The 55,990-nt window shown below is 68.0% G+C and carries 56 protein-coding genes and 3 pseudogenes (2 of these 59 only partly in view); 34 read left to right on the forward strand and 25 right to left on the reverse strand.

Features of this window, described 5'->3' with window-relative positions; all coding sequences use genetic code 11:
- The 10 genes and pseudogenes from IU459_RS26600 to IU459_RS26645 form a co-directional block, all read right to left on the reverse strand.
- Nucleotides 1-1,015 carry the 5' portion of an IS4 family transposase gene (locus IU459_RS26600; protein ID WP_195132313.1) on the reverse strand. The gene continues 128 nt to the left of window position 1, outside the view, so only the first 1,015 of its 1,143 coding nucleotides appear in the window; it begins with the start codon at nt 1,013-1,015; its stop codon lies beyond the left edge, outside the window.
- Between the two features lie 223 nt (nt 1,016-1,238).
- Nucleotides 1,239-1,782, reverse strand: a pseudogene (locus IU459_RS26605) (DinB family protein).
- Nucleotides 1,783-2,327: 545 nt separating this feature from the next.
- Entirely contained in the window at nt 2,328-2,993 is a 666-nt protein-coding gene (locus IU459_RS26610; RefSeq protein WP_195132314.1) for a sigma-70 family RNA polymerase sigma factor, read from the reverse strand.
- 477 nt (nt 2,994-3,470) lie between these two features.
- A complete protein-coding gene (locus tag IU459_RS26615; protein WP_195132315.1) occupies nt 3,471-4,283 on the reverse strand; it encodes an ABC transporter permease in 813 nt (270 codons plus the stop codon).
- Nucleotides 4,280-5,206: an ABC transporter ATP-binding protein gene (locus IU459_RS26620; protein ID WP_195132316.1), complete on the reverse strand. Its 927-nt coding sequence runs from the start codon at nt 5,204-5,206 to the stop codon at nt 4,280-4,282. The genes IU459_RS26615 and IU459_RS26620 overlap by 4 nt, the downstream gene beginning before the upstream one ends.
- 110 nt (nt 5,207-5,316) lie before the next feature.
- Nucleotides 5,317-5,508 (reverse strand): hypothetical protein, encoded by a 192-nt coding sequence (locus IU459_RS26625; RefSeq protein ID WP_228838564.1) that lies wholly within the window; start codon nt 5,506-5,508, stop codon nt 5,317-5,319.
- A 62-nt stretch (nt 5,509-5,570) separates the two neighbouring features.
- The gene (locus IU459_RS26630; protein ID WP_195132317.1) at nt 5,571-6,170 is read right to left on the reverse strand and encodes a TetR family transcriptional regulator; all 600 of its coding nucleotides are present in this window, start codon (nt 6,168-6,170) and stop codon (nt 5,571-5,573) included.
- A 64-nt stretch (nt 6,171-6,234) separates the two neighbouring features.
- Nucleotides 6,235-7,374 carry an acyl-CoA dehydrogenase family protein gene (locus IU459_RS26635; protein WP_195132318.1) on the reverse strand — a complete coding sequence of 380 codons (1,140 nt, stop codon included), beginning with the start codon at nt 7,372-7,374 and terminating at the stop codon, nt 6,235-6,237.
- Nucleotides 7,371-8,564, reverse strand: a complete 1,194-nt coding sequence (locus IU459_RS26640) for an acyl-CoA dehydrogenase family protein (protein WP_195132319.1) — start codon at nt 8,562-8,564, stop codon at nt 7,371-7,373. Before IU459_RS26640 ends, IU459_RS26635 begins: the two co-directional genes overlap by 4 nt.
- 126 nt (nt 8,565-8,690) lie before the next feature.
- Nucleotides 8,691-9,908, reverse strand: coding sequence for an acetyl-CoA C-acetyltransferase (locus IU459_RS26645; protein ID WP_195132320.1), 1,218 nt, complete (start codon nt 9,906-9,908; stop codon nt 8,691-8,693).
- 581 nt (nt 9,909-10,489) lie between these two features.
- Between IU459_RS26645 and IU459_RS26650 the strand changes: the two genes are divergently transcribed.
- The 3 genes from IU459_RS26650 to IU459_RS26660 all read left to right on the forward strand — a co-directional run bounded on the left by IU459_RS26650 (nt 10,490) and on the right by IU459_RS26660 (nt 13,037).
- Nucleotides 10,490-11,251 (forward strand): bestrophin-like domain, encoded by a 762-nt coding sequence (locus IU459_RS26650; protein WP_195132321.1) that lies wholly within the window; start codon nt 10,490-10,492, stop codon nt 11,249-11,251.
- Between the two features lie 99 nt (nt 11,252-11,350).
- Entirely contained in the window at nt 11,351-12,259 is a 909-nt protein-coding gene (locus IU459_RS26655; RefSeq protein ID WP_195132322.1) for a hypothetical protein, read from the forward strand.
- Between the two features lie 283 nt (nt 12,260-12,542).
- Nucleotides 12,543-13,037, forward strand: a complete 495-nt coding sequence (locus IU459_RS26660) for a GyrI-like domain-containing protein (RefSeq protein ID WP_195132323.1) — start codon at nt 12,543-12,545, stop codon at nt 13,035-13,037.
- 30 nt (nt 13,038-13,067) lie between these two features.
- Here IU459_RS26660 and IU459_RS26665 read toward each other — a convergent pair whose 3' ends face one another.
- Complete coding sequence (locus tag IU459_RS26665; protein ID WP_195132324.1) at nt 13,068-16,283, reverse strand: BTAD domain-containing putative transcriptional regulator; 3,216 nt, start codon at nt 16,281-16,283, stop codon at nt 13,068-13,070.
- 27 nt (nt 16,284-16,310) lie between these two features.
- Between IU459_RS26665 and IU459_RS26670 the strand changes: the two genes are divergently transcribed.
- From IU459_RS26670 to IU459_RS26695, 6 genes are all read left to right on the forward strand, one after another.
- The gene (locus IU459_RS26670; protein ID WP_195132325.1) at nt 16,311-17,063 is read left to right on the forward strand and encodes a hypothetical protein; all 753 of its coding nucleotides are present in this window, start codon (nt 16,311-16,313) and stop codon (nt 17,061-17,063) included.
- 504 nt (nt 17,064-17,567) lie between these two features.
- The gene (locus IU459_RS26675; RefSeq protein WP_195132326.1) at nt 17,568-18,092 is read left to right on the forward strand and encodes a DMT family transporter; all 525 of its coding nucleotides are present in this window, start codon (nt 17,568-17,570) and stop codon (nt 18,090-18,092) included.
- A complete protein-coding gene (locus IU459_RS26680; protein WP_195132327.1) occupies nt 18,089-18,601 on the forward strand; it encodes a DMT family transporter in 513 nt (170 codons plus the stop codon). Before IU459_RS26675 ends, IU459_RS26680 begins: the two co-directional genes overlap by 4 nt.
- A 223-nt stretch (nt 18,602-18,824) precedes the next feature.
- Complete coding sequence (locus IU459_RS26685; RefSeq protein WP_195132328.1) at nt 18,825-21,257, forward strand: sensor histidine kinase; 2,433 nt, start codon at nt 18,825-18,827, stop codon at nt 21,255-21,257.
- Nucleotides 21,258-21,291: 34 nt separating this feature from the next.
- Nucleotides 21,292-21,708 carry a roadblock/LC7 domain-containing protein gene (locus tag IU459_RS26690; RefSeq protein WP_195132329.1) on the forward strand — a complete coding sequence of 139 codons (417 nt, stop codon included), beginning with the start codon at nt 21,292-21,294 and terminating at the stop codon, nt 21,706-21,708.
- Nucleotides 21,705-22,079 (forward strand): DUF742 domain-containing protein, encoded by a 375-nt coding sequence (locus tag IU459_RS26695; protein ID WP_195132330.1) that lies wholly within the window; start codon nt 21,705-21,707, stop codon nt 22,077-22,079. The genes IU459_RS26690 and IU459_RS26695 overlap by 4 nt, the downstream gene beginning before the upstream one ends.
- A gap of 18 nt (nt 22,080-22,097) precedes the next feature.
- On the opposite strand, the gene IU459_RS26700 is transcribed toward IU459_RS26695, so the two are convergent.
- From IU459_RS26700 to IU459_RS26715, 4 genes are all read right to left on the reverse strand, one after another.
- Complete coding sequence (locus IU459_RS26700) at nt 22,098-24,053, reverse strand: GMC family oxidoreductase (RefSeq protein WP_195132331.1); 1,956 nt, start codon at nt 24,051-24,053, stop codon at nt 22,098-22,100.
- Nucleotides 24,054-24,404: 351 nt separating this feature from the next.
- Nucleotides 24,405-25,259, reverse strand: coding sequence for a DUF6882 domain-containing protein (locus IU459_RS26705; protein ID WP_195132332.1), 855 nt, complete (start codon nt 25,257-25,259; stop codon nt 24,405-24,407).
- 101 nt (nt 25,260-25,360) lie between these two features.
- A complete protein-coding gene (locus IU459_RS26710; RefSeq protein WP_228838565.1) occupies nt 25,361-26,143 on the reverse strand; it encodes a PP2C family protein-serine/threonine phosphatase in 783 nt (260 codons plus the stop codon).
- 333 nt (nt 26,144-26,476) lie between these two features.
- A complete protein-coding gene (locus IU459_RS26715) occupies nt 26,477-26,629 on the reverse strand; it encodes a hypothetical protein (RefSeq protein WP_195132333.1) in 153 nt (50 codons plus the stop codon).
- A gap of 328 nt (nt 26,630-26,957) precedes the next feature.
- Between IU459_RS26715 and IU459_RS26720 the strand changes: the two genes are divergently transcribed.
- On the forward strand, nt 26,958-27,521 hold the full coding sequence (locus tag IU459_RS26720; protein ID WP_195132334.1) for a hemerythrin domain-containing protein: 564 nt from the start codon (nt 26,958-26,960) through the stop codon (nt 27,519-27,521).
- Nucleotides 27,522-27,673: 152 nt separating this feature from the next.
- On the opposite strand, the gene IU459_RS26725 is transcribed toward IU459_RS26720, so the two are convergent.
- The gene (locus IU459_RS26725; RefSeq protein WP_195132335.1) at nt 27,674-27,820 is read right to left on the reverse strand and encodes a hypothetical protein; all 147 of its coding nucleotides are present in this window, start codon (nt 27,818-27,820) and stop codon (nt 27,674-27,676) included.
- A 181-nt stretch (nt 27,821-28,001) separates the two neighbouring features.
- Here IU459_RS26725 and IU459_RS26730 point away from each other — a divergent pair, with 181 nt between their 5' ends.
- A complete protein-coding gene (locus tag IU459_RS26730; RefSeq protein ID WP_195132336.1) occupies nt 28,002-28,421 on the forward strand; it encodes a hypothetical protein in 420 nt (139 codons plus the stop codon).
- 91 nt (nt 28,422-28,512) lie between these two features.
- Here the strand turns inward: IU459_RS26730 and IU459_RS26735 are convergent, their stop codons facing one another.
- Entirely contained in the window at nt 28,513-28,791 is a 279-nt protein-coding gene (locus IU459_RS26735) for a hypothetical protein (protein WP_195132371.1), read from the reverse strand.
- Nucleotides 28,792-29,068: 277 nt separating this feature from the next.
- Here IU459_RS26735 and IU459_RS26740 point away from each other — a divergent pair, with 277 nt between their 5' ends.
- Nucleotides 29,069-29,224 carry a hypothetical protein gene (locus IU459_RS26740; protein WP_195132337.1) on the forward strand — a complete coding sequence of 52 codons (156 nt, stop codon included), beginning with the start codon at nt 29,069-29,071 and terminating at the stop codon, nt 29,222-29,224.
- A 135-nt stretch (nt 29,225-29,359) separates the two neighbouring features.
- Nucleotides 29,360-29,713, forward strand: coding sequence for a hypothetical protein (locus IU459_RS26745; RefSeq protein WP_195132338.1), 354 nt, complete (start codon nt 29,360-29,362; stop codon nt 29,711-29,713).
- Here the strand turns inward: IU459_RS26745 and IU459_RS26750 are convergent, their stop codons facing one another.
- Nucleotides 29,714-30,730 carry an NADP-dependent oxidoreductase gene (locus IU459_RS26750; RefSeq protein ID WP_195132339.1) on the reverse strand — a complete coding sequence of 339 codons (1,017 nt, stop codon included), beginning with the start codon at nt 30,728-30,730 and terminating at the stop codon, nt 29,714-29,716.
- 62 nt (nt 30,731-30,792) lie between these two features.
- Nucleotides 30,793-31,566, reverse strand: a complete 774-nt coding sequence (locus IU459_RS26755) for an SDR family NAD(P)-dependent oxidoreductase (protein WP_195132340.1) — start codon at nt 31,564-31,566, stop codon at nt 30,793-30,795.
- A gap of 66 nt (nt 31,567-31,632) precedes the next feature.
- Between IU459_RS26755 and IU459_RS26760 the strand changes: the two genes are divergently transcribed.
- Together IU459_RS26760 and IU459_RS26765 are read left to right on the forward strand one after the other, a co-directional pair.
- Nucleotides 31,633-32,226, forward strand: coding sequence for a TetR/AcrR family transcriptional regulator (locus IU459_RS26760; protein ID WP_195132341.1), 594 nt, complete (start codon nt 31,633-31,635; stop codon nt 32,224-32,226).
- A gap of 103 nt (nt 32,227-32,329) precedes the next feature.
- Nucleotides 32,330-33,154 (forward strand): LLM class flavin-dependent oxidoreductase, encoded by an 825-nt coding sequence (locus tag IU459_RS26765; RefSeq protein WP_195132342.1) that lies wholly within the window; start codon nt 32,330-32,332, stop codon nt 33,152-33,154.
- Here the strand turns inward: IU459_RS26765 and IU459_RS26770 are convergent.
- A complete protein-coding gene (locus IU459_RS26770) occupies nt 33,144-33,761 on the reverse strand; it encodes a LysE/ArgO family amino acid transporter (protein WP_324199042.1) in 618 nt (205 codons plus the stop codon). The two genes, IU459_RS26765 and IU459_RS26770, sit on opposite strands and share 11 nt — an antisense overlap.
- 80 nt (nt 33,762-33,841) lie before the next feature.
- On the opposite strand from IU459_RS26770, the gene IU459_RS26775 reads away from it, so the two are divergent.
- The gene (locus tag IU459_RS26775; RefSeq protein ID WP_195132344.1) at nt 33,842-34,723 is read left to right on the forward strand and encodes a LysR family transcriptional regulator ArgP; all 882 of its coding nucleotides are present in this window, start codon (nt 33,842-33,844) and stop codon (nt 34,721-34,723) included.
- 297 nt (nt 34,724-35,020) lie between these two features.
- Nucleotides 35,021-35,770: an LGFP repeat-containing protein gene (locus IU459_RS26780; RefSeq protein ID WP_228838566.1), complete on the forward strand. Its 750-nt coding sequence runs from the start codon at nt 35,021-35,023 to the stop codon at nt 35,768-35,770.
- 615 nt (nt 35,771-36,385) lie between these two features.
- On the opposite strand, the gene IU459_RS26785 is transcribed toward IU459_RS26780, so the two are convergent.
- A complete protein-coding gene (locus tag IU459_RS26785) occupies nt 36,386-37,291 on the reverse strand; it encodes a helix-turn-helix domain-containing protein (RefSeq protein ID WP_195132345.1) in 906 nt (301 codons plus the stop codon).
- A gap of 256 nt (nt 37,292-37,547) precedes the next feature.
- Here IU459_RS26785 and IU459_RS40155 point away from each other — a divergent pair.
- The 5 genes and pseudogenes from IU459_RS40155 to IU459_RS26810 form a co-directional block, all read left to right on the forward strand.
- Nucleotides 37,548-37,649, forward strand: a pseudogene (locus IU459_RS40155) (hypothetical protein); the annotation flags it as partial.
- A 73-nt stretch (nt 37,650-37,722) separates the two neighbouring features.
- Nucleotides 37,723-37,935, forward strand: a complete 213-nt coding sequence (locus IU459_RS26795) for an SAM-dependent methyltransferase (RefSeq protein WP_267469890.1) — start codon at nt 37,723-37,725, stop codon at nt 37,933-37,935.
- A gap of 26 nt (nt 37,936-37,961) precedes the next feature.
- Nucleotides 37,962-38,426: a pyridoxamine 5'-phosphate oxidase family protein gene (locus IU459_RS26800; RefSeq protein WP_195132376.1), complete on the forward strand. Its 465-nt coding sequence runs from the start codon at nt 37,962-37,964 to the stop codon at nt 38,424-38,426.
- A 113-nt stretch (nt 38,427-38,539) separates the two neighbouring features.
- Nucleotides 38,540-39,472 carry an SAM-dependent methyltransferase gene (locus IU459_RS26805; protein ID WP_195132346.1) on the forward strand — a complete coding sequence of 311 codons (933 nt, stop codon included), beginning with the start codon at nt 38,540-38,542 and terminating at the stop codon, nt 39,470-39,472.
- 7 nt (nt 39,473-39,479) lie between these two features.
- Nucleotides 39,480-40,184 (forward strand): DUF6081 family protein, encoded by a 705-nt coding sequence (locus IU459_RS26810; protein ID WP_228838567.1) that lies wholly within the window; start codon nt 39,480-39,482, stop codon nt 40,182-40,184.
- Nucleotides 40,185-40,256: 72 nt separating this feature from the next.
- On the opposite strand, the gene IU459_RS26815 is transcribed toward IU459_RS26810, so the two are convergent.
- The gene (locus tag IU459_RS26815) at nt 40,257-40,451 is read right to left on the reverse strand and encodes a hypothetical protein (RefSeq protein WP_195132348.1); all 195 of its coding nucleotides are present in this window, start codon (nt 40,449-40,451) and stop codon (nt 40,257-40,259) included.
- Nucleotides 40,452-40,863: 412 nt separating this feature from the next.
- Here IU459_RS26815 and IU459_RS26820 point away from each other — a divergent pair, with 412 nt between their 5' ends.
- Together IU459_RS26820 and IU459_RS26825 are read left to right on the forward strand one after the other, a co-directional pair.
- Nucleotides 40,864-41,160: a hypothetical protein gene (locus tag IU459_RS26820; RefSeq protein WP_067466576.1), complete on the forward strand. Its 297-nt coding sequence runs from the start codon at nt 40,864-40,866 to the stop codon at nt 41,158-41,160.
- 343 nt (nt 41,161-41,503) lie between these two features.
- Nucleotides 41,504-42,991, forward strand: coding sequence for an AIM24 family protein (locus tag IU459_RS26825; protein WP_195132349.1), 1,488 nt, complete (start codon nt 41,504-41,506; stop codon nt 42,989-42,991).
- Between the two features lie 81 nt (nt 42,992-43,072).
- Here the strand turns inward: IU459_RS26825 and IU459_RS26830 are convergent, their stop codons facing one another.
- On the reverse strand, nt 43,073-44,506 hold the full coding sequence (locus IU459_RS26830) for a metallophosphoesterase (RefSeq protein WP_324199040.1): 1,434 nt from the start codon (nt 44,504-44,506) through the stop codon (nt 43,073-43,075).
- A gap of 91 nt (nt 44,507-44,597) precedes the next feature.
- Nucleotides 44,598-45,110 carry a mycothiol transferase gene (locus IU459_RS26835; protein ID WP_195132350.1) on the reverse strand — a complete coding sequence of 171 codons (513 nt, stop codon included), beginning with the start codon at nt 45,108-45,110 and terminating at the stop codon, nt 44,598-44,600.
- Between the two features lie 207 nt (nt 45,111-45,317).
- Here IU459_RS26835 and IU459_RS26840 point away from each other — a divergent pair, with 207 nt between their 5' ends.
- The 7 genes from IU459_RS26840 to IU459_RS26870 all read left to right on the forward strand — a co-directional run bounded on the left by IU459_RS26840 (nt 45,318) and on the right by IU459_RS26870 (nt 52,619).
- Nucleotides 45,318-45,632: a hypothetical protein gene (locus IU459_RS26840; RefSeq protein WP_228838568.1), complete on the forward strand. Its 315-nt coding sequence runs from the start codon at nt 45,318-45,320 to the stop codon at nt 45,630-45,632.
- Between the two features lie 631 nt (nt 45,633-46,263).
- Complete coding sequence (locus tag IU459_RS26845) at nt 46,264-46,818, forward strand: hypothetical protein (protein WP_195132351.1); 555 nt, start codon at nt 46,264-46,266, stop codon at nt 46,816-46,818.
- A 341-nt stretch (nt 46,819-47,159) separates the two neighbouring features.
- Nucleotides 47,160-48,362: a transcriptional regulator gene (locus IU459_RS26850; RefSeq protein ID WP_195132352.1), complete on the forward strand. Its 1,203-nt coding sequence runs from the start codon at nt 47,160-47,162 to the stop codon at nt 48,360-48,362.
- A 292-nt stretch (nt 48,363-48,654) separates the two neighbouring features.
- Nucleotides 48,655-50,172, forward strand: a complete 1,518-nt coding sequence (gene exaC / locus IU459_RS26855; protein ID WP_195132353.1) for an acetaldehyde dehydrogenase ExaC — start codon at nt 48,655-48,657, stop codon at nt 50,170-50,172.
- On the forward strand, nt 50,172-50,573 hold the full coding sequence (locus tag IU459_RS26860) for a DUF779 domain-containing protein (protein WP_195132354.1): 402 nt from the start codon (nt 50,172-50,174) through the stop codon (nt 50,571-50,573). Before exaC ends, IU459_RS26860 begins: the two co-directional genes overlap by 1 nt.
- Before the next feature lie 182 nt (nt 50,574-50,755).
- A complete protein-coding gene (locus tag IU459_RS26865) occupies nt 50,756-52,165 on the forward strand; it encodes an MDR family MFS transporter (protein WP_195132355.1) in 1,410 nt (469 codons plus the stop codon).
- 49 nt (nt 52,166-52,214) lie between these two features.
- The gene (locus tag IU459_RS26870) at nt 52,215-52,619 is read left to right on the forward strand and encodes a DUF4345 family protein (RefSeq protein WP_195132356.1); all 405 of its coding nucleotides are present in this window, start codon (nt 52,215-52,217) and stop codon (nt 52,617-52,619) included.
- A 6-nt stretch (nt 52,620-52,625) separates the two neighbouring features.
- On the opposite strand, the pseudogene IU459_RS26875 reads toward IU459_RS26870, so the two are convergent.
- Nucleotides 52,626-53,237: pseudogene (locus IU459_RS26875) on the reverse strand (amino acid permease); the annotation flags it as partial.
- Nucleotides 53,238-53,268: 31 nt separating this feature from the next.
- Here IU459_RS26875 and IU459_RS26880 point away from each other — a divergent pair.
- From IU459_RS26880 to IU459_RS26890, 3 genes are all read left to right on the forward strand, one after another.
- On the forward strand, nt 53,269-54,456 hold the full coding sequence (locus IU459_RS26880; protein WP_195132357.1) for a serine hydrolase domain-containing protein: 1,188 nt from the start codon (nt 53,269-53,271) through the stop codon (nt 54,454-54,456).
- 67 nt (nt 54,457-54,523) lie between these two features.
- On the forward strand, nt 54,524-55,516 hold the full coding sequence (locus IU459_RS26885; protein ID WP_195132358.1) for an LLM class flavin-dependent oxidoreductase: 993 nt from the start codon (nt 54,524-54,526) through the stop codon (nt 55,514-55,516).
- Nucleotides 55,517-55,628: 112 nt separating this feature from the next.
- Nucleotides 55,629-55,990 carry the 5' end (the start) of a siderophore-interacting protein gene (locus IU459_RS26890; protein ID WP_195132359.1) on the forward strand. The gene runs 400 nt beyond the window's last position, so 362 of the gene's 762 nt are visible here — the first part of the coding sequence; its start codon is at nt 55,629-55,631; its stop codon lies off the right edge, out of view.

Below are 55,990 nucleotides of genomic sequence, written 5' to 3' on the forward strand. Positions count from 1 at the left end.
GGTGAGTCTCGAGCCCGTCGAAGGGGAATTCGATATCCCCTCGCTGTGAATACAACAGGGCCAGCTCGTCCGCAGGCGCCGCCTCGGGATCGGTGATGGTGGTCAGCAGCCGGTCGATTCGCTCCGCGTCGTGGTCCGCGTCGGCACCGGACGCGATGCGGACGAACTCGACGACGCGCACAGCGATCGCCTCGGTGTCGTCGTGGCGCGCGCTCGTCCCGGGATCTACCCGAGAAGCGAAAGATCCATCCTCATAACGTTTTTCGACGCGAAGCACGGAATCGGACGGCATTCGCCACAACAGGTCGGCACCGGAGGATCGGCACAGGTCCCACAGGCGGTAGCTGAAGAAGGCGCGGTCCGCGAGCAGCAACATTCCCGGGCGCAGCGATCGCACCACCGATTCGGTCAGTGCCTGCTCGCGATGCTCGCAGGTCCCGAGCGCGGCGTCGACGATCGCGTGTGAACCGCACTCGACCAGCCCGAGGACCCGCACCTGAGGTAACACTCCGCCCCGGCCAGCCCGAGAAGACGGCGGCCGGCCGAAGTGCTCCACATTCGCGCCGCTGGCAGCTACATCCATGGTCGATCCGTGGATGCCCATCAGCCGCCAGGACCGGTAGGAACTTCCCGGAACCCGGGGATCGGACAGTGGCACGGCCACCTTTTCGTACAACGCGCGCAGCGGCACAGAGCCCAGGCGCCTACGGGCCTGGAACAGCGCTGCCTTGGTCGGGATCGTCCGCTCGAGAGGCCATCCGTACGCCCACTGCAGCCCGGACACGAGCTTCCGCATCACCTCCTCGTACGAGCAGGACGCGAACAACGCCAGCGCGAGCACGTAGTAGACCACCAACCGTGCAGGCAGCAACCGATTCCGGCGTTCGACCCGTCCATGCTCGACCAGCACGTCATCGACAACCTCGGGCGCAAAAACCCTGGTCAACGCGGCCAATGCGATGTGATCGGACAACCGCTGGTCATCCTGCGGCTTCACCCATCCCGCACGCGGCACAGCATGGAGAATAGCGACGCCGCCGATCTAAGTAAACGGTATCGGAGTTCAGCCGCGGGGACAGGCCGGTACTGCGACCGTGGTGCAGAGCATCCGGTAGGTCGTGGTCCAGGCGACCGGCAGGCACATGGGTGGCTGTGCGTCCGTTCCAGCCGGCGTGCCGCCCTGCGGAACGCGGGATGGATGTCATCGGCGATAGACGGTTCGGTAGATGCCGTGAGTTCTATCCACCCGGCGGGGCGGCGTCGAGGGTGAGTTGCCGGGCGTGGAAATCGAAGTGCCGCACTGGGTACCGGTAGAGGTCTTCGAGAGTCATCCTGTCTGTGAACAGCGGGTCCCATCGGGTCGGGAAGGGCATCGACAAGCCGAAGTCGGCTTCCGGTTCGGTGGCGAGCGTGCGTTGCAGTGCGGCGATCACCCGGTCGCACTTGTCCGTCATCCGGCGTCGGTTGTACACCAGCGCCGCCCCGCAGGACCCCACATAGTTGATCACGTGGAACGGCATAGTCCCCACATCCAGTACTCGGACAAAAGCCCGCCCGACCCGGTGGCAGATGCCCGAATAGCCGCATCAACGGCAGCAGTCTGCGCACGACCATGAACCCGAACACCATATGGAACAGCAGCTGCTCGTTGGTCCACCGCGTGCCGTCCGATCTGCGCCCGAGCGCCCCCTGGTCAGCGGATGCGACCAAGTAATGCAGTGTGCGCCGCGCACGCTGCAGTTCAGCGGAAATATCGCCGCGGTCGATGATGGATGTGGTCATCGGCGTGTCTCCGTCCGACCGATTCACCCCCATTCTCCCCACAGTGGCACCCAGCTGGTTGTTGCCCAGCCGGCAGGGCCGCGAGCGCTCGGCGGCCGCGCCGGCTCCAGAGGCGTCGGCGCTCGCAGTACCCGGCCGAATCTTCGACCGATGTCGCGATTGTCCTGCCCACGTGCTCTCACGGCGGCCCGGGTGCGTCCTTTCCTGTTCTCCTCCGTCTGTCCTGGTGCCCATTTCCACGGATCAAGGAGTCACCATGACCAACCCGAATGAGTTCGAGTCCCCGGCGGCACATCGGACCGGTGCACCGCCGCAGTCTGCGGCGCCCATGTGTTGCAGCACTGAACGGCAGACCGCGTGCTGCGATCCCAGCGAAAAGGCGACGTGTTGCGGTCCGGCGGCGACAGCAGTCGGCGGGTGCGGCTGCCAGTAGCCCTCGCCCGGCGCGGTGCGGTGCGAGCCTCGAGCGGCTCGCACCGCATCTTTGTCTGGTCGTGGTGACGTGCGGATGACCGGCGGCCGTTCCCGGAGCGGGGGGTGCCGGTCTACTGGTCCGGCGGTGAAGTGGCACCACAGCCGCAGCCTCCGTCGCTGCTGGCTGCGCCGCCGCAGGCTCCCTCGCGGGGTTGGTAGTCGTGCACGTGGCCGGTGCGGTCTTGGCTGATCCGGCAGCAGGCGTGTAATTGAGCCTGGAGGGCGGCGCGGCCGCGTTGGACGCGGGATTTCATGCCGGACACCGAGATACCCACCTCGCCGGCGGCAGCGGCGTGCGTGCGGGCGTCGAGGTCGACCATCTTCACCGCGGCAGCCTGCTCGGCAGGCAACGCGGAGAGCATCGGCACCAGGCAGGAGGCGAGTTCTTTCTCCGCCGCCTCGTCGGTGTCGGGTTCACCGTCGCCTGCGGAGGGGTTGTCCGGGACGGCGTCGACGGGTAGTTCGCGGCGGTGGGGCGCTGACCGGTAGTAGTCGGTGATCGCGTTGCGGGTGATGGCATACATCCAGCCCAGCAGCCGGTCCTGCTGGCGCAGATTGTCCAGGCTTTTGGCCATCCGCAGGAACACGATCGACAGGATGTCCTCGGCGTCTTCCGGGCGCGAGACCCGGCGGGCGATGAAGGCCCGCAGGTCGTTGGAGAAGCGGCGCCACAGCTGCTCGAGATCACCATCTTCCCGCTGTGGTGTGGTCGCGGTAGTGGCCGCTGTCTCGCTCATGATCCTGCCTCCTCTCCGTCTCCAGCATCCTCGCCCGCCGCCACGATCGCGAGCCTCGGTTTGTCATCACCGTTACGGACGGCGCTGACCGCGATCGGACGCATCCGTGCGTCCCAATCAGGAGTGTCACGTCTGTATGGGTGTCGAAGTCGATGTCGGGTTCTCCGATTCGATGCATCAATAGGCGCGGTGAGGAGGTGAGAGAGCGATGCTGACCACACATCTGTTGTCGGATCTGACCGAGGAAGAGGTCGATCTGATCGTGGCGGAGGAACTGCATCTGCTCGACGCCGCCGCATGAGCGCCGTCGACGCCCACAGCGGGCGTATCCGCTGAAGCAGCACACCGACTGCGCCTCTCCCCTCGCGGGGTAGAGGCCATCGGTGTGCTCGGTTCTGGGCAAACAGCGCGTACACACAAAACTTGCTCCGTCCTTTCCCTGCCGCAGGGAAAGGACGGAGCGAGTGCGTCGTCGGTTCAGCGGGCGCGTCTCGACCGAACCAGCCGGGTGAGGACAGGGATGCTGGTGACCGCACTCCACAGTCCGATCGCGGCGACCAGGGCAGTGGCGGTGTCCGCGGCGGTGGCGGTGCCGAGCACGTGTCCCCGCAGGGCGTCGGTGGCGTGCGCGACCGGATTCACCGTGGCCATGGCCTGCATCCAGCCGGGCATGGTCTCGATCGGTGCGAACGCACTCGAGACGAACATCAGCGGCATCATCACCATCATTCCGGCGAACTGGACCACGTCCGGGCGGCGTAGCCGGTCCCCGATCAGCCCGAACAGGGCGCTCATCGCCCCGGCCAGCACCACCAGGACCACGACCGCGGCGACAGCATCGACAGCGGTGCCGTGGAAGTCGAAACCCAGTAGCACAGCTGCGATTCCGAGCAGCGCGGCTCGGGCGAGGGTGAACACGGCCTCGTTGATGGTGCGAGCCACCCCGGGCAACGTCGGCCGCATCGGCAGGGCCGCGAAGCGGTCGTGCAGGCCGTTGGTGTGATCGATCGCGGCCGAGACTCCGGCGTTGGTGCCCGCCATCACCGTGGAGACCGCGAGCATGGCCGGGGTCAGGAAGTCGATGTAGCTGACCCCGGCCGGGAAGCCGGGTCCGGCGGCGACGCTGCGGAACACTTGGCTGAACAGCACGAGCATCGCCATCGGCATGGTCAGTGAGAACATCAGAAGCTGCGGGACGCGGGCGCTGGTGCGCAGATTCCGGACGGTCAGGGCGGCGAGCTGGTTCCCGATCGGGGAACGCCCGATCGCGGGCGTAGTGGTGGTGGTCATCGGTGGGCTCCAGTGGTGTGGGCGAGGTGAGTGAAGACGTCGTCGAGGCTCGGGGAAGTCACGTCCAGGTCCGTGACGTCGATGCCGCCGCGGTGCAGGCCGGCGACCAGTGCGGTCGCGGTGGAGGCGTCGCCGACGGTGACCGACACCCGCACCCGGGTGCCGTCGACCTGGTCGGTGTCCGGGCTGAACGGCAGATCCGCGATCTGGTGGGCGGGGACGGTGGCGTGCAAGACCTTGCCTCCGACGATCCGTTTCAGCTCGGCGGGGGTACCGCGGGCGGCGACCCGGCCGCGGCTCAACACCACGATGTGGTCGGCGAGCCGGTCGGCTTCCTCGAGGTACTGGGTCGTCAGCACGACGGTGGTGCCCGCGGCGGTGAGTTCGTCGACGACGTCCCACAATCCGGCGCGGGCCAGGGGGTCCAGACCGGTGGTCGGCTCGTCGAGGAACAGCACCGACGGGTCACCGACGAGGCTGGCCGCCAGATCGACACGGCGGCGGGAGCCGCCGGACAGTTCCCCGACCCGGCGGGTGGCGTACTCGTGCAGCCCGAGCCGGTCGATCAGCGCGTCGGCTCGTGTGCGAGCGGTACGGCGTAGCCCAGTCAGGCGGCCGATCAGCTCCAAATTCTCACGGGCGGTGAGGAATTCGTCGAGTCCGGCGTATTGACCGGTCACCCCGATCCGGCGGCGAACCTCGCTGGCGTCGGCGATCACGTCGAGGCCCCCGATCTCCACACGGCCGATCGTGGGCCGCGCCAGGGTGGTGAGGGCGCGGATCAGGGTCGTCTTGCCCGCACCGTTGTGGCCGAGCACCCCGAGTGTCGTGCCCGCAGCAGCTTCCAGATCGACACCGTCGAGGGCCCAAGTTCTGCCGTAGGCGACGTGCAGATCCTCGACCACGACGGCCGGGGCGGTCATCGCACACCCCCGACGCGGTCAACGAGGTGGTTGAACAGGTGGATGGTCATCAGAGGGTTCCTCTCGGAAGAAGGTGTGCTCACACCCGGCGTGGATGGGAGTCCACTTCCTCAGACGAACCCGCCGCGAGTTGGACGCACCCGCCGCCGGTCGCGGTCGACGATGCCAGTGTCGCGGCCCGCCCCGCGCAGCGACACCGACGACAGCGACCGCTGCCACTCCAAGCCCAGGTAGCCGAGACCAAGGGCTGTCGTGGACAGACCTACGTCGAGCACCACAGTGCACAGGCCGCGGCGGCGCATGGTGGACTGGAACGTATTCGCACTCCCGGAACGGGTTGTGACCGCGTCAGTGTTCGCCGGATCTACTTCCGACCGCCGACTATTCGGAGGGCCAGCTCGGCGTAATAGTCACCGATGTCTTCGGGCGACCACGAACCGTCGGCGCGGTACCAGCGCGTGATATCGATCCCCAGCGAAAGCAAGGCGGTCGCGGTCATATGGGTATTCGAGTTCTCGAATGCCCCGGCCGCGACGCCTTTTTCGATCAAGACCCGGACCTCGCCTTCGATCGCGTGTCGCGTCTTCTTGATCTCCTGTTGGTGTTCTCGGCTCAGGGCCGCGAGTTCGTAGTTGATGATCCGCGCCACGGTGTGGGCGCGCGCGTGATGGATGGCGAACTCCCGCATCAACGCCATCAGTTGGTCGGCGGGATCTTGTGCCGAGGCAATGGCAGTGCGGACACGCGCCAGTGTGTCCAGGTGACCGATACGCGAGATCTCGTAGAGCAACTCTTCCTTGGAGCGATGGTGCACGTAGATGGCTCCGGTGCTCACTCCGGCGATCGCTGTGATGTCGCGAGTTGTCGAGCCGTGGAAGCCGCGTTCAGCGAAGGCGGCCACGGCTGCGTCGAGCAGCCGTGCTCGGGTTTCCTCCGCGCGCGAGCGGTCCGCGGTATCGGTCACCTGGACCGGATGGCTCGGCGAGCGAGCGCTGGTCCGCCGGTGCCGGCACTACTGAGCAACACGTTCAGGGTTGCCACGTGGTCTCCTCCCGGGCGGTGTGATCACTGCCCAACGGCAACCCGACGAGGTCTGCCAGAACCGCCCGATGGCGGCCGGGACTTCCCAGTCCGATCTGGTCGGCCTTGGCGCGTTTGAGGTACAGGTGTGCCGGGTGCTCCCACGTCATGCCGATCCCGCCGTGCAGTTGGATGGCCTCCTCAGCGGCATGCACCGCGATATCGCTGCAGTACGAAGCGGCGACGGCGGTGGCGATCGCACTGTCGGAGTCGGCCGCGGCGAGCGTCCCCGCCGCATACCGTGCGGCAGCCGAGGCCGACTCGACCTCGACGTAGAGGTCGGCGAGGCGGTGTTTGAGCGCCTGGAATCCGCCGACCACCCGACCGAACTGGCGGCGCAGCTTCAGATACTCGACGGTCGACTCCAGGCACCGGACCGCGAGCCCCGCTTGCTCGGACGCCAGCAGCGCGGCGCCCATCGTCAAGCCCGATTGCAGTGCACTCCAACCGAATTCGGCTGGGACGACGATCCGACCGGGCACGGAGTCGACACGGATGTCGGCCAAGGGGCGGGTCATGTCCAGGGAGACCACCGGCTCGATCGAAACCGCTGCGGCCGCGAGCGCGTGGACTTCCGTACCGTTCGCGGTCTGCACGGCGGCCAGCAGGACATCGGCGTCGAGTGCGCCGACGACGCTGGTGACGCGGCCGGAGATCCGGCCGGCAGCATCAGCGGTCAGCGTCGGAACCTCATGCACCGATGCGGTGGAGAACGGCGTCAGAAGCGCTGCGCTGCATTCACCGCCGCCGAGCTGACCGACCAGCGCGGAGTCCCCGGCGAGCAAGACGGTCGCGGCGATCACGCTACTGGTCAGAAACGGAACCGGCGCGACGAAGCTCCCGAGCTCCTCGAGGACGACGGCGGCATCACGAGCCGTACCACCGGCTCCACCGCGGTTCTCGGGGATGAGGAGCCCAGCGAGCCCGAGGTCGTCGGCGATCGATTTCCACAGCGTGCGGGTCAGTGTCCGATCGCCCTCGTAGGCCCGCACCACCGCGGCCGGATCACAGCGCGCGGTGAGCAGGTCACGCACCGCGCTCCGCAAGGAGGCCTCGACATCGGTGTCGAGCAGCAGGATGTCGCTCATCGGCTCAGGTCCTTCCAGGCGATGTCCTTGTCCACCCGAGCTTCGCCCGGCAGGCCGAGGACGCGTTCTGCGATGATGTTGCGCAGGATCTCCGAGGTGCCGCCCTCGATCGAATTGCCTTTGGCCCGCAGAAAGCGGTAGCCGGCGCCACGCCCGGCGAAATCGACCCGGTCGGGGCGCACCATGGTCCAGTCGTCGTATCGCAGGCCGTCTTCACCGTGCAGTTCGACTTCCAATCCGGACACCTGCTGGTTGACTCGCGCGAACGACAGTTTGACCGCGGATGTTTCGGGCCCTGGCTGACCGCCCGCAATCTGCTGGCGCAGTCGGGTTGCCGCCAGGCGCGAGACCTCGGCTTCTACCCACAAACGCAACAACCGATGGTGCAGTTCGGGGGTGCGCTTTTCCGGGAATTCTCGCCAGAGACGAGCGGCGACACCGACAACTCCGCTCTCGCGGGGTACTGCGCGCCCCCCGATCGAGACGCGCTCGTTGTTCAGTGTGGTAGTCGCGACTCGCCAGCCCTCCCCTTCCTTGCCCAGGCGGTGCGCGTCCGGGATGCGCACGTCGGTGAGGAAGACTTCGTTGAATTCGGCCTCGCCGGTGATCTGCCGCAGCGGCCGGACCTCGACACCGGGGGCGGTCATATCGCAGATGAAGTAGGTCAGGCCCGCGTGCTTCGGCCGGCTGGGATCGGTGCGCGCTACCAGGATCGCCAGCTGCGCCTTGTGCGCGGCCGAGGTCCACACCTTCTGCCCGTTGACGATCCAGTCGTCGCCATCGCGAACTGCCCGAGTGGCGACCGCGGCCAGGTCCGAGCCGGCACCCGGTTCACTGAACAGCTGGCACCAGATCTCCTCCCCGCTCCACAGCGGACGCAGGAAGCGCTGCCGTTGTTCCGCTGTGCCATAAGCGAGGATCGTCGGCGCGGCCATGCCCAGACCGATACTGTTGATCTCCGCCTTGTTGCCCGGAGATCCGGCCTGCTCGAACAGGGCGTCGACGAACGGTTGCAGTTCCCGGTCGACAGCCAGCCCACCGAGACCGATCGGAAAGTGAACCCAGGCCAGACCCGCGTCGAACCTGGCTCGATGAAAAGTCACGGCATCGGTAGTGGCCGGATCATTTTCCGCGAGTACGGTTTCCACCCGGCGGCGCAGATCATCGCGAACCGCGTCGGGAGTCGTCATTTGTCATCCTCCTGATCGGTGATCACGGCACCGACACCGCGACCGTCTCGGCCATATACAGGGGTTTGTCCGCGCCCTCGAACTGCACGGTCACCCCGGCTCACCGCCTGCAACGCGTTCTTGCGGTTACGACAGGCGCTCGAGCACCATTGCCATCCCCTGACCACCACCGACGCACATGGTTTCCAATCCGATCTGCTTGTCGTGGAACTGCAGCGAGTTGATCAATGTGCTGGTGATGCGGGCGCCGGTCATGCCGAACGGGTGTCCGACCGCGATCGAGCCGCCGTTGACATTGAGTTTGTCGAAGTCGACCTGGAGCTCCCGCGCCGAGGGAATTACCTGCGCGGCGAAGGCTTCATTGATTTCGACCAGGTCGACGTCGTCGATGCTCATCCCGGCACGAGCCAGCGCCTGCTTCGACGCCTCGACCGGTCCCAGGCCCATGATCTCGGGGGAGAGCGCGCTGACTCCGGTCGCGACGATCCGGGCCAGCGGCGTCAAGCCCAGCTCGGCGGCCTTGGTGTCGGACATGATCACGACCGCGGCGGCGCCGTCGTTGAGCGGGCAGCAGTTGGCGGCCGTCACTGTCCCGTCGGGCCGGAAGACCGGATTCAGTCCGGCGACCTTCTCCAGGGTGACTCCAGGGCGCGGGCCATCGTCCGTCGAGACGACGGTGCCGTCCGGCAGGGTGATCGGAGTGATGTCACGCTCCCAGAACCCGTTGGCGAGGGCGGCCTCGGCGAGGTTCTGGCTGCGCACGCCGAAGGCGTCCTGTTCGGCACGGGTCACACCGCACAGCTGCGCCACGTTCTCGGCGGTCTGCCCCATCGCGATGTAGATGTCGGGCAGCAGATCCTCCGTGCGCGGGTCGGTCCAGATCTCGCCGCCCGCGGCCAATTTCGCGGTTCGGCGTACCGCGTCCGCGAACACCGGGTTCTCCGTGTCGGGCAGGCCGTCGGCGTTTCCCTTGACGTAGCGGCTCACGGTTTCGACACCGGCGGAGATGAAGACATCGCCCTCTCCGGCGCGGATCGCGTGCAGCGCCATCCGGGTCGTCTGCAGACTCGACGAGCAGTACCGGTTGACCGTTGTGCCGGGCACCCGGTCCAGGCCAGCCAGAATCGCCACCACGCGCCCGAGATTGAAGCCCGACTCACCGGCGGGCTGGCCGCAACCGAGCATCAGATCATCGATGTCGTTCGCACCGAGAGCGGGCACCTTCGCCAGCGCGGCCTGCACGATCTGTGCGGCCAGGTCGTCCGGCCGCAGGTCCTTCAGCGACCCTTTGCCGGCACGACCGATCGGCGACCGGGCGACGGAGACGATGACGGCTTCGGGCATGACTGCGAACCTTTCAGGCGGCTTACTAAGCGCTTGTTAACTTCGTGCCACGATGGTGGACGGACTCGCAGCGGTCAATACCCAGGAGCAATATCCGGACTGTGGGACAGCACACATTGACACCGGCGGCATTACTCGTTCTGGGCTGCACACGCTTGCAACCACCTGCGCCACGTAATGTGCCGTCCAATGAGCATGGCCGGCGTCACATCAGCTTCGTCCTCGACACCTCGCCATTCATCCCAGGATGTTATGCGGCACGGTCCGATCGTGCGCGTGTCGTTACCATCCGGATTTTCTGTTGGAACTGATCTCTGAAATTCCCCAACTCGCAAGCGGATTCGCAGTTTACTATCGGATTCGTCTCAAACTTGCTGCCGTGTACGGCAATTCGCCCGGTTCGCCAGGCTGATGCCGCCTACCGAATTTCTGTGCACCACTCGTCAGATCCGACCGAACGCAGTTCTCGACAGCACCATCGTAGATCCTCTCGGTAGCCATCTCGGGGGGTGCTGCAGGCCGCGCGCTACTTCGCCGACGCCGCGGTCGCGAGATCCATCCAGAGAGAACGGAGTCGCCGCATGGCCATCGAGTTCCTCGTCCCTGCCCTCACCGCACTGGTCGCGGTATCCGTACTCGTGGCCGGGGATTGTCTGCATCCGAAGACATGGCGGCAGACCGACGACGACACCGTCGGCGCATTGGTGCTCAACTTGATCAACACGATCTTCATGGCAGTGGTCGCGTTCATCGTGGTGATTGCCTGGCAGCAGTACGACAATGCACGCAATCACACCATTGCCGAAGCAAAGGCACTCATCGATACGTATTGGGCGGCGCACGCGATGCCGGATCCCGACCACACGCGAATCCAAGGCCTGGTCCGCGATTACACCGCACAGGTCATCACCGAGGAATGGTCCGTCATGGCCGACCAAGGCCGGCTCAGCCAATCCACCCAGGACACCCTCGACACACTGCGCGATGCGGTGGCGTCGGTCAACGCGGCGGACTCCGAGACCGACAGTCTGCGCGCAAGTGCTCTGACCAGCCTCGAGGCGGTGGCCCAGGCTCGCGCCGACCGTGCCCTGGACGCCGGTTACCGAGTTCCCGGGTTCCTCTATCTGGCTATGTGGGTCAGCACGGTCCTACTGCTGCTCAGCGTGGTCCTTTCCGGCGTCCAAGTCACCAAACGCAGTGTCGTGACGACCGCGCTGCTCGGCGCCGTCGTCGGTGTCGTGATCCGGGCGATCTACAACCTCGACCAGCCGTTCTCGGGCGGGAACCTGGTCCCGAAAGACGCCTTCGAACTCGCTCTGTCCCGCTACCAGCACACGTCTTGATCTTTCCGCGAAGTTTCGACAACGACGAGGCGACTGCACATGCGACGCAATCGAGGCGCAACTCGAACACGAGGACTCGCAAAGGGATTCGCCGCGGCGATGCTCCCACTGACTATTGCCGCACTCGCGGCCCGGCCGATCGAAGCATCCGCAGAGGCGCCACCGTGGCAACCCGTCGGCGACCTCGCAACCGGAAGCGCCGGCCCTGGGGTCGGCGCCGACCCGGCGGGCAGTCCTTCGGGCCTCGGCCCCGGCGCCTCGGCATCAGGCAGCGCCTTCGGTTCCGATGCCGAGGGCGCGTCGTACGGTGAGCCTTTGGGTCTCGGCCCAGTTCGTATGCCTTCCGGCAGCGCCGCGGGCGTTCGCCCCGGCTATCTCTCCACCGGCAGTGCCGACCCTGATGGCGCCGGTCTTCTCGGCACCGCCGATACGGGACTCGACGGCACGCACCCCACAGCGGATGCGGCGCCTGACCCGAACGGCATGGCAGGTAGTCCAGCCGAGGCACTACAACTCGATACCGGCAGCGTCCAGCTGGCGTGTACCGGTAGCGCCCTGGCCGGAAGCGCATTGCTTCTGCTCGGATCGGCCACCGGCAGCGGCTTCGGCTCTTTCGGGTCGAGCCTCATCGGCACGGGGTCGAACGGATCAGGACTCGGCAGCGCGGCGGTCGGTAGCGCCGCCACCGGCAGCGCGCTGCTGACCTGCCTGCTCCTGCTTCCCACCGCGCCGCCGCCGGTGCCTATGAGCCCCCTCCAACTCGGCCCGCCCGCACCGGAATTCGTTCCGGTCCCAGCCACCGTCCGCACGCAGACACTTCCGATCCAAGCGGAGCGCCCCCTCGCCGAGCCGCCACCGAACCGCCAACGGCCGAGGAACCTGCAAGCCGCCGAACCGACCACAGACCCTCTCGCCTGGAACCTCGTAAAGCTGATGACGGTATTGGTCGTCACCGTCCTCACCATCGCCCGCGTCCGCATGTCGCCGGGCCCAGGGCGAACCCGCTGACCAGCACGAGCCCGGGTGAAGGCACACTGCCCGGGCGGTGGTACCCGATCAGGGCGCCATGTCCGGCCCTTGCGTGCAGAGTGCCGACTCCACCCGCCTGCTCGGCGCGGGTTCGCCGGAAACGCACGGCTTTCTGCTCGAACCGAGCGCGGAGATCTGCCGGGGACACTCGAACCGCTCGAGGTTGCACCGTGTGCGTGGAAATCCAACGGGGCGGCGATGAATTTCAGCTGTTCCCACCGTCAGAGATGTTGGAGCCCCGCGACGACATCGAAGGAGAGCCATGACCACCGACCGGACCGCCGCTGATCCGACGGCTGATCCTCACTTGCTCGACCTCACAGAGGTGCCCACAGCTGTCGTTCACAGCCGAGTCGCGGAGGGCGAGTTGCGTGATTTCTTCGACAAGTCGTTCCGTACGTTGCCGGAGGTTATTGCCGTCCAGGAGGCGATGATCCAAGGACCGGCGTTCGGCCTGTACAGGGAGGCGGCCGACGGCTTGGTCGACGTCGAGGTCGGGTTTCCGGTCGATCGGCGCATACAGCCCGACCGGGATGTCACCCCCAGTCGCCTGCCCGCGGGAAAGGTGGCTCGAATCGTGCACGTCGGCGCGTTCGACGGATTGAGCGGTACCTGGGACCGCTTACGGTCCTGGATCGGAACGCATGGGCTCACGCCGGGGCCGGTCCGGTGGGAGGTCTACCTCATCCGGCCGAACCCGCAGATGGATCCGAGCGATCTGCGCACGGAGCTGAACTGGCCTGTGCTGCGTGCCTAGTTGCGGGCGGCCTGCGCAACATGGTCGCGCTCAGGTGAAGGGCCACCGGGTCAGTCGATCCTCGGCGCGCGACTCGTACGGCCGCGCGCCGAGTGCGCGCGCCCGGTCCCGCGCGGCGAGCACCTCGTCGCGCGCGCCTGGGAGACCGAGGATTCCACGTGCGGTGCCGCGGTAGAGCCCGGACGGCCCGAGACACACCAGTCCGGGCCACTGCACGATCAACGTCTCACCCCACCCCTGGGTCAGGGGTTCGAGTTCGGCGGTGAGCTCGACCACCCGGTCGCGATGCCGCGGCGCGCATCGACCGACCGCGAGCAGCGCCTCGACGAGCAGCGGCACACGCACGACGACGCGCGGGCCGTGCGACCTCCGCGGCAGGGCGATGATCGACTCGATCGATGACATGGCCCGCTCGTGGTCACCGATCTCCGCGGCGGCCATCGCAACCACGAGCGCGAAGTCCTCGTCGAAGTCCTCGGCCATGCGCTCGGCTTCGTTCAGTACCTCGCCGAGGCGTCCGCCATGCCACAGCTCGATCGAACTGCTCGTCAGCACCGAGGCCTCGGCGAGCAACCGGGCCTGATCGTCGACCGTCCCCAGGTCTTCGGCGAAGCGGGTCATCAGCGCCCGCGACCGCCGGTAGTCGCCACGCAGCACGGCGAGCATCACCTGCCACCACAGCTGGGTGGCCGCGAGGTCGGTGCCGCCGGCGGAGGCGAGCCGGGCGAACTCGGCCGAGAGTCGGCGGACCAGCCGCATATCGCCCGCCTCGAGAGCACAGACGCGGCGCAGATGGACCGCTGTCGCCCGCGCCGTGCGGTCGTGGCCCGCGAGTTCCTCGAGTTCCTCGGAGATCTTGCGCCGATCCGCGACGGTTGCCGGGTCCCAGGTGCACACGAATTCGGCCAGCAGTACCTGCGGCCACGATCGGCTCCCCGGTGCGCTGCGAGCCCGCGCGTCGGCCAAGGCGTCGAGATCGCCGGCGAGACCGTGAATCGCGCGGTCGGCGGCCTCGATCGCTTCCACCTCGGCGACCAGGTCGGAGTCCAGATCGAGGCGATGAGCCAGGGTCTGCGCTCGCAGCCCCGAGGAACCTGTTTGCACCACGCCGTATCCGGAGAAGTAGCCGGCTACGCCACGCGGTGCGGCCAGCAGCGCGGTCCGCGCCAGCCCGGACCGGTCGCGGCGTTCACCGCAGCGCCGACCGGCTCGGTCGAAACACGCGGCGGCCGAGTCGTAGTGGCCGAGCCGGTTGTGCGCTTGTCCGGCAAGCCAATCCAACTCGATCAGCAATTCCGCGTCGCCGGGATCCGCGTGCCGGATCCCGCGCGCGGCGAATTCGGCGCACTCGGTGGCCGCCTCCCGGCGCAGCGCGTCCCGCGCCGCGGCGACACAGGCGTGCGCGGCGGTGGAATCCAGCGAATCGAGTGCGGCGGCGCTGCGATGCAGTGCCTGCGCGGTGAGCGCATCGGGTCGCAGGTCGGCCAGCGCGTCCGCGATCCGCTTGTGCAACAGCGCCGTCCGTACCGCACCGATCGTGGCGAGCACGGCGGCGCGCACGAGCTCGTGCCCGAAGGCGACTGTGCCGTCTTCGACTTGGACGACCCGCGCGGTGACGAGTTCACTGATCCGGTCATCGAACCGTGGGGCGCCGTCGGCGGCGGCGGCCAGTCCGATCGAAGCGTGCGGGCCGATGACGGCCAGCACCTCGGCGAGCGCTCGCGCCGACGGTGAAACGGCGCCCAGCTTCGCTGCCGTGATCTCGGTCGCGGCGCCGCCGACGTCCAGGGGACGTCCGGCCCGAACGAGATCGCACAGTTGCACCGCGACGAAGGGGCTGCCGCCGCTCAACTCGATGATCTGGGCGCGCACGCCAGGACCGGCCGAACCAGGATCGGCGCGGACCAGTTCGTCCACCGCCGCGTCGGAGAGCGGCGGCAGGTCCACCGCCACATGGGCTCCCGCGGACTGGAGCAACCGCACGGCGGCGCCCACGTCGGCCGGGAGTGGTTCGGGCCGGACCGTGAGCAACAGCAGAATGGGGTAGGCGCGCAGCACCCGCATGGCCGCCGCGATCATCCGCACCGAATCGGGGTCGGCCCACTGCACGTCATCGATGATCGCGACCATTCGGCCGGTCTCCCGCGCCACGTCCGCGAACAGCGCCGCGAGTGCGCGCGGTGTCGGGATGTCGGGGACGGCGCGCCCGGACAGCGCCGCCTGATCCAGCCACGGCATCAGCGTCGCCAGGGCCGTGGAGCCTGCCCCGCTGCTGCCCGCGGTGAAGAAGGCCACGTCGCCGTGGCGTCGCACGGTATCCTCGACGACGGCCGTCTTGCCGATTCCAGCTGCGCCGCGCACCGTCACGACGGTCAGTCCCTGCCGGGACCGGCTTCGGGCGCGGTCGAGTACCGCGGCGACGTCGGCACGTCCGACGAGTCCGGACCGCCCCATCGCTCCGGCAGTCGACGGCGTTGCCGGATGGCGGATTTCGTTCTCGACCCGGACGGTGTCGGGCGCGGGATCGAGCCCGAGATCTTCGCGTAGCGAACGCCGCAACCGAACGAGAACGTCGAGCGCTTCGGCGATCCGTCCGCAGTCGCGCAGCGCCAGTGCCAGCAGCCGTGCCGTGCCTTCCCGATGGGGGTGCCGCTCGCGTTCGTCGGTGAGCAGTGTGACCGCGTGCCGGGCGCGGCCGAGCACGATCAATCCCTCGGCGCACAATTCGACGAGTTCCGAGCGCAACTCCGCCAGACGTGCCCGTTCGGGAGCGAGTTCGGCGACGTCGTCGACATCGGACAGCGCGTCGCCGCGCCACAGGCGCAACGCGCGTTCGAGCAGATCGACGGTTCGTCCGACGTCCCCGTCGGCGTGTGCCGCCCGGGCGTCCCTGGACAGCACGTCGAGCAAGTCGAGATCGGTGCCCGATCCGCCGCATCGCAGTACGTAGCCGTTCGGGTTCGTCTCGATCCGGAATTCGGGGAGCGGCCGCAGCGCCCGGCGCAACCGGGACACGTAACCCTGCAGGGTGACCAGGGCGCTCTCGGGCGGGCTCCCCCGCCACAGCAGTTCGCAGAGATACTGCGCACTGCGAGTGGTGCGCTCGGCCGCGAGGATGACCAGGAGGTCGGCGTGCTTGCGCGCCGGAATGGTGATGCGGGTGCCATCGGGACCACGCACCTCCAGCGGCCCGAGCACCGCGATGGCGGGTGGGTCGTCATCGGACCGGCCGCGCACCAGCGTCACACCAGCGCCCTCGTCGACTCTTGGCTCATGACACACACGCAAGCACTCCTGCCAACCCCGGCCACCGGCGCGGATCGGACCGTCGGCGGCCCCTCTCGCGAGACTGTACTGCGGATGTGCGGTACCGCGCTGACCATTGGCGGCCCCCTGTGCATCGCGGGCGGCACATTGCATCCGATTGTCGCGGGCAAGGGCCATTCGGTCGAAGCGCTCACCAGCCCGGGCACGCCGATCGCGCAAGCCCTGCTCGGCGTAGGAACCGTCCTGCTGGTCCTCGGCCTCCCCGGAATGTACGCCTGGCTGCGGCCGAGACTCGGCACGGCCGGATTCGTCGGCACGGTCTGCTACCTCGTCGGCAATATCGCCACCGCGACCGGTCATCTCACCGTCGAGTTGTTCGTCGCCTACCCCTTCGCGTCCCACCCCGACACCGCGCACCTGATCGCCGACAACGACAACATGATCGACTCGACCGCGTTCGCACTGTTCAACACGATCGGCGGTCTGGTCATGCTCGCCGGGATGGGCCTGCTGGGCGCGAGCATGCTGCGCCACCACACGATTCCCCGCTGGATCGCGGTGCTCACGACGCTCGGCATGGTCGGCTTCTTCCTCCCGATTCCGGCCACCCAGGGGCTGTCCGGATTCATGTGGGAAGCGCCACGCGGCATCGCCGTCGCCGCTATCGGTGTCCTGATGCTGCGCCGGCCGGGCGGATTGCGCCGTTGGGCGAAGCACGCGCGCGGCCGGTTCTCCTCGGATCACGAGCGGACCGCGTGATCCGGCCGTTCCGGACGGGATGTCGTCACCGCGGTGGGGACCTGCCGCGGCTCCGGGCGAGCGGCTCTCGTGTCGGTCCTCGTCCTGCCATCGCTGGGCCGAGCGAGTCCACGGCCCGGCGAGGAGGTGTTCTTCCAGTGCACGGTCGGCCTTCCGCATGCGGTGGGCTCGTGCAGCCGCACGGGCAGCACGGTCCGGACATCGACAGGCATATGGTGCACGCTCTCGGTATTGCGGCTGCGTCGACCCGAGAAGCGTGAGAGTTCTTCCGAGTCAAGCGGTTACGGCGATGACGGCGGAAACGGGACGTACGAGCGGCCTGGGTCGGGACCGAGCCTCGAGGTTCGGCGGGACCGCAATCGCTTGCGATACGCCACTATTGACCGTGCCGTTGCACAACGATACGTTATGTGCGTCACGAACGGTGAGGTGCCGCCGGCCGACAGGACCGAGGCGCCCGCCGCCGAGTTCGTGGCTTCTGCTTCCTGAACAGAAGGACGGGTCATGGCCTTCATCGGTCTCGGGCTGGTATTCCTCTTCATTCTCGTGTCCGGTGGCCTGCGATCCGTCGAGGTCGGGTTCCAGAACACGCAGAAGATCTACGTGCAGAACGTGTGGCTGTGCGCAGTGTTCTCGTATGCCGTTGCGCTAGCTGGTTTCTCGATCTTCCTGGCAGTGTCGAGGGTGGTCGCGCCTTCGGCGTGGCCGAGTCTCGACGACGTGCGGGACATGCCGTGGTGGGCGCCGTTCGGCGGCTTGATCGGCGGCGTGGCGGTGGTCGGCATGATCGCTGTCGCCAAGTACGTCGGCGTGGCGACCTTCAACGCGGTGGTCATCGTGAGCGAGATGGTGGTCGCGCTGGGGATGGATCACTTCGGGCTCATGGGGTTCCACACCAGGGAGATCACCCCGGCCCGCCTGGTCGCGGTCGGATTGATCACGGTAGCGGTCTACCTGATGGCCAGTGACTCGCCGGAACAACCACCCGCATTACTCACCGCCGCCGACGCCGAGGGGGTCTCCCGATGACGACGACTACCACTCCCGCTGCCGAGAAACGTCCCACGCTGACGCGCTCGGCGATGACCCTGATCTTCGCGCTCATGCTGGTCGGCGGCGCGTTGCGGTCGGTGGAGGCCGGGTGCCAGAACACGCTGAAGCTGGCACTGAAGGACGTGTGGCTGTGCGGGGTGATCTCCTACGCCGTGGCCCTCATCGGCGTCGGCGCGATCCTCGTCGCCTCCCTGATGGTTTCGCGTCGCCGGGTATGGCCGGCCCGAGCCGACCTCGCGGCCATGCCCAAGTGGGCCCCATTCGGCGGACTCACCGGTGGCGCGGCGATCTTCGCCATGATCACGGTCGCCTCCAGCGTCGGAGTCGGCACGTTCAACGCTTTGATCATCGCCGGTCAGATGTTCGTCGCCGCGGCGATGGACCACTTCGGAGTGCTGGGGTTCCCACGTCGCCGGATCAATGCCCGACGCGTCGCGGCTTGCGCCATGATCATCGTCGGCTCCTACCTGATGGCGAAATACTGACCTCGGTTATGTTACTGAGCATTCATAAGGCCGGGGCGTGCATCCGACCTGCCACGAGCGACAACATGGCGGGGTTGACGAACTCGACCGCGGTCGATGTTATTTGTCTCAACTGTGCACGATCCGCGGTTGTGGAGCGATAGTTTCGCTACCCTCTGGCGCGGGTATTGGCTGAGGTGCCGTCCGGGCCGGGCGGAACCGCGTCGGAGGTAGGGCATTACGCGTGAGCAAGTGGGCCGAGCTGCGCAAATTCGCTGTGGGACTGGCGAAGTCGAGTCAGCGAAATGTCCGTGGTCGAGTCGGTGTGCGCGTGCGGCTGTTGGCGATCGTGCTCATCTCCAGCGTCACGCTCCTCGCTATCGGCGTCGGCGCGGCAGGCTATCTGGTGAATTCCAGCCGGGCGTCGAAGGAATGGGCGGAGCTGGCCGGCAGCACCACGGGACCGGCCATTCTCATGGTGCAAGCGTTCCAAGAGGAGCGGCGGTTGTCGCTGCTGTACTTGGCGGGGGATGCCGAATTCGCACAAGGGCTTGCCGCGGCGCGGCAACGCTCGGACGCGGCGCTGGCGGCGGTGATGGCCAAGGGTGATGCCGCCCGCAAACTCAATCCCGACGGTTCCGCCGACGATATCGAGGGTTACAACAAGCTCTTCGCCATGGTTCCGACGCTGCGCGGCGGGGTCGACGCGCAGCAGGTCGCACCGAATCAAGTGTTCGAATTCTTCAGCCAGGTCATCGGAACGATCATCGCCGCGTCGATGCTGGCCGCCCGGGTCGCGCCGGAGGCCGACCTGGCCGTCGAACTGGGCTATGGCGTCGATCCGCTGCGAGCGGCCGAGTCGCTGTCGATGGCGGACACATCGGGCGCGGTAGCGCTGACCCTGGGCGAACACACTCCAGCGCAGCTCACCGAATTCAACCGTCTGGTGGGCGAATTCCGCAGCGAGGTCGCCTTTTCCGGGCGGGTGCTGAAGGGCACCCGGCTCGCTCAGCTCAACGCGATCACCGCGGGACCGGCTTACCAGAACGTGATCGCGATGCAGGACGCGGTGATGCTGCGCGGCCCGGTGTCGGCGAACGACACCACCGCCGACGAGTCCACCCGTCCGAGCGAGAGCACCGGACGGTCCCAGGACCCGCGCTCCACGTCCAAAACCGCCCCGCTGCCCATGAGCGTCGCGGCCTGGCAGGAGGCATCCGGCCAGGTGGTGTCGGCCCTGCTGAAGCTCTGGGAGGACCAGAGCCGCGACGCGCACGACATCGCACGGGACCAAGGCGAGCGGACCGCGCAACAGTCCCTGCTCGGCGGCGCGGCGGTGCTGTTGATCGCGACCCTCGCCTTCCTGGCGGCATTGATCCTGGCCAACCGCTTCATCGGGCGCATGCGCCAATTGCGCCGCGACACTCTGGAATTGGCGGACAACCAGCTGCCCGATCTGATGCGCCGACTCGGTGCGGGCGAGAACGTCGATTCGACGGACGAGACGTCGCGTCTGGATTTCGGTACCGACGAACTCGGCCAGGTGGCCGACGCCTTCAACCGGGCCCATGTCGCCGCCGTGGCCGCGGCGGTCGCGGAGGCGAAGACGCGCGCGGGCGTCAACGCGGTGTTCCTCAATATCGCCCATCGCAGCCAGGTCGTGGTGCATCGGCAGCTCACACTGCTCGACGAGGCCGAACGCAAGGAGGAGAACGCCGACCAGCTGGAGCTGCTGTTCCAGCTGGACCACCTGGCCACCCGGGCCAGGCGCAATGCGGAGAACCTCATCATTCTCGGCGGCGAGCAACCGGGCCGTCGTTGGCGCAAGCCGGTTCCGCTGCTGGAGCTGGTCCGCGGTGCGGTCGCGGAAAGCCTCGATTACGCCCGGATCCAGACCGGTCGAATGCCGGAAGCGCAGGTGTCGAGCAAGGCCGTAGCCGACCTGATCCATCTGATGGCCGAGCTGATGGACAACGCGACCGCCTTCTCACCCCCGCAGGCACGGGTCGAGGTGTCCGGCGTCGTGGTCGGGCGCGGCGTCGCGATCGAGATCATCGATCAGGGCCTTGGCATGTCGGATGCCGACTTCGCCGCACGCAACGAACTGCTGTCGAATTCGCCGGACTTCAGCGTGGTGTCGCTGTCCGGCGACGCCCGGCTGGGGTTGTTCGTCGTCGCGAAGCTGGCCAACCGACATGGCGTTTCGGTGCGGTTGGGCGAATCGGTATACGGCGGTGTCCGGGCGGTGGTGCTGATCCCCACCGCACTCCTGCAGCCGCAGAGCCCAGCCCACGATGAGCACGACGATCTCGACGGCAAGCCGGTCGAGTCCACGGGCACTACAGCACAGGACGACGCGACGCCTCAACCGGCAGCGCGGCAATCGGCCTGGTTCACCCCGCACTCCGAACAGGGCTCGTCCGCCCCGGCACGAAGCACCGGCGCGCATGGAGAAGGCAGCGAATCGAACTCGGTGGCCGCGACGTATCCCCAGGCCACCGCGGATCCCAGGCCGGCATTGCCGCGACGCCGCCGCCAGTCCGAGTCCCCGACGGAGACGGCCACGCCCGCCATCGCTCCGGTGCGGCAGCGAACCGCCGACGAGGCACGCAATCTGATGAGTGCCATCGAGAACGGCACCCGCCAGGGACGCCGGACACCACCCGATACCGACTAGACCGCAACGAAGAACTCACCACGAGAAGGCGACGATGACTACTTCCCCGACAACCGGCCTCGGCTGGCTGCTCGACGAGCTGGTCAAAGGACTAACCGGCGCCAGGTCGGCCGTGCTGCTGTCCTCGGACGGGCTGCTGCTCGGCCATTCGCAGCAGCTGGACCGGACCGATGCCGAGCGGTTCTGCGCGATGGCGTCGGCGCTGCACAGTCTGTCGCGCAGCGTGGGCCACCATTTCGATGCCGGTGGGGTCAGCCAGACCGTGGTGGAACTCGACCGCGCGGTGCTGTTCGTCACCGCGGCGGGCGCCAACGCCTGCTTGGCGTTGCTGGCGTCCGAGGACGCCGACATGGGCATGGTGGCCTACCAGATGAATCAGACGGTGCAGCGGGTCGGCACCCATCTGTCGGTCGACATGCGCCCGCAGCCGCCCGCTTCGCAACAGCCATGAGCTATCCGCGCGAACCCTGGTACGAGGAGGACGCCGGCCCGCTGGTCCGGCTCTACGCCATCACCCGCGGCCGGGGTCGTGCCGTGCGGCCGGAACTGAACGTGGCCACCCTGGTGGTCGACGCCGGGCACGGTACCGTGCTGCGCCGCACCGAACCGGAGTACGCCGCCATCGTCCAGTTGTGCCGCACCCCGCAGTCGGTGGCCGAGGTGGCGGCGCAACTCGGCCTTCCCTTGACGATGACGAAGGTCCTCGTCGGCGACCTGATCGATGACGGCCTGCTGGTCTCCCGGGCGGAGCCGACCGCCGTGGCGGCCAACGCCGACCTCGGCCTGCTCCAGGCCGTGCTGAACGGCATCCGAGCGATCTGAACCCGCGGTGCGACCACATCAAACAAGCTGTGCGGCAAGTCGCTTCGCGTTCATGTAGGCGATCGCCTCGATCGACACCATGGGGTTGACACCCGATGCGGTCGGGAAGGACGAGGCGTCGGCGACGACGATATTCGACACCTCCCAGGTGGCGCCGTCGGGATTGGTGGCCGACATGTCCGGCGAGCCGCCCATCCGGGCCGAGCCCATGATGTGCAGGGCGCCCATCGAGCATTGCCCCGGTCCATAGCCGGCGGCTTGGCAGGCGGCGGCGAAATCGGCGTGCGAGCCTTGCTTGCCTGGTTCGTAGGAAATGCCCGCCTGGTGCCCGGAGAAGATCCGACGTGCGCCGGCCGCTTCCAGAATGCTTGCGGCCCCGACGACTCCGGTATGCATATGCGCGGCGTCATAGTCCGACAGCCGGTAATCGACGAACGGCTCACCGCTTCGGTCGATGGAGACGGTACCCGGATCGCGGTCGCGGGTGATGATGCCGATGGCGTTGGTACGCGCGAAGTCGAGCATGACGGCACGATGATCCGTCGCGCCGCGCCAGCTCATGAATCCGGTGGCGAGGCCGGGGTGCACCGGACCGGTCTCGTAGATGACGCCATAGCCGTTTCCGTCCAGATTGCTGTGGTGACGGCAGATGCGGGTCTGCATGCCGCCCTCCCAGGGACGGATCTCCTCGTCGAACACCCCGAACACGGCAGCCGCCGGATGCAGGCGCAGATGGCGGCCGATGTTCTCGTTACGCAGTCCGGAACGCCGCAGCAGGGCGGGAGTCTGGATCGCCCCGGCCGCAACCACCACAGCGCGAGCGTGCACGTCGATCTGCACGCCGTCCGAAGTGCGTGCCGAAACACCCTGCGCCCGGCCGTTCCGCACGACGATCCGCCGCACGTCGGCGTCCACGACCAGCCGCGCACCCCGGTCGGCCGCATCCGCGAGCCAGGTCTTGGTCACCGACTGCTTGGCGCCCAACCGGCACCCGTAACCGCATCGGCCGCATTCCACGCCGGCATCGCAGGCGTCGGAGACGTTGCGCGGCAGCGTATCCACGTCCCAGCCCAGCGCCAGGGCACCGCGCTCCAGTACGCCGTCGCGCGCCGACAGCACAGAGCGCCGGTCGGTCACGCCGAGGCGCCGCCGCACCGCGTCGAGCGCGTCGCCGAATTCGGCCTCGGCGAATTGCCGGGCGCCCAACGCGGCCCACTCTGTCCGGACGTCGTCGGGCGTGGGCAAGGCGGTGCTCCAGTTGACCACGGTTCCACCGCCCAGGCACGTGCCCGCGACGAGAGTGATCTGCCCTTCCGCTGAGGCGGACGGGCCCGGCGCGTACAGGTGCTGCAGGGCGCCGAGCTCGCCGGTGCCGAAATCCCGATCGTCGTAATAGTCTCCGCGTTCCAGCACCACGACGTCGAGACCGGCTTCGGCCAGCACCGCGGCAGCGGCACCGCCGCCGGCGCCCGAGCCGACGACCACCACATCGCAGGACAACTCGGCGTCCGCACCGCATCGCATCGGGGTCAGGGAAGGCTCCGGCGCCGTCGGCAGCGGTCCCGCCGGGGCGGGATAGCCGATCTCTTTCCAGAGCGGGTTGGTCCCTGATGGGCCGGGAGTGACGTTGTAGGAGAGCAGCGAAGCTTGCTTGAGCGCCTGGAAGATCACGCGCACCGACCCGAAGCGCGAATCGGCGAGCCGTAGCAGCGCACGCTCCCGCTGCTGCTGCGACAAACTCGAGAACCGTCGTGGACCGCTGCCGGTGAGCAAGCCGGTCAGCGGCGAGTCCCACAGGTTCAGCAGCATGGCCAACTGCTTCTTCTCGGCCTGCCGCGGATTGCGGCCCAGCAGTTCGAAGACCGTATCGACCGCGCCGAGCGCGCTCGCGCCGGGCAGCGCCAGCCCGTCGCCGGGGTTGAAGGTGTCGCAGATGATGCTCAGTGCAGCGCGCTGCTTGGCCGTTGGTTCCATGTCGAACAGTACCCTTCGTTCCGCTGGTAGCGTTGTATCACATCGTGCGAATTCGTGCTTACAAAATCACGCATTTACCAGCCGATAACTGCTCAATTTGTCTAGAATGGACAGACACATAGCGGTGCCACTGAGCATCCGCGGACCGCAACGTCCCGGCCGGTGCGCGGGGCCACCGGCAAGGCCGCCCCACACCAGGAAGTCGGCGGCGGATGCCTGCGCCGGCCCCGCGACGCCCGGTACCGAAAGAGCCACGAGAGCCCGAGCACAGTCGCGCCTGCACCATGACCACGGCGCCTGCTCCCAGTCAGCCGGAACCGATGATCGCGCGTCTGTGCCGCGCTCGGCCGGTCACCGGCGGGGTGGGTCCAGACCGAGGTCGGTGACCCGCGCTCCTGGCGTATGTCCGGGATGACCAGCCGCGTGGCGTCGGCCGCGCGACACCGACGCTCGGCACGATTGCACCGACAGCGGTTTCGGCTCGGACGGCGGCTCGCTCCGATCGAGGTCCACGCGAATATCGAGACCGGCGACATATCCACCGTCGTCGAACTCGATGTCGCCCGCAACCCCGTCGCCACTGAATTCGAGCCACCGGTAGTCATCGAGGAATTCGGTGCGCAGGCCCCGCCGGGTCAGGTAACTGTGCACGGCGCGTCGATGGTCGCTCAGCGGCAGCGCACCGACGCCGAAGGCCAACACCCGCGCGAGGCCGGACGCGGTGGGCGGCGGCAGCACGAACGCCGGATGTTCGACGAGAAACGCCACGCACGTCCCGTCGGTGACACCGCAGTAGGAACTCCAGCGCCCATAGACGATCTTCGCGGCGTCCGCGAGCAACCCGGCGACCTGGTGTGGCTCCGGGGCCGCACCCGCCAGGGTGACCGGCAGCTCGGCAGAACACAATTCGGCGACGCGGTACCGAAAGCCGAATGCGCGCACCGTCTCCGCGGCCTTGAGCAGCGACGGAGGGTAACCCCATGGATTGGCCCATCCCCACAACCACGACTCGGCGTCGGCCGTGCCGATCAGATGAACCTTGGTGCACACGAATGTGCCCGCTTCGCCGACGAATTCCAGCCGCCGTCCGTCCAGATCCGCGTGCCACTCGTGCTCGCCGAGCACTTCTTCGAGATGCAGGCGATGCTCGAGCGACAGCAATCCCGCGTCGTCGAGCAGCCGCGTCAGTGGCACAGGTTCGGACACCTGGGTCAGCGTACTGAAACGCCACTGCGGCACTGCTGATCGGATCGCCTAGGCGGACGTGGTATCGGTCACCATGCAGGCGATTCCGGCATGCCCGCACTTCAGCTGTTCGCGTCCGCTGCGCCGGTCTCCTCCTCGGTGCGGGACGGTACGTCGACGACGAGTGCCGTGGCGTTGTCGGTTCCTCCGGCACGCAGGGCGGTGTCGACCAGAGTGCTCGCGACCGTTGCGATCGTGCCGTCTTCTGCGAGCATGGCTTTGATCGTGGCGATGCCGAGTCGCTTGTGCACGCCGTCGGTGCTCAGCAGCAGCCTGCCCGTGCTCGCTCCCGTGACGGCGTAACCGATCTCGTCCGGTCGCACGGTGCGCACGGAGGTGGTGACGACATGACCCATCCGTGGCGAAGGAACGACCCCGCGCGCGCGGAACAACTCCTCGACGGTGTGGTCGGTGGTGATCTGGTGCAGCACCCGCCCGTTCCACCGGTACGCGCGACAGTCACCGACCCAGGCCACCTCGCAGGGCCCCTCCGACCCGCCCATGGCGGGCAGCACCGCGACGACCAGCACACTGTCGGCCGAAGGCTCCGGCACCGTCTGCCGCAATTCACGTTGCGCCGCAAGGATTGCCGCCTGCGCCCCCTGACGCGCGCCGACCCGCGCCGCCACGGCGGCCGCCGTACGGGCCGCCTTCGCGGACAGGAGATGATCACCGACACCGTCGGCGACCACGAACGCCGTCGCCCCGGTCACCGCGTCCGTCTCGACGGCCACCGCATCCGCGTTGATCGACCGAGCTCCGCGGCGACTCACCGAACCCGCGCGTGCCGTGCCGATCCCGAGCGTCCGGATCCGCGGCATGCTCGGGGTGGTGGCGGAATGCATGGCTCTCCTCGGGCTGGGGATGTGCCGCCGATCGGCGCGCCCCTCCAGGACACCGGCACAATCCGTGCGCTTCGCGAGAGGTCCCCGTGTAACTGCTGAGAATCAGTCATCAATCGGGTCACGGCTCGCCCGCAGGTTTACATCATGGTCATCTGACCAATCACCGGCCTTCCCGATCCACCGGCCGTACCGACCCGGCTCCTCCGTGGTACATCGGGGGCGGGTTCCAGGAGCGGCCGCGGCGGTATCGGGGCACAGCACGCGGGGTGGTCCGGAATGCCGGAGACAACGCCACTGGGTCGTAGCAGCGGCCCCGGGCGGGATTGTCACCAGCTAAGACCGGTGGACTTCGGGACGCACGGCCGAGTCACCGGCGGTATGACGCCCCTCGAGCCACACGCTCACCGCCACCGTGACATACGCCGCGGCCGTCGCCAAGCCCGGCAGGATCAGCATGAGCGTGAGAAACGAAATGAACGAAGACACAAGCCCTCCCGGACCACCCGATCGGATATTTCGCACCGGCGCGCCACACGGCGGCACCGTCATAGGCCGCGCATACCCACCAATCGAAGTCCGATGCACGCCGAGCCGTGTCCTCTCCACCGCGCCGTAGCGACTCCACCGGGGGGCGGCCCGCAGGACCCGGCGAATCCGCCGTTAGGACTGGCGCGACACCACGGCCGAGACATCGGTTTCGTAGGCCCCGGCGCGGGAATGCGCTGTGCGAAGGAGCCTGTATCGCATCGGTTGCCGCTGGCTCCATACCTGGTCGGCGGCGAGATGAAGTGGCCATCCTGGAAGGAGAACAAGTATGTCGCCTGCAACGATCAATTCGACCTCGGACGCCGTCGACTTCCTCATCGAGCAGCACGGACGGATCCGGCAATTGTTCGTCGAAACCGCCCAGGCATCCGATGTCAAGGAGCGCGAGAAGAAATTCGTCGAACTGCGACGGCTGCTGGCGGTGCACGAGACCGCCGAGGAGGAGATCATCCACCCGCGCGCACGCCGGGAGATCGGCGACGGCGCGGGCATCGTCGAGGCGCGCCTCGAAGAGGAGAACAAGGCGAAGAAGCAGCTGGCGGATCTCGAGGAGCTCGACATCGGCTCGGTCGAGTTCGAGGTCAAGCTGGACGGGTTGCGCCGGGCCGTGCTGGCGCACGCGGAACACGAGGAGAACGAGGAGTTCAACCGGCTGCGCCAAGAAATGGATCCTGATTCCCTGAAGCGGATGCGCAGCACGGTGCAGCTCGCCGAAGCCATGGCACCGACCCGCCCCCATCCCGGCGTCGAGTCGGCCACGGCCAACGCTCTCGTCGGTCCGTTCGCGGCGATGATGGATCGCGCGAAGGACATGATCAGCAAGCCACGCTGAGCAAGATCCCCATTCGACGCCGCGGCGCCGGGATTGCCTGATCAGGCGATCCCGGCGCCGCGCTCTCGTACTCGGTCAGCCGCTACCGACGCCGTCCTCGCGCCTTCCCGCAGACGGTTTGCCTGCCTCAGCGCTCGGATCGGGTCAGAGAATCACAGCAGAACCAGTGCGACACTCAGCACGCACACCATCAACACCCAGGCCGCGACGGTCAGACGAATAGAACCCTCCGCATCGGAATCGCCGCGATCCCGGCGTCGACCAGCGCGGTACGGCGGGCGCGAGGCCGAAACGGACATGACATCCTCCTTCGGTCGGCTTGCGTCGGGGAGTCGCATACCCGCTTTCGGCGCCGATCGTCGCGGTGTCTTTGTGGCGAATCCCACCGGCCGGGCACTGCGACGAAATTACGGCAGCTCACCTGCGGTGTTTGGCGTCGGCGATGGCGGGAAGTCGCTCGATGCAGGAGAGGAGTCGGCAATGACCGAACCGAAAGACACCTACGACCCACCACAGGACACGGGCGCGCCCGACTCTGCGGAATCCGATCCGGCCGCCCTCAGCAGCGCCGAGGACCTGGACGAGGACCGGCTGCGTTCCGATCCGCTCGAGGCCGGGATGGACCCGCCCGAGCACTGGTCGGGAGCCACCCGGTACGGCATGACGCACTGGGAGGAATCCCATCCCCGACCGATCGGAGAACGGCTCGCCGAGGAGGAGCCCGATGTCGACCCCGACCGGGAGCCGGGAACCGGGGAGACGCGGAGGCTCAGGGACATCACGTGCGACAGCGACGAGGTGCGTGTCGATCGCAGCTACGAGGAGGAACTCGGCGTCGCGGCCGATGTCGCGGGTGGCTCGGTGGCGGAGGAGATCCGCCACGCCGCACCGCCGGAGTGATCCCACAGCCGCTCGGCGTTTCGTCCACCACCACACGAAGAACCGGCCCGACGAAACCCGTCGAGCCGGTGGTCACGAGTCAGGCCGCGCGTCAGCCGATGATGGCGTTCATGATCGTGCCCGCGCTCGTCGCCACCGCACCGCCCGCCATCGCGCTGGCGACCATCTTGGGCGACTGGAGGGTGCCGCCGTTCCACTTCTCCCACGCGAACCTGCCACCGCCGTATGTGATCGCCGTGATGCCGGAGAGCTGGACCAGCCAGGTGAAGTAGCGGCCCAGCTGCATCAGTTTGTCCGCCATCGGCGGCTCTTCCGGAGTCGGATTTTCGAACTGCGCCAGCACGGTGTCGTGTAGCGCGGCGAGAATCATGCTCACGTTCGCACTCCTTTTTCGCATGCCGAAGGTGGGGCCGGAGACAAATTCGAGGGAAGAGCGGAGCTGCTGAGCGGCAAACTCGTGACAAGATCGATTAGAACGCATCGCGGTGGTGTATTCCCCGCGACACACCGGAGCGCGCATGACGGGAGTCACAGCCTCTCTCCGTGCCGAGCGTGGCTGCCACCATTAGGATTTCACTAGGTGCAGGGGCTGACATGATGTCGGTGCAGTGCGGCGCCGACCCCACCGTGACCGCGGGGAGGGCACAATGCACACCGCTTTCCTGATTCCACTTCTCATCACACTGCTGATTGTCACGGCCACGGCTGTCGTGGCCGGCTACGCCACCGTTATCGCGGCTTATTGGTTCGAGCTGCGCTCCACCGAACGACACGGCGGGCGTGCGGACCCCTCGCCACGCTGACCGGACCGGAATTCGCCGCACGACTGCCCTCACTGACGTCGCGCACCCCAGCGAGAAACAGCGCGTCCACGGCGACGTTTGAGGCGTCACCGCTCGGCAATCACGACGAGGGGAGCCCGATGTTCAGAGGTGACGATGGTCGACGATGTCGAAAAACGGTGGCGCGATCCGCGGATGTTCCGCCGCGCCGCGAGCTATGTCGTCTCCGTCCTCGCCACGGCCACGCTGGTCTTCCTGCTTATCCTGCTGTGGTCCGCGCAGAGCGAGTGCGTGGACGCGGACACGCTGCTGTGCGACACCACCGCGGAGACCGCCGTGGTGATCGGACCGTCGGCCGTCTTGCTGATCGGCGGGATCGGCGCCTTCGTCGAAACCTATCTCCAGTGGCGCCGCGGCCGGGCCTGGCCGATCTGGCAGGGCGCGGGCTGGTTCCTGTTCGTGCTGATGGTGGTGTACCTCGGTATCGGCGGCGGCGCGACCGCGAGCTGATCAGCCGGCGACTCGCACGACGGCCTTGCCGAAGTTCCGGCCCTCGAGCATGCCGATGAAGGCTTCGGGGGCGGCGGCCAAGCCGTCCACCACGTCCTCGCGATAGCGGACGCGGCCGTCGGCGACCCATTCCCCCATCTCGCGCAGGAAGTCCGGGTACAGCTCGCGGACGAACTCGGTCTGGATGAATCCACGCACGGTGAGGCTCTTGCTGAGGATGCGGCCGTAGAAGGCGGGCAGCCGGTCCGGACCCTCTGGGACGCCGGTCACGTTGTAGTTGGCGATCAGGCCGCAGACCGGCACACGCGCGTAGTTGTTCAGCAGTGGGTAGACCGCGTCCGCCACCGCGCCGCCGACGTTTTCGAAGTAGACGTCGATACCGTCGGGCACCGCTGTCGCCAACTGCTCCGCGAAATCGGGCGCACGGTGGTCGAGTGCGACGTCGAAACCGAGTTCGTTCAGGTAGGCGACCTTGCGCGGCCCACCCGCGATGCCGACGGCCCGCGCGCCCTTGATCTTCGCGATCTGGCCGACGGCCGAGCCGACCGGCCCCGTGGCGGCGGCGACCACGAGCGTCTCGCCGGGCTGCGGCTTGCCGATCTTGCCGAGTCCGGCGTAGGCGGTGAATCCCGGCATGCCGAGCACACCGAGCGCGGTCGAGACCGGAGCCTTCGCCGGATCCAGCTTGCGGAGGCCACGCGCCGGTGCGACGTCATGCGTCTGCCAGCCCGAATAGGCCAGCACCACATCGCCTTTCGCCAGCGACGGCGCGCGGGATTCGAGGACTTCGGACACCGTACCGCCGACCATCACCCCACCGATCGCCACCGGTTCGGCGTAGGACTTCGCCGAACTCATCCGGCCGCGCATGTACGGGTCGAGAGACAGATACAGCGTGCGCAGCAGTACTTCTCCCTCGGCCGGAGCGCGGAGTTCCGCCGTCTCGGTCCGGAAATCCGTCGGAGTCGGTGCACCCACCGGCCGGGAGGCAAGCACGATCCGCGTCGACTCGACCATGCCGCTCACCCTAACCGGACACACGTGGACGCCCGGACTGCGCACCCGCGCGTGTCCGGCGATCACCAGGACGGGGTTCTCGGCCCGAGGAACAAGCCGCCGTTCACCTCCAGCGTCTGACCGGTGACCCAGCGACCGTCGCCGGAAGCGAAGAAGGCCACCGCGTCGGCGATGTCCGCGCCCGCACCGACGCGCTGCAGCGCGGTCATGTTCGCGACGCCGGAAATCGCGCCCTCGTTGGTGTGCAGCCAGGAATTCATCTCGGTATCGGTGATACCGGGCGAGATCGTGTTCACCGTGATCCCGCGCGGTCCCAGGGTGTTCGCGAGTGAGCGGCTCAAGACGTTGAGGGCGCCCTTGGTCATCCCGTAGACGACTTCCGGGGTGGCGAACCACGTGACGCCCGAGGAGATGTTGACGATGCGCCCGCCGTCCGGCAACAGCGGCAGGGCCCGCTGGACGATGAACAGCGGCGCCCGCACGTTGACCGCGAACAGCCGATCGAACTGCTCGGGGGTGGCGTGCTCGATGGTGGCGTCGTAGACCATGATCGCGGCGTTGTTCACCAGGATGTCCAGCGGGCGATCGCCAAGTCCCGCGGCCAGCTCGCCGAACAGCTGATCGATATCGCCTTCGACGCCCAGCTCGGCGCGCACCGGAAACGCCCGGCCGCCCGCGCGCCGGATCGCCGACACCGTCTCCTGCGCCGCCTCCTTGTTGCTTCCGTAGTGCACGGCCACCTCGGCGCCGTCCGCGGCCAGCCGTTCGGCGATGGCGCGGCCGATGCCCCGCGAGGCTCCGGTGACCAACGCGGTTTTTCCGTTCAGGTCGGTCATACTCCAGCTCTTCCACTCTTGTTAGGTAACGTTCCCTAACATTCTGTCGAGGGCTACTCTATCCCCGTGGAAGCGAAACGTCGACCGGCCGCGGAAACCAGGGATCACATCCTGGTCGTCGCGCGGGAGCTGTTCTATCAGCAGGGGATTCGCGCGACGGGTGTGGATCGTGTCGCGGCCGAGGCGCGTGTCGCGCCACCCACCCTGTATCGGCTCTTCTCCTCCAAGGACGACCTCGTCGCCGCCTATCTCGAGCGCGAGGACCACCACTACCGGGAGTGGTTCACCGCCGCGGCCACCGGCGACGGGCCGCGGGAGCGCATCCTCGCCTTGTTCGACGCACTGGCCGAGCAGGTCCGTCCGGAATCCTGTCGCGGTTGCCCCTTCCTCATCGCGCTCGGGGAGTTCCCGGATCGCGACCTGCTCAGCCACAAGCACGCCGTCGTCATGAAGAGCTGGGTCCGCGGCCAGTTCCGCGCGCTGGTCGACGAACTCGCGGCGACCGCGCCCGTCCCCGATCCGGCCGCCTTGGCCGACCAGCTGATGCTGGTCATGGAAGGTGTCTACGCGACAACCCAGGCGTTCGGCCCGACCGGCCCCGCCGCCCGATCCCGGCTTCTCGTCGAAGCTCTGCTTCCCGGTGACGCCCCGTCCCGGTAACGAAACCGCTTGCCGAACAGCACGATCGACGTGAGCGTCCGTGACATCGAGATGAGCGCAGGGAACATTGGCGTAGCCACCGTGGCTTCGTAGCGTCGAAACCATGACCTTGGAAATCGGCACCATCCTGCCCACCTCGACGCCCGACCCCGCCCGTCCCATCCTGGGCGACGTGCGGGCGAGCGCCCGTTTCGCCGAACAGGTCGGCCTCGACTCGGTGTGGTCCACCGACCATCTCGTGGCCAGCGCGCCGATTCTGGACAGCACCGTGGTGCTGGCCACCGCCGCCGCCGTGACCGACCGCGTCCGCATCGGTTACAGCGTCATGCTGCTGGCGTTGCGCCCGGCCGCCTGGGCCGCCAAGCAGATCGCCACTTTGCAGTACGTCTCCGGCGACCGGCTGATCCTCGGCGTCGGCACCGGCAACCCGGCGCACGGTGACGTCGGATGGCGTGCGGCCGGGGCGCCATTCGCCGAGCGCGGTCGTCGCACGGACGAGGCGCTGCGCGTGCTGCCGGACTTGGTCGCCGGGCGGCCCACGACGTTGCCCGACGGGACCGCGGTCACGCTGGCACCGGGCGCGTCCATGCCGCCGGTACTCGTGGCTGGCGGCGGCGCGGCGGCGCGGCGGCGCGCCGCCGCCTACGCGGAAGGCTGGGTCACCATCGGTCTGGAACCGGATCAGGTGCGCGCGAGCAAGGCCGAGTTGGCTTCGCTCGCCGAGGGATACGGGCGTCGTCCCCCTACCGTCACGATCGTCGCGCCCCAGCTGGCGACCGATCCGGGCTACGCCGCCGACCAATTGGCCGCCTACGCCGACGCGGGCGTGGAGCGTGTCATCCTGGCTCCCTCCGGAGCAGAGTGGCGCGCCGACTACGAGTTCGCCGCGAAGATCAAGGAGCAGCTGAAAACTCAGCTCACCCGCTGAACAGCAGTCCGAGGCCCAGGCCGAGCAGCACCACCGCGATCACCGCATCCAGTACCCGCCACGCGGACGGCCGAACGAACAGCGGGCCCAGCAGTCGCGCGCCGAATCCCAGCGCGGTGAACCAGAGCACGCTGGCCAGCATCGCCCCTGCCCCGAGGAACCAGCGCTCCGGACTGCCATAGGTGCTGGCGAAGGAGCCGAGCAGGACCACGGTGTCCAGGTAGACGTGCGGGTTGAGCCAGGTCAAACCCAGGCAGGTGGCCACCGTGGCACCGAATGCCGCGGTGGCCTTTGCCGACTCGACGGTGAGCGCGGCGGAGCCGAACGCTCGCCGCGCCGCCAGCGCCGCGTAGCCGATCAGGAACGCCGCACCCGCGTAGCGCGCCACCACCACAACCGCGGGAGCGGCCTGGACGATCACGCCGAAGCCACCGACCCCGGCCGCGATCAGCACGATGTCCGAGACAGCGCACACCGCCACCACCGCGAGCACGTGCCCGCCGCTGATCCCCTGCCGCAGGACGAACGCGTTCTGCGCACCGATCGCCACGATCAGCGAGATGCCGAAGCCCAAACCGGACGCGGCCGCGGCCGCCGCCGAAGAAATGCTCACGTCCAGCGACGCTAAGCCGGGCACCATACCCAGACAAGCTAAAGATTCTTACTGCTCATTAGCATCTCTTAACCATGGACCTGCAGCTCGACCAGCTCCGCGCTCTCGACGCCGCGATCACCGAGGGGACATTCGACGCCGCGGCGCGGCGGTTGAGCGTCACCCCGTCGGCGATCAGTCAGCGGATCAAAGCCCTGGAGGACGCGGCGGGACGGATTCTCGTGCAACGCACGAAACCGGTGCGCGCCACCGAATCCGGTCTCGCCGTGCTCCGGCTGGCCAGACAGATCCAGCTGCTGGCCGGGGACACCGCGCGTGAGCTGGGCGGCCGGCCCTCGGACGGTCCGATCCGGGTGCCGATCGCGGTCAACGCCGACTCGCTGGAGACCTGGGTGATCCCCGCGCTCGGCCGCGCGCCGCGCGGAGTGTGCTTCGAGATCCATCGCGAGGACGAGGAGCACACCACCCGGCTGCTGCGCGACGGCACCGTGATGGCCGCGATCACGTCCACCGCGCAACCGGTGCAAGGTTGCAGGGTGGAGCGGCTCGGCGCTATTCGCTACCGGCCGATGGCAAGTCCGGAGTTCGCAGGCACCTGGTTCGCCGACGGCGCGACTGCGAAGTCCTACGCGGCGGCTCCGGTGGTGCTGTTCGACCGCAAAGACGACCTGCAAGATCGCCTTTTGCGCCGGCGCGGCCGCAAACCGCTGAACCCGCCACGCCACTATGTCCCGTCGTCCACCGGGTTCGCCGAGGCGGTCCGTCTCGGACTCGGCTGGGGGATGCTGCCCGATCTGCAAACGGAAGACGATCAGGCCGCCGGTCGCCTGGTCTCGATCGATCCCGGCGTCGTCATCGACGTTCCCCTGTACTGGCAGCAGTGGCGCCTGGACTCCCCCGCCCTCAGCGCCGTCGCCGCGACCATTGCCGCGGCGGCAGCGGCCGTGCTGCGCTGAGCTTTTCCCGGCAACACATTCACCGCCCCTGACGTCGCCGGGCCAGAAGTGCGAGTACTCCCACCCCGGCGACGCCGTATCCGAGAAGGTGCGACCGTGGGCACGGCAGCACCGCAGTGTGGTTCGGCGTCGAGGCACGGGTGGATGGACTTGGACTCGGCGGCCCGGGACGACACTCGCCGGTTCATGCGCGTCCGATCCGGCGGTCTCGGGTTGTCGAGAGGTAGTTTGATCCCGCACGGCGACCACAGGTTCAGCTCCACCTCGCACCCGACACCAGATGCTCGAGGAGTTCACTTGGCACGGCACCGTCGTTCGCACCGATCGCGCACTCGCGACGCAGCCGCCGGGGCTGCCGTGATCGGCATCCTGCTGACCGCCCTCGGAACCGACGCGGCCGCACGCCCGATCGGCCCGTTCGACGTCGGCGGAGCGATCGAGGTCGAATACGACCAAGCCGGTGGACCCGCCTTTTTCGGCGACCCGGTCTCCGCCGAATCCCCGGCCGCACGCGGCGGCCGCTACCAAGCTTTCGAGCGCGGCTCCTCGATCTACTGGCGCCCCGACACCGGAGCCCATCAAGTCGGTGGCGCCATCCGCGACAAATGGGGCGACCTCGGATTCGAGGGCGGGCTGCTCGGCTATCCCGTCACCCGGGAAGCGGCGACACCGTCCAAGCCCGGCCGCTACAGCGTCTTCCAGAACGGCTCCATCTATTGGTCGATCGGCACCGCCGCCCATCAGATCGGCGGCACGATCCGGAACAAATGGGCCTCCTACGGGTGGGAGAACAGCCCGCTGGGCTTTCCCATCACCGACGAATCACCCGCGCGCGGCAGCTTCGGCCGCTACAACCTCTTCGGCGGTGGGGCCATCTACTGGTCTCCGCTCACCGACGCCCACGTCATCTGGGGAGCGATCCGTGAATCCTGGGAAGCCGCGGGCGGCGAAGCGGGCCGCTATGGCTACCCCACAAGCGACGAATACGACTTCCAGAACGGCAAAGCCCAAGACTTCCAAGGCGGCCGGATCACCTGGCGACCGTGATGTCACGCGGGATGAGCGACCGCGGCATCGTCCCGACGCCGTGAACCCCCGGCAATCCGGTGATTTCGTGCGATCACGTCGGCTCCGCCAGCGGCCCCAACCAGTGTTGGGGCCGCTGCGGCCGAACCAGCCAGTGCCCGAGTCGATCCTCAGACCCCGACCTCGACAGGGATACTGCCACATCGTTTCGGCGGCGTCGCAGCGATGATCGTCCATCGGTACGCACATGCGCGCGTGCATGTGCATGGACGACGGCGGACCCCGAATCCTCGGAAATCGAGGTCGGCGGCCCCAGATTGATAACGAATCAGCATCATCGAATGGCTTCCGATGCCAAACTGTTGTCTGCCACAGCGAGCAATGCGGCCAATTTGACTCGACGACAACCTCATCCGCAGTCGCTGAAACGAATCACCCGCCGCTACTAGTTGATTCATCAAAGTCACCGCGGTCGCGCGAATCGGGGGCGTCGAAGTGGCCGCCACGCGCACGAAGCCGATGCCGCGTCTCAGGATCTCCACATCGACGGAGAATCCACCAGCTACTGCGCCGCGCCGGCTATCTGGGTTGCCGCCACCGCGAAACACCGAATAGCGAGCCGATCTCGGGACAGAATCAGGCGTTCCGCTCGCCGGGCCGGGTCTCGGACAGCAGCGCGCGCAGGAAGCGCACGCTGTCGGCTGGCGACAGCGCTTCCACGCTGAGCCGGTTCATGACCGACATGTACACCTCCACGTCGCGCCTCTTCTCGAAGTAGAGCGAGCTGGTGAGTTGCTCGGTGTAGACGATGTCGGGCAGTTCGGGCTCCGGGAATCGGAGAATGCTGAACGGCCCGCCCGCGGCAGAGTGCCCGCCGGCCGCGTACGTCAGGACCTGGATCCTGACATTGGGACGTGCGGCCATCTCGACCAGGTACTCGATCTGCTCTCGCAGGACTTGCGTGCCGCCAACGGGCCGGCGCAGCGCGTTCTCGTCGATGACCGCCCAGAGGGTCGGCGCGGCCGCCCGGTCGAGGATCCGCTGGCGGCGCATGCGGATGGCGACCCGGCGCTCGGTCTCGTTCTTGTTGGCGAGCTGGATCACCGCACGCGCGTAATCGGCGGTCTGCAGCAGACCCGGAATGAATTGCGCCTCGTAGGTGCGGATCGTCGTGGCGGCTTGTTCGAGACCGATGTAGGTCTCGAACCACGCCGGGAGCAGATCGCTGTAGCGCTGCCACCAGCCGGGGTCGTTGGCGCGGCGAGCCAGTTCGAAGTATGTTTCGCGTTCAGAGGGGTCGACAATGCCGTACAGGGTCAGCAGGTCGCGGAGGTCGCGTTCCTTGAACCCGGTGCGGCCCAGCTCCAGACGGCTGATCTTGGCGTGCGAACCGCGGATGGAGTCGCCCGCGGCCTCCCTGGTGATCCCACAGCCCTCGCGAAGCTGACGTAGACGACTGCCGAGCGCGATCCGCAGCACGGTCGGACCGCGTTCTGCGGCAGGTAATTCCGCGCTGGCGCCGCTGTCCTCGTCGTTGGTCATGGGTGCCTCCGGTCGATCGCGGGGGTAGACCGCGGGGCTCGATGCCTTCACCATTACAGCTCACGTGACGTCGGCTGCTGATCCTACTCGGCCGTGCTCCAGTCCCGATCACGATGCGAGCACGAACCGCAAACTTCGGTGCGTATGCATGTATTCGCAAGAGCGGCAACGCAATTACTTGACCGCAATGCTGGGCAAGCCGCGACCGGTGTGCGTAGAGTCGCCCCCGACGGTGGCCGCGCGGAGGAGGAGAGCCATGACGTCAGCCGAAGGGTCGACCCGGCTAGCGGGAGTCGACCCGAACACTCCGGGCATCGCACGCGTGTACGACTACGCCCTCGGCGGGACGAACTGGTTCGAGGTCGACCGGGAGGCCTACGAGCACCTGAAGAAGACCGTGCCGCGCCGCCGAGGACGAGTACCTGCACGGGCTGGCGAGGCAGGCCGAGCGGGCGCTGCACGACGAGCGGCTCGGTACCGGCCGGTGGCGCACCCACGCGGAGATCCGAGCGTTCTTCGCGGGGCTGGACATGGTTCCGCCCGGACTGGTGGAGCTGCACGATTGGTGGCCCGGCGGACCCGCGCTGCGCACGCCGTGGCCCGACGAACATCTCATTCTCGGCGGCGTCGGCCGCAAACCGTAAACCATTCCCCCACCACGGAGCGCGATATGACATCGAACGACGTGCAGATCAGCGATCAGGACATCCATGACATGCTGTCCGAGGTCCTCCGTTTCACCAGCATCGACCTCGCGACCTCCAAGGACGGCGTCAACTGGTGCTCGACCGCGTTCTTCGCCGAGCTGGACGGCGATCCGTTCCGCTTGACGCTCGTACTCGAGTCAGGGGGACGGACATTGGCCGGGCTGCGCGCGAACCCGAGTGTGGGAGTCAAAGTCGTCCCCGACGGATTCCTCAACCCCTTCGCCCAAGGTTTGGGCACGGCCGCGGTGCGAACGCAATCCAGCGAGCGAGAGGAGACATTCCAGGCCCTGCTGCGCAAGGAGCCGCGGATCGAGCCGTTCCTGTCCACACCGATCGAGTCGGTGGTGGTGCGGGTCGACTGGTGGCGGGTCACCCACGTGCAGGGCGGTTTGCTGCCGGGACGCGTGCTGCACCGGCCCGGCACATAAGCCGCAAATCAGACGAATTCGGCTCCGGCCGAACGGATAAGCACCAATTGCCCGGGAAATCAGCGGACCCTAGGCTGATGAGCCAGGCCACGGAAACGCAGAGAGAGGTCTCCATGTCCGATTCCGCCCCCCGGACCGGCGTCAGGGTGCCGGTCGGCGTGGACACCACACGCGCGAGCATCGCCCGCGTCTACGACGCGACCCTGGGCGGCAAGGACAATTACGAGGTCGACCGCTTCGTCCGCGACAAGGTCGCCGAGGTCGCGCCGCGACAGAGCGATGTGGCCTGGATGAATCGTCGCTGGCTGCACCGTGTGGTGCGATATCTGGCCGGTACCGTAGGCATCGACCAATTCCTCGATGTCGGCGCGGGTTTGCCGACGGTCGGCAACACCCACGAGATCGCGCAGCAGCAAAATCCCCAGGCGCGCGTGGTGTACGTCGACAACGACCCGGTGTGCAATATCCACGGCCGGGTGTTGCTCGAACGCAACGAGTACACCCATTTCGTGCCCGCGGATCTGACCGAGCCCAAGACCTTGCTCGCGCACTCGGAGGTCACGCCGCATCTCGACCTCACCCGACCGTTGGCGCTGATCCTGTGCGGCATCCTGCACCACGTCGACGACGCACTCGATCCCGCCGGAATCATGCGGCAGTACATCGACGCGCTCCCCGCGGGCTCGTACGTCGCGATCACCCACTTCTGGGACCCGGCCGACGGATCCGAAGCCCACGATATGGCCATCGAGCTGCAACGACGTTTCACCGAAATGGGTTTGGGCTCCGGCTGGTACCGCACCCGCGAACAGATCGCCTCGTACTTCGGCGATCTGGAGTTGATCGAACCGGGCCTGGTCGAGCTCGACGACTGGTGGCCGATGGGTCCCGCACTGCGCCCGCGCCTGACCGAGGAACGCCTCCTGCTGGGCGGGGTCGGATTGAAAGCGGGCTCCGCCAACGGTGTCGTGACCGCGTTGCGCCCGCGATCGACGGGCACGCGCGACCTACCCGATTCCGCCGATGACGACTCGGCAGAGAGGTAATGCCGCGATGACATACGACGACCTGAACGGACCAGAACTACGCGAAGACCGGTGGCGTTTTCTGGAGGTTCCGCTCGGGGAAGACAAGACCTGGCGCTACGCCGACCCCGCCGCTCAGACGGAGATCGGGGACGGCACGGTGTCGGTCCGTATCGAAGCCTTCACCCGGTCCAATGCCGCCGTCCAGATCCTCGACAACCCGAAGCAGCTGCTGGTGTCGACCGAGGCGTTCGATCTCACCGGCGGATCACGCACCTTCGCGGTGGAGATGGCCGCGGAGAACATCGGCGTCACCGGCGAGGATTACCGGGACGGGTTCGCCGCCTTCAACGTTCTCGATATGGGCAGTGCCCAGGTGTTCGACCTGATCGCGACGAGCAAGAACGCCTATGCGATCCACGAAAGGCTGTTCGTGCCGGGTGTCGTCCCGAAAGAGCAGGCATTCACTCATGTCGTGCACGCGCCGCTGGCGGGCGTCGACATCAAACCCGCCGAGTTCCATCGCTACGCCGTCACCATCGACCGGGCCGCGGACACCGTCGGCTGGTACGTCGACGACTCGCCTGTATACACCACTTACGCTCCGCGACTGCCCGAGACGGTGCAGATCGGGTTCGGCATTATCACGCTGCATCCGATCGAGGACGGCCACAGCACGTCGCTGCGCGGGCAGGGCCTGCACGGGTCTTGGCGGAACTTCACCGTCGACTGATCGAGTCCGAAAACGCATGGTGCCCGGTCGCGTTCGACCGGGCACCGCTTCGTCCGCCGCCCTATCGTGGGGCTACCACCGCTCGGACATCTCCTTCCGTGGCCATTCGGCGCCGCCCTGGCGGGCGTACTCTTCCGACATGGCGTCGGTCTCCGCCACGTCGAAGTCGTACTCGTCGAACTCACGACGGCGCGGGTCCCACACCATCGCCACGGCCGCCACTGCCAGCAGCGTAATGACTATGGCCGCTATGACTCCATACAGCACGTCTAACACCCTTCTGCAGAAATAACGAATCGCCGACGCGGACCGTGCCGGATACTCAACGCGCACAGCTCATTTCACGTCGCACGCATCCTAAACCGAGCCGGACCCCACGGCAGGCCGAGGATCGGTGACGCCACTCACCATTGCGCCGATCCGGCCGGAACACGGCGCGCACCGATTCCGTGGAAACACCACCGCGAATGTTCAGCGTCGCCTAGGCTCAGCGCTGTCCCGGTGGCTCCGGGACATCCCACGCGGAACCGGTACGCCCAATCCGGCCGCGATTGCTGGTGGTAGCGGTGGGGTTCACCCAACTCGATGAACCTCGCCGTCCCCCAATTCCCCCTGAATCCCGCGGACATTCGCGTGGAATCACGCGCATCCGGCATCCGTAGAGCTACCGTCTTCGGTCATGGACGACATCGAACTGCAGCCACCGACCGTCGCCTCCCCCAAGCACACCGGACTGGTCCTGGACATCGCCGCCCTGAGCATCCACAACCCCCTCGCCGGGCCCGGCGAGATCACCTATCCCTTCATCCGCTGCACCGACCACCGAGTCCTGCGCCTACCGGAGCCGTTGCACCGCTGGGCGACCGAAACCATCGCGCTCAGCCATGCCACGCACGCCGCAGGCGCACCACCCCTGTTTCCCGGTCAGGTCGAATTCGGCATTCTCGACGGCATCATGTACGCCGAAATCCTCTGAACGACAGGCGCACAGCCGTGGCCGTCACGCCAAGTCAGCGGCGCGGTGGTCCGGTATCCCGCCGGTGATCCGGCCCATTGATCGCCTGGGTGGCCGCTGAGCCTGCCCGCCACGGTCTGAGCCGGAACCCGAGGGCAGCGGTGCGAGAGCGCGGCGGATCGAGGTCAGTAAGGTCAGGGGCGGGCATGAACAGACCGTGCCCAGCCCGCTCTGTGGCGAACGAAAGGGCTGGTTGGCGGCGCGCCCGGCCCCGCGTGTGGCGCGCGTTCCGGGAGCACGACACACTGGACGCCGTGAATCGCATGTCAATCCGACCGCGCGACCGCGCACTGGACGGCCTGCCGTGACCGATCTGGCTCGCGGTGAGAACCGCCCCGCGCCCGGAGATCGGCTGACGGTCACCGTCACCTGCTCGGCTCCCGTCGACGTTTCGGCGCTGCTGCTGAACGCCGCGGGCAGAGTACGCTCCGATGCCGACTTCGTGTTCTTCAATCAGCCCGTCGCGACCGGCGTCACCTACCGGCACGGTCGAGGCGCCGGTGACGTGGTGGACATCCAGACCAGTGCGCTTCCCGCCGATGTCGACCGGGTCGTCGTCACCGCGAGCCTGGACGGCAGCGGGCCGCCCACGTTCGCGGCCGTCGGCTCCCTGCGTGCGACCATCGCGTCCTCCTCGGGCACGCTGGCCTTCCCGATGACCGGGCTCAGCACCGAGACCGCGGTGGTCTGCGTGGAGATCTACCGGCGCGGCGGCGGATGGAAGGTCCGCGCGGTCGGCCAGGGTTACGACAACGGCTTGGCCGGGATCGCGACGGCGTTCGGCGTGAACATCGACGACGAACCCGCGCCGCCCACCCCGCCGCCCGCTCCTGCTCCCCCGCCGGTGGCCGGACCAGTGGCTGCGGCGCCTCCGTCGTATCAGCCCGCGCCACAGTCCGCCTATCCCGCGCCCCCGGCCTATCCACCGCAACCGGCCTACGCTCCGCAACCGGCCTATCCCCCACAACCCGCCCATCCACCGCAACCGGCCTATTCCGCGCCCGCGGCGGCGCCGCCACCACCGATGCCTTCACCTCAGCAAGGAGCGCTGCCGATGCAGAGCGAACTGTTCGCCCCCAGCCACGCCGAAGTCACCGGCGCGGGCATTCAGAAGCAGGGCGGCAAGATGATCAAGGTCGCCGTCAACGGCGAGGTCATGGCGCGGGCCGGGTCGATGGTCGCCTACCAGGGCGATCTGCATTTCCAGGCGCTCGGCGCCGGCGGTATCGGGCGGGCGATCCAGCAGCGGCTGACCGGTGAAGGCGTTCCGCTGATGAAGATCTCCGGCCGCGGCGACCTGTTCGTCGCCAACGGCGCCGCCGACGTGCACACCATCGATCTGGACGGCACCGACGGCCTGACCATCAACGGCGCCAACGTGCTCGCGTTCGATTCCAGCCTGCGCTACGACATCCGGATGGTGCAGGGCGCCGCCGGATTCGCCAGCAACGCCGGATTGTTCAACTGCGTCTTCACCGGCCGCGGCCGCATCGCCATCACCACGCACGGCACACCGGTGGTGCTCAACGTCGATCAGCCGACCTATGCCGATCCGCAGGCGGCGGTCGCCTGGTCGTCGAGCCTGCAGACCGGCATCAAACGCAACGACTCCTTCGGCCTCGGCAGGCTGATGGGCCGCAGCACCGGCGAGGGGATGACGCTGTCGTTCTCCGGCCACGGTTTCGTCATCGTGCAGCCCTCGGAGCTTCCGCCCGGCGGCTTCCTCGGCGGCACCGGCGGCGGCCAGGAGGCGGGGCAGAGCGGCGGCGTACTGGGCGGACTGTTCGGGTAAACGCGGCGCTATCGGTGTCCGCTCCGGCATGCGCGGAGCCCTCCGTGGTCACGCTTCGCTGCCGCCTCCGGGCCTGACCGCTCATGCCGTGAGCGAAACGAGTTCGACGACGGTGATGTCCGACGGTGCGCCCACGCGCACCGGCGGACCCCACGCCCCGGCTCCCCTGCTGACGTACAGCTGGGTGTCGCCATAGCGCTCCAGCCCGGCAAGGGTCGGATTCGCCAGGCCGGCAAGGTAATTGCCGGGCCAGATCTGCCCACCATGGGTATGGCCGGACAGCTGGAGATCGACACCGTGCGCGACCGCGTCCTCGATCAGAATCGGCTGGTGCGCCAGCATTACCGCCGTGCGGGCGCGGTCGCGGTCGCCGAGCGCCTTGCCGAAATCCGGGCCTTGGCCGGTCCGTTCGCCCTGCACATCGTTCACTCCCGCGAGGTCGAATCCCGGTAGCTCGGTGCGGGCATTCGCCAGCAAGTGCATGCCGAGTTCCTGGACGTGCTCGATCCACTGCTCGGCGCCGGAGAAGTACTCGTGGTTGCCGGTGACGAAGAACGCGCCGTGCCGGGCACGCAGCCGCGCCAGCGGCTCGACGGCCGAGCGCAGGTGCTCGACGCTGCCGTCCACCAAGTCGCCGACGACCGCGATGAGGTCGGGTTGGGTGTCGTTGACAGTCCGGACCACCCGCTCGGCGAAGCTGCGGCCCAGGATCGGGCCGAGATGGACGTCACTGACCACCGTGATCCGGAATCCATCGGCACTGCGCGGCAATTTCGCCAGGGGCACGGCCACACGCTTGACGCTGGGTCCGTTGAGGACGCCATACGCTCCGAGGCCCACGGTAGTCGCTGCGGCGGCCACGGCGGCTCCACCCACCACCCGCGAGACGAAGACGCGGCGAGGTAGTCGACTGGCCGCGGACGCGGTCGGCGCGGTGGAGACGGAGTCAGCCGACGCTGTCGCGGCGACCTCGTCCGGCATGGAATCCGGCGCTGCGGCGGAGTTGTTCGCGGCGACAGCCGGATCACTCGCAACAGCAGTAGCCCGTATGGGATCCGATGCGAGCGCACCCGAGTCCGCGGCGGCGGCAGGTTTCCGCGCAATGGGCTTTTCCTGGTCGGGACTCAAAGCGGATGTAGGTTTCGCCTCGACCGTAGCGGCCGGTGCGTCCACCGCTGGGTCGCGGTCCAGCCAGCGCAGCAGCAAACGCCGGATCGGCTCGCCGACCAGCAGCGCCAGCAGCAGATACACCAGCAGCGCGCCCCAGAGATAGCCGGGCCAGGCGATGATCCGTACCACGGCGAACGGCGCGGACGCCACCTCGGCGACCGTCGCACCGACCAGCAGCAGCGGCCCCGCCAGCACGACCGCGGTGCCGACGCGTCGCCCGAGCGAGCCCTCGATGGTGGTGTCCCGCACCAGGCGCCGCCACAGGTACCAGTGCAGCGCGCCGAACACCGCGACGACGCCGAGCACCGCGAGAAGGGCTCCGACGGCAACAAGCACAACCACCACAACGGCACTCTCTGTGAGCTTTTCGGGATCCGCGGCACCAACTTACGTCACGGCGTCGATAACGCGCGCCGTGCCGGGTTGCCCCCGCCGGTCATCTCGTCCGCTCGAGCACACCGCGCACGAAGGCGGCCTGACCCGCGTGCTGCAAATCGTCGGAGATCACGCTGACCAGCCGCACGCCCAGCGTCACCGGCGGGTCCCATCGGGTGTCGACGACGCGGTCGAGATCGCCGTCCCCGAGCTCACGGACGAAACGCAGCGTCTGCTCGTGCACGGCGTCGTAATAGCCGGTGAGCAGTTCGGCCGAAGCGCGGATGGCGGCCACGTCTGCGGGCCGGTCGCCGTATCCGGTCGCGGTTTTGTCGACCGGCAGGCCGAACCGGTCGAACCAGCCCTGCGCGGTCCATACCTGCTCGATGCCGGCCACATCGGCGATGTGGTCGTCCTGCACGCGGGTCAGATGCCACACCAGCCACGCGATCGAGTTGGCTCCCGGCTCGACCCGGTGGACCAGGTCGTCCTCCCCCAGCCCGTCCACCGCCTCGTGCACTGTCTCCTTGATCCGCTCGTAGCCGTCGGTCAGCACATCGGCACTCGTAGCCATGGTCGACTCCTCTCGATGTCCGGTGCCCTGACGGTACCCAGCGCGGCGACCCGGCACGAGCGCCGACGAGCCGGGAATTCTCGCACGTTCGCACCACATTGAACGTGCCGTTATATGGCGGTACGATATTCAATGGCGAGATCAGGTTCGGTGGAGGCAACTGGGTCACCGGCCGGACGACTACCTACCGAAGTGAGGAAGTACCGAATGATGCACGACCACAAGGCCGGACGCGCACGGCGAACGGCTGTCCGCGTGGCAATGGTCGCCGCGCTCGCACTGACGCCGGCCGCCGCCACCGCGGCACCCGCGCTGGCGCAGCAGCCGACCGTCGCGCAGACGAATCAGGCCGAAGAAATCCACGGACGCGGGTGGCATCACCACGGCGGGTGGGGACGCCACGGATGGGGCGGCTATGGCGGCTACGGATACTGGGGCAACCCATATGGTTTCTGGGGTAGCCCGTTCGGCATGTGGCCCGGGATCTTCGTGCCGCTGCTCGGCACCGGAAGCGCGTTCTGAGCACCAGTCGCAGTACGTCAGGCGATTCCGGCTCCGCGGCATGCGCTTCGGGCAGCCGCCTTCCCCGGACGCTCCCGTCGCGGAGCCGGAATCGCCTGTAGCCGAACGCACTCGACTCTCGATGGTCGGCCCCGCCGCCAACGCGATCCCCGCACGTCCGACGCGACCGTCCGGTGAGACGGAAATCCGCAACACGACGGCGTCCTCGAATTGTGCTTTCACCCAAGGAGTCCGCCCGAGCGATCCGAACTTGCTACCCCGTGGCGGCTCCCCCGCACACCACAGCGATCCCGCAGCAGCATCGAGGCAGCACGACCCGCGCGCCCGCCCCGCACTGTGTGCCGACGCCTGGAATTTTCGAAGAAATTCGTCGATCCAGCGATCGAATTATCTGCCATATCGGCCGATTCAGCAGACATTCGGCAATCCATCGAAATATCCCGGGCGAAACACCCACTGCCCGTCCATAATTCGCGCGCTGCGCCCGATGAAGCGATGTGGCTATTTTTCAGTGAAATTCGCAGAACGATTGCTTCGGCAAAGCCGTGCGGCCAGAATGGGTAGGGCCGAGAACCGGCACTTCGGGGATTCGTCGGCACTCGTGGCCGACACGACTATGTGGGGAAATACGATGAGAGTCAACAGATTCGCCGCCACCGCCCTGCTCGCGGTCGGAGCCACCGGAATAGCGACGGGTGTCGCGAACGCCCAACCCGCCGCGCCCGCGCAGGTCAGCGTGCACGGTGTCGAGCAGGGGGTCGGATTCACCTCGGCGCCTGCCCCTGACGGCAGCGCGGTGGTCACCACCGTCGAGGCGGGCAGCTTCGCATTGACCGCCGACGCCAGAGCCGTCGAACTCCGTGACGGCGCGGGGCAGGTCATCACGACCCTTCCGCTGGCTTTCCAGTCCTCCGGCGCGACGTACGGACTGGCGCCCACGATCACCGACGCCGGCCGCACCCTCACGGTGACGCCGGTCGGCGCTCCCGCGGCGACCGATCGGCTCAACCAGTTCGTCAACGAGCAGGAAACGCTCGCGCGCAAGCAGCACAACGCGGGGGTGGGCGCCCTCATCGGCGCGGGAATCGGCGCCGTGATCGGCTTCTTCCTCGGCGGCGTCGGCGCGCTGGTCACCATTCCGATCGGAGCGGGCATCGGTGCGCTGATCGGCTTCTCCACACCGTAATCCGCTGGTTCGGTGTGCGGCCGCCGATCCTGCGACCGCACACCGAGTACCCGCCGCAGAAGCTGCGTCGACACCGCTCATCTCGCGAGCAGCGCGAAAAGTACAGGGTTGGCCACCAGGCACCGAACTCCAGCACCGGACGGTTTGCCGAGGACGATTCCACGCCGCAGACGTGATGACTCACGCGACGAGGTCGGTGCCCCTGCGCCATCGCACCCACAGCGATCTCCGCTGCCGCCCACCGACTCCATATCCCCGCGCAAAACGGGATGCCCGCAGCGCTCACTGGGGCATGATGAGAGAGCACGGAGACGATCGGAGCGACGACACAGGATCGCGAGATGGCACAGCGCCGTTCCCTCGCGCAGCAACGCGCTGCACTGGAACAAGAGTGGTCCCGATGGGTACCCGCCGGGACACCGCAGGGTGACTCCGCGCTGCGCAGCGAGGTCGCGCAATCCTGGCTGCGATCGCTGCGCACCGTCGATCCCGCGTGTGACCACGCTCCGCATGACGAAGCCGACGTGGCCGCCCGCTGGGCCCGGTCCCCGCTGCGCACACCGGTATCCGAGCTGACCGACCAGCTGCGCGGCGTCACCGAGGACGCGGGCTACGTCGCCGCGATCACCGACGAGAGCGGCACCATTCTGTGGTCGCACGGCGGCCCGGTGATGCGCCGCCGCGCCGAGCAGGTGAACTTCGCGCCGGGCGGGCGATGGGACGAGGCGCACATGGGCACGAACGCATTGTCGTTGGCGCTGCGCACCGAACGGCCCCACACCGTGTTCTCCGCTGAGCATTTGGTGGCTGCCCTGCACGGATGGGTCTGCTATTGCGCGCCGATCCGCGGCGCGGACGGCCATCAGCTCGGCGTGCTCGACCTGTCCACGACCTGGGATCGAGCCCACCCGCTCGCCATGGCCACGGCACGCACCCTGGTCAGCGCCATCGAGACCAAGCTGCACCACCGCATGGCAACGCCGGGCGTCCGGCTGACCTGCCTCGGCACCGGCCGCCTGACCCGCGACGGCGCACCTGTGCGGTTGCGCCCCAGGCACCTGGAGATCCTGGCGCTGTTGGCGCTCGAGCCGGAGGGTTATACGCATGAGCGGCTGCACTTCGCGGTGTACGGCGATCGGCCGGTCGGCGCGAGCACCCTCAAGTCCGAGATGTCCTATCTGCGGCGCGCGACCGGCGGTGACATCACCAGCCGGGTCTATCAGCTGGTGAGCCCGCTGCCCTGCGACGCGGTGGACGTGCTCGCGGCGCTGGAAGCGGGCGACACCGCCACGGCCGTCGAGTTGTATCGCGGGCCGCTGCTGCCCGACTCGGATACTCCGGGGATCGTGCGCTGGCGGGAGTACCTGGAGGTCGGCGTGCGCACCGCGGTGCTGTCCAGCGTGAGCGCCGAGCACGCGCTGCGCTACGGCGAGCACGCGCCCCACGACATCGAAGTGCACGAACACGCGTTGCGCCTGTTGCCCGCCGGTGACGGTCGCCGCGCGCTCGCCGCGGCCCGGCTGCACAGCGCGCTGCACGACTGAGACCCGGACCGCGCTCGCCGCGGCGGTCCTGCTGCCGCTCGCGACGGTCGCCGGGTGCGACAGCGGGCTCGACGACGCCGCCGCGACCGCGCGCTCGTCGGCGAACGCGTCGCGGTCCCCCGGTATTCGGCGGCCTGGCTGCCCGGTAGTCACTCGGTAGCCGTCCGCACGCCACCGTCGGGCCGCACTCGTGCGCCTCAATGTTTCCTCAACCCCCGCGCGGCATAGTGACCTGCATCACGGCCGGACCGCCGTGCACTTCACGTCCGCAACCAGCGAGGAGTCACCCGCCATGAGTTACGCAAAGCCGGGAACCGAGGGCAGCGTCGTCGAATTCGCCACGCGCTACGAGAACTTCATCGGCGGCGAATGGACCGCTCCCGTCGAGGGCCGCTACTTCGAGAATCCCTCCCCGGTGGACGGACAGACGTTCTGTGCGGTGGCGCGGTCGTCGGCCGCCGACATCGACCTGGCGTTGGACGCCGCGCACCAGGCGGCCGACGCGTGGGGTGCCACGTCGGCCACCGAGCGCGCGAACATCCTGAACAAGATCGCCGACCGGATCGAGGACAACCTCGAGGCGCTCGCGGTCGCCGAGACCTGGGAGAACGGCAAGCCGGTCCGCGAAACGCTGGCCGCCGACCTGCCCTTGGCGGTCGATCACTTCCGGTACTTCGCCGGAGCCGTCCGCTCTCAGGAGGGCGGTATCAGCGAGGTCGACGCCGACACCATCGCCTACCACTTCCACGAACCGCTCGGAGTGGTCGGGCAGATCATTCCGTGGAACTTCCCGATCCTGATGGCCGCCTGGAAGCTCGCGCCGGCACTGGCCGCGGGCAACGCGGTGGTGCTCAAGCCCGCCGAGCAGACCCCGGCTTCGATCCTGAAGGTGGTCGAGTTGATCGCCGATCTGCTGCCGCCAGGAGTGGTGAACGTGGTCAACGGCTTCGGCGTCGAGGCGGGCAAACCACTGGCCGCCAGCCCGCGGGTGGCCAAGGTCGCCTTCACCGGTGAGACCACCACCGGCAGGCTGATCATGCAATACGCCAGCGAGAACATCATCCCCGTCACGCTCGAACTGGGCGGCAAGAGCCCCAACATCTTCCTGCCCGACGTCATGGCCGCCGACGACGCCTTCCTGGACAAGGCCATCGAGGGATTCGTGATGTTCGCGCTCAATCAGGGCGAGGTGTGCACGTGCCCGTCCCGCGCGCTGATCCACTCCTCGATCTACGACGAGTTCATCGCCCGGTGCCTGGAGCGGACGAAGGCGATCAAGGGCGGCGACCCGCTGGACGAGACCACCATGATCGGCGCGCAGGCCAGCAACGACCAGTACGAGAAGATCCTGTCCTACATCGACATCGGGCGTCGCGAAGGCGCGCAGGTGCTCACCGGCGGCGGTCCGCGCAAGGTCGAGGGGTACCCCGGCGGCTACTACGTGGAGCCGACGATTTTCTCCGGCCGCAACGACATGCGGATCTTCCAGGAGGAGATCTTCGGGCCGGTCGTGTCGGTGACCACGTTCGACTCCGCCGATGAGGCGCTGAAGCTCGCCAACGACACCCTCTACGGTCTCGGCGCCGGGGTGTGGACCCGCGACATCAACGCCGCCTACCGGCTCGGCAGGCAGATCAAGGCGGGCCGGGTCTGGACCAACTGCTATCACGCCTATCCCGCGCACGCGGCCTTCGGCGGCTACAAGAAGTCCGGCATCGGACGCGAGAACCACCGCATGATGCTCGACCATTACCAGCAGACGAAGAATCTGCTGGTCAGCTACTCCCCGGACAAGCTCGGATTCTTCTGATGCCCGATCCGGTCCAGCGCGTCGAGCTCACCGAGCCCGCGGAAGCGCTGCTGCACAGGCTGATCCAGCAGCACGGCCCGGTCATGTTCCATCAGTCCGGCGGCTGCTGCGACGGCAGCTCACCGATGTGCTACCCGCGCGGCGAGTTCCGGGTCGGGGCGGCGGACGTCCTGCTGGGGCAGCTCGATTCGGATACGCCGTTCTGGATGAGCGGGGATCAGTTCGAGTACTGGCGCCATACCCACCTCACCGTCGACGTGGTGCCGGGGCGCGGCAGCGGGTTCTCCCTGGAGGCGCCCGAAGGCGTGCGTTTCCTGATCCGCTCGCGGTTGCTCACCGACGAGGAAGTGGCCTTCCTCGACGCGCATCCGCCACCAACCGGGGCCGACCAGCCGCAGTGACCGGGGCACCGGCCGACTGCGGGATACGGCGGCGCCGGTGCACCGACCGGGCTGCTCACCGAAACGCCGCCTCGGTGAGCAGCCCGCCCTCCCTGCCGCGGCAAGAAAATTCCATGCGGGAATAACTGAAGAGCGGATACGGTCGTCGGAGGTGATTAGATAGGCGAACGAGAGGGGCCGCGGTGGCGACCGAGACTGTGCCTGCGTCGGTCGGGCTCCGCTCCGAACGCGGCGCCATCCTCGGTTCGCTGATGCTGGCGACCGGGCTGGTCGCGCTCGATTCGACGGTCATCGCCACGGCGGTACTGACCATCACCGACAGTCTCGGTGGTTTCGCGCAGTTCCCCTGGCTGTTCTCGGTCTATCTGCTGGCGCAAGCGGTGACGGTGCCGATCTACGGCAAGCTCGCCGACACCGTCGGCCGTAAGCCGGTGATCCTGTTCGGGATCGCGATGTTCGCTCTGGGTTCGCTGCTGTGCGGGGTGGCGACCAGCATGCTCGGTCTGATCGTGTTCCGCGCGGTGCAGGGCATCGGCGCCGGGGCGATCCAACCGATGACGATGACCATTGCCGGTGACCTGTACACGCTCTCCGAGCGCGCCAGGGTGCAGGGCTATCTGGCCAGCGTGTGGGCCATGTCGAGCGTGGTGGGTCCGCTGCTGGGCGGCCTGTTCGCCGAATACGTCAGCTGGCGTTGGATCTTCCTGATCAACCTTCCGCTTTCCGCGCTCGCCTGCTGGATGCTGCTGCGCAACTTCACCGAAAGCGCGCCGCGGCGCACGCAACGCGTCGACTACCTCGGCGCGGCCCTGCTCACCCTCGGCGCGGGTGCGCTGATCCTCGGGCTGCTCGAGGGCGGTCAGGCGTGGGCCTGGTCCTCTCCGGCCAGCATCGGGATCTTCGCCGGCGGCGCGGTCGTGCTCGTGCTGTTCGGGCTGGTGGAGCGCGGCGCGGAGAATCCGATCCTGCCGCTGTGGGTGTTCACCCGCCGCGTGGTGATCGCCAGCAGCTTGGTGTCCGTGCTGATCGGAGCCGTGTTGATCGGATTGACCTCCTACGTCCCGACTTTCACCCAGGGCGTGCTCGGCACCGGCGCGCTTGTCGCGGGGCTCACTGTGGGCGCGCTGACCCTCGGCTGGCCGCTGGCCGCCTCCCAGGCCGGGAAGGTGTACTTGCGCGTGGGCTTTCGTGCGAGCGCGCTGATCGGTAGCGGATTGGCCGCGCTCGGAGCAACCAGCACGCTGCTGATCACGCCGAGCTCGACGCTGTGGCAGGTCGCCGCGTCCTGTTTCGTGATCGGCACCGGCATGGGCCTGGTCGCCACTCCTACGTTGATCGCCGCGCAGACCAGCGCCGAATGGACCGAGCGCGGCGTGGTCACCTCCGCCAATATGTTCGCCCGCTCGATCGGCAGCGCGGTGGGCGTGGCGGTGTTCGGGGCGCTCGTCAACGCCCGGGTAGGTCATACCGATCACCCGGAGCCCGCGGCGCTCGCCTCGGCGGTGCACCTGGTTTTCGGCACGATCGCGGCGATGGCGGTGGTGATGGTGCTCGCGTCGGCCATGATGCCGCGCCGCTCGTCGAGCGACTGACGCGCGAAGTTAGCCGGTTTTCGGAAGTTCGCCCGATACCCTCCGAAGCATGCTGGGCTTCCTGACCGAACCGGACTTGGAGGAAACAGTGGCGATAGCCGTCTGCGCGATCATCGGGGTGTGCTTTCTGGGAATGGGCGGCTACGCGCTCGGTGCGCCTGCCGCGCTGATCCGCCCGTTCGGTGTCCAGCTCACCGAACCACCGGCACGCTATGAAGTGCGCGCGGTCTACGGCGGCTTCGGCGTCGCGATGGCGGCCGTGCTCGCAGTGGCCGCGCTGGATCTCGGATCACTGCGCACCGGCATCATGGTCGCCGTCGGCGCCGCCCTCGCGGGCATGGCCATGGGCCGGATCTTTTCCGCTCTGCTCGACGAGCGGGCGGCCTTCTACCCCAATTGGTTCTACTTCGCGGTGGAAGCGATCGGCGCCACCGCGCTGTTCCTCACGCTGTAGCGCTGTTCAGCGCACCACGGAGTCCCTTGTCGCGATGGACTTGCCGAGCTTGCCGAGCGCAAGATAGCCGCCCGACACCAGCACCGCCCACACGACGCCGACGGCGATAGCGGTGCGCCCGCTCTCGGTGAACAGCAGCAGCACGACCACCACACAGAGGAACGCCAGCGCCAGCACCGTGGTGTAGGGCGCGGCGGGCAGCCGGTAGTCGCTCGCGGGCAGCTCACCGCGGGCGACCTTGGCACGGTAGAGCAGGTGGCACACCAGGATGACACCCCAGACGAAGACGATGCCGATCGTCGACACCGAGGTGATGTAGGCGAACGCCTTGTCCGGGGAGATGGCGTTGACGATCGCGCCGATCACCATCGCCGCCGCCGACGCGGTGATGCCGACATAGGGCACCGCGTTCGGGTTCAATTTGCTCAGCCGGGCGGGCGCCTCGCCGTGCAGCGACAGGGTGCGCAGCATGCGGCCGGTCGAGTTGATGCCCGAGTTGCACGACGACAGCGCCGCGGTGAGCAGCACGAAGTTGACGATGCCCGCCGCGCCGGGAATGCCGATCTGCTCGAACACCTCCACGAACGGATTTCTACCGGATCGGACATTCCACATGCCATGATCGGGTCGATACCGATGAGCACCTGTCATGACTGAACAACCAACGCGGCGGCCGCGACTGCGTCGCTATGCCCTCCGCGCGGCCCTTGCCCTGATCGTGGTCGTCGCCGTCCTGGTCGGCGCGGTGTTCGCGACGACGAATGTCCTGCGCATCCCGGCGCCGCCGACATTGCTGGACCTCATGGTCGACCGGCCCTCCACCCAAGGCGCGCTGTTCGAGAGCCGGACGGTGGCCGCCTCCGCCACCCCGCGTCCGCTACCCATCGCGACGCGACCACTACCGGACCGGGTTCCGTGGCAGAGCTCGCAAGTCTCGGTCGCCGACTTCCTCCGCAACACGCACACCAATTCGTTCCTGGTCCTGCGCGGCGGCGCCGTGACCCACGAGTGGTATCGCGACGGCGTCACGGCGGCCACACGCCAGTCCTCCTGGTCGGTGGCGAAATCCATCGTGTCGCTGCTCACGGGCCGGGCCATCGACGCCGGGAAGCTCCGCGAAGACGATCGCCTGGTGGACATCCTCCCCCAGCTGGTCACCGGCGGCCCCTACGACCGCGTCACCATCCGCGACCTGCTGGACATGGCCTCCGGCGTCGACGTCGGGGAGAACTACAACAAATACCTGCCGCTGACCGGCACCGCCCGCATGTACCTCACCGAGGACTTGGCCGGATTCGTCCGCGAGCACCGCCGCCTGCGATTCGATCCCGGCAGTGCGGGGGAATACCGCAGCGTGGACACCCAACTGCTCGGCATGGCGGTGGCGAAGGTCGAGAGGATGCCGCTGGGCGAGGTGTTGCAGCGCGACATCTGGGGACCGATCGGCGCCCAGGACGACGCGCTGTGGAACCTCGACCGCGCGGGCGGCGAAGAGAAAGCGTTCTGCTGCCTGAACGCGACGGCCCGAGATTTCGCCAAGATCGGCCAGCTGGTGCTGGACGGCGGACGCGCGGGCGACGCGCAGATCGTGCCGCCCGCGTGGATCGAGCGCATCCGCACCCCGGCCCCGCACCGGGTCGGCGACTGGCCTTATGCCGCGCAGTGGTGGCATCCGACCGGTGGGGACGGCGCGGACCTCACCGCCGTCGGGGTCTACGGACAGTACGTCTACGTCGACCCGCCCAGCGGCACCGTCATCGTCAAGCTCAGCGATCACGGGACCACGCAGGACGAGCAGGAGACCGTCGAGGTGTTCCGCGCGATCGCCCGCGGGTGAGGCGGCCGCGAAATACCCCGGACGCGCCGGGCGTTGGCACTGGGGATCGGCACTGTGGAGGAGACCCATGATCGACGTCCCGTTGTCCGTACTGGATCTCGCGCCGGTGCAGTCCGGCCGCACCGTCGGCGAGGGGCTCGACGCGACCACCGAATTGGCCCGGCGCACCGAGGCTTTGGGCTATCACCGGTTCTGGGTCGCCGAACACCACAACATGCCCGGCATCGCCAGCTCCGCGCCGAGCGTGCTGCTCGCCCACCTGGCGGCCGCCACCTCGACCATCCGGGTCGGTTCCGGCGGGGTGATGCTGCCCAACCACGCTCCCTTGGTGGTCGCCGAGCAGTTCGGCACCCTGCACGCGCTGCATCCGGGACGCGTCGACCTGGGCATCGGACGCGCGCCGGGGACCGACCAGGCGACCGCACGCGCGCTGCGGCGGACCGAGAACGGCTTGTCGGCGGAGTCGTTCCCCCAGGAACTGGCCGCGCTGCTCGGCTACTTCCGCGGCGCCGATCCCGGTGGCATCGCCGCGACGCCGGGCCGCGGCGAGGAGCCGGAGATCTGGCTGCTCGGCTCCAGCGGCTACAGCGCGCAGGTCGCCGCGGTGCTGGGCCTGCCGTTCGCCTTCGCCCACCACATCGCCCCGGACAACACCGAGCCCGCGCTGGCGCTGTATCGCGAGCATTTCCGGCCCTCGGAACGGCTGCCGCGCCCGCACGCGATGGTGGCGGTCGCCGCCATCTGCGCCGATACCGACGAGCGCGCCGACACCCTGGCCCGGCCCCGCGACCTGGCTTTCCTGAATCTGATCCGCGGCACACCGCGGGCTCTGGCTACGCCGGAGGAGGCCGCCGCGTTCGAACCGTCGGAGCACGAGCGCGCGTTCATCGAGCAGCGCCGGGCCGGGCAACTGCTCGGCTCGCCGGAGACGGTTCGCGCTCAGCTCACCGACCTGCTGCGGCGCACCGAGGCCGACGAGCTGATGATCAACACGCTGGTCTACGACATCGACGACCGCGTCCGTTCGTTCGAATTGGTCAAGGAGAAGGTCGCCGCGTAAGCGAGCGGGGCATGGCATACCGCGGCACGCCGTCAGCGGTTGCCGCAGCTCGAGCCGAACGCCAGGTAGGGTAAGTAAGGCAACCCTAATTATTCTTGTACCGGAGGTTCTCTTGGCCCGTCCTCGCACCACCCTCACCGTGCAACGCACCGAGTGGCTGACCCCGCATCTGATCCGGGTGTTTCTCGGCGGCCCCGGCTTCGCCGCGTTCCGGTCCAGCGAGTGCACCGACTCGTATGTGAAGTTCATCTTCCCGCGCGACGGGATGGAGGTGTTGCGCACCTACACCGTCCGCTCGGTGGACCCGGTCGCCGGGGAGATCGCCGTGGACTTCGTCTTCCACGGCGCGGAGGGAATCGCGGGGCCCTGGGCGGCCGCGGTTCAGCCGGGCGAAACGATCGACCTGTACGGTCCCGGCGGCGCGTACTCGCCCCGCCCGGACGCCGACTGGCACCTGCTGGCCGGTGACGAGGC

Origin of the sequence: Nocardia amamiensis, from assembly GCF_015477605.1 — a bacterium.
In the GTDB taxonomy this organism is placed as follows: Bacteria; Actinomycetota; Actinomycetes; order Mycobacteriales; family Mycobacteriaceae; genus Nocardia; species Nocardia amamiensis_A.

What these genes read in the sequence shown, in the direction of transcription:
- IU459_RS26845 (WP_195132351.1), top strand. Translation starts at nt 46,264, where the DNA reads ATGAGAGTCAACAGATTCGCCGCCACCGCCCTGCTCGCGGTCGGAGCC.
- IU459_RS26635 (WP_195132318.1), bottom strand. Translation starts at nt 7,374, where the DNA reads ATGAGCGACATCCTGCTGCTCGACACCGATGTCGAGGCCTCCTTGCGG.
- IU459_RS26860 (WP_195132354.1), top strand. Translation starts at nt 50,172, where the DNA reads ATGCCCGATCCGGTCCAGCGCGTCGAGCTCACCGAGCCCGCGGAAGCG.
- IU459_RS26885 (WP_195132358.1), top strand. Translation starts at nt 54,524, where the DNA reads ATGATCGACGTCCCGTTGTCCGTACTGGATCTCGCGCCGGTGCAGTCC.
- IU459_RS26805 (WP_195132346.1), top strand. Translation starts at nt 38,540, where the DNA reads ATGTCCGATTCCGCCCCCCGGACCGGCGTCAGGGTGCCGGTCGGCGTG.
- IU459_RS26640 (WP_195132319.1), bottom strand. Translation starts at nt 8,564, where the DNA reads ATGACGACTCCCGACGCGGTTCGCGATGATCTGCGCCGCCGGGTGGAA.
- IU459_RS26840 (WP_228838568.1), top strand. Translation starts at nt 45,318, where the DNA reads ATGATGCACGACCACAAGGCCGGACGCGCACGGCGAACGGCTGTCCGC.
- IU459_RS26850 (WP_195132352.1), top strand. Translation starts at nt 47,160, where the DNA reads ATGGCACAGCGCCGTTCCCTCGCGCAGCAACGCGCTGCACTGGAACAA.
- IU459_RS26620 (WP_195132316.1), bottom strand. Translation starts at nt 5,206, where the DNA reads ATGACCGCCCCGGCCGTCGTGGTCGAGGATCTGCACGTCGCCTACGGC.
- IU459_RS26755 (WP_195132340.1), bottom strand. Translation starts at nt 31,566, where the DNA reads ATGACCGACCTGAACGGAAAAACCGCGTTGGTCACCGGAGCCTCGCGG.
- IU459_RS26725 (WP_195132335.1), bottom strand. Translation starts at nt 27,820, where the DNA reads ATGTCCGTTTCGGCCTCGCGCCCGCCGTACCGCGCTGGTCGACGCCGG.
- IU459_RS26680 (WP_195132327.1), top strand. Translation starts at nt 18,089, where the DNA reads ATGACGACGACTACCACTCCCGCTGCCGAGAAACGTCCCACGCTGACG.
- IU459_RS26710 (WP_228838565.1), bottom strand. Translation starts at nt 26,143, where the DNA reads ATGCATTCCGCCACCACCCCGAGCATGCCGCGGATCCGGACGCTCGGG.
- IU459_RS26835 (WP_195132350.1), bottom strand. Translation starts at nt 45,110, where the DNA reads ATGGCTACGAGTGCCGATGTGCTGACCGACGGCTACGAGCGGATCAAG.
- IU459_RS26735 (WP_195132371.1), bottom strand. Translation starts at nt 28,791, where the DNA reads ATGATTCTCGCCGCGCTACACGACACCGTGCTGGCGCAGTTCGAAAAT.
- exaC (WP_195132353.1), top strand. Translation starts at nt 48,655, where the DNA reads ATGAGTTACGCAAAGCCGGGAACCGAGGGCAGCGTCGTCGAATTCGCC.
- IU459_RS26880 (WP_195132357.1), top strand. Translation starts at nt 53,269, where the DNA reads ATGACTGAACAACCAACGCGGCGGCCGCGACTGCGTCGCTATGCCCTC.
- IU459_RS26765 (WP_195132342.1), top strand. Translation starts at nt 32,330, where the DNA reads ATGACCTTGGAAATCGGCACCATCCTGCCCACCTCGACGCCCGACCCC.
- IU459_RS26750 (WP_195132339.1), bottom strand. Translation starts at nt 30,730, where the DNA reads ATGGTCGAGTCGACGCGGATCGTGCTTGCCTCCCGGCCGGTGGGTGCA.
- IU459_RS26810 (WP_228838567.1), top strand. Translation starts at nt 39,480, where the DNA reads ATGACATACGACGACCTGAACGGACCAGAACTACGCGAAGACCGGTGG.
- IU459_RS26700 (WP_195132331.1), bottom strand. Translation starts at nt 24,053, where the DNA reads ATGGAACCAACGGCCAAGCAGCGCGCTGCACTGAGCATCATCTGCGAC.
- IU459_RS26730 (WP_195132336.1), top strand. Translation starts at nt 28,002, where the DNA reads ATGACCGAACCGAAAGACACCTACGACCCACCACAGGACACGGGCGCG.
- IU459_RS26775 (WP_195132344.1), top strand. Translation starts at nt 33,842, where the DNA reads ATGGACCTGCAGCTCGACCAGCTCCGCGCTCTCGACGCCGCGATCACC.
- IU459_RS26675 (WP_195132326.1), top strand. Translation starts at nt 17,568, where the DNA reads ATGGCCTTCATCGGTCTCGGGCTGGTATTCCTCTTCATTCTCGTGTCC.
- IU459_RS26625 (WP_228838564.1), bottom strand. Translation starts at nt 5,508, where the DNA reads ATGCGCCGCCGCGGCCTGTGCACTGTGGTGCTCGACGTAGGTCTGTCC.
- IU459_RS26645 (WP_195132320.1), bottom strand. Translation starts at nt 9,908, where the DNA reads ATGCCCGAAGCCGTCATCGTCTCCGTCGCCCGGTCGCCGATCGGTCGT.
- IU459_RS26610 (WP_195132314.1), bottom strand. Translation starts at nt 2,993, where the DNA reads ATGAGCGAGACAGCGGCCACTACCGCGACCACACCACAGCGGGAAGAT.
- IU459_RS26660 (WP_195132323.1), top strand. Translation starts at nt 12,543, where the DNA reads ATGACCACCGACCGGACCGCCGCTGATCCGACGGCTGATCCTCACTTG.
- IU459_RS26655 (WP_195132322.1), top strand. Translation starts at nt 11,351, where the DNA reads ATGCTCCCACTGACTATTGCCGCACTCGCGGCCCGGCCGATCGAAGCA.
- IU459_RS26615 (WP_195132315.1), bottom strand. Translation starts at nt 4,283, where the DNA reads ATGACCACCACCACTACGCCCGCGATCGGGCGTTCCCCGATCGGGAAC.
- IU459_RS26690 (WP_195132329.1), top strand. Translation starts at nt 21,292, where the DNA reads ATGACTACTTCCCCGACAACCGGCCTCGGCTGGCTGCTCGACGAGCTG.
- IU459_RS26745 (WP_195132338.1), top strand. Translation starts at nt 29,360, where the DNA reads ATGGTCGACGATGTCGAAAAACGGTGGCGCGATCCGCGGATGTTCCGC.
- IU459_RS26670 (WP_195132325.1), top strand. Translation starts at nt 16,311, where the DNA reads ATGACACACACGCAAGCACTCCTGCCAACCCCGGCCACCGGCGCGGAT.
- IU459_RS26870 (WP_195132356.1), top strand. Translation starts at nt 52,215, where the DNA reads ATGCTGGGCTTCCTGACCGAACCGGACTTGGAGGAAACAGTGGCGATA.
- IU459_RS26820 (WP_067466576.1), top strand. Translation starts at nt 40,864, where the DNA reads ATGGACGACATCGAACTGCAGCCACCGACCGTCGCCTCCCCCAAGCAC.
- IU459_RS26695 (WP_195132330.1), top strand. Translation starts at nt 21,705, where the DNA reads ATGAGCTATCCGCGCGAACCCTGGTACGAGGAGGACGCCGGCCCGCTG.
- IU459_RS26720 (WP_195132334.1), top strand. Translation starts at nt 26,958, where the DNA reads ATGTCGCCTGCAACGATCAATTCGACCTCGGACGCCGTCGACTTCCTC.
- IU459_RS26740 (WP_195132337.1), top strand. Translation starts at nt 29,069, where the DNA reads ATGCACACCGCTTTCCTGATTCCACTTCTCATCACACTGCTGATTGTC.
- IU459_RS26650 (WP_195132321.1), top strand. Translation starts at nt 10,490, where the DNA reads ATGGCCATCGAGTTCCTCGTCCCTGCCCTCACCGCACTGGTCGCGGTA.
- IU459_RS26785 (WP_195132345.1), bottom strand. Translation starts at nt 37,291, where the DNA reads ATGACCAACGACGAGGACAGCGGCGCCAGCGCGGAATTACCTGCCGCA.
- IU459_RS26800 (WP_195132376.1), top strand. Translation starts at nt 37,962, where the DNA reads ATGACATCGAACGACGTGCAGATCAGCGATCAGGACATCCATGACATG.